Origin of the sequence: Pseudomonas sp. F1_0610, from assembly GCF_047470865.1 — a bacterium.
In the GTDB taxonomy this organism is placed as follows: Bacteria; Pseudomonadota; Gammaproteobacteria; order Pseudomonadales; family Pseudomonadaceae; genus JAZDRH01.
In genome coordinates, this window is record NZ_JAZDRH010000004.1 from 115,343 (window position 1) to 173,013 (window position 57,671).

Sequence of the window (57,671 nt, forward strand, 5' to 3'; positions counted from 1 at the left end):
AATTTCAGATAGACGATGCAAAATAATAGGCTCGGCTGGTGCGATACGTTGCGCGCGTTCAAGCTGAGCAGCCGCATTATTGAAATCCCCCCGCTGAGCCGATTGTTCTGCACTGGTAATCAACGCCTGCACTGGGGCTGGCAACGGCTGCTGTGCATAATTTGCTTGAGCTGAGCGTAATTTAGCTTGATAGTCTTGGGATTTCTCTTCGAAGACTTGCTGCTGTTGCCCTAGCTGCGCGCGCGCCTGTCCCTCGGCGGCTTGCCAGTCTTGCTGCCCTGGGGTTTGACTAGCTGACCATGGTTGGTTGTAGGCTTGTGTATTAGTGTTCGTGGCTGACTCATGTTCAACCACAATACGATTACTCGTCTGATGCCCACTAACCACAACGGTTTCGCTAGCTTGGTTAGTGCTTGATCCCGCATAATATTGCCCTGTTGATACACTCTGCGGCTGACGCGCATTAATATCTCTAAGCGTACCTGGCGTTAGCTTGGTTCCCGCCTCAACTACAGGAACTTTTGCCCCTGTACTATTACAACCACTTAAAAACACACTACCGGCTATTGCCAGTGTTAATACTGCGTATTTACTCAAAACGCAATCCTCATTAATTAGTCCAGCCACGATTCCAACCAGGAGCATCCACCTCATCAGGAGTACATGGCATAGCTACTGGTGCGCTACCTTTAATGTACGGCATTTTAACAGCACCTGCGCAACCTTCCATACTTCCTTGTCCAGATATAGGATCAATCCACGCAAATTCAACATTCGATGGTACTGACATATTTAGTGATAACGGCTGAGCTTTTTGCATAAAAATCGACCACAACTGCAAAGCCCCCGTAGCACCTGTTAATGATGTGCTGGCGTTATCATCACGCCCCATCCAGGCAACAGCCAGTAAATCTTGACCGAAGCCTGCAAACCAGCTATCACGCGAATCATTACTAGTACCCGTTTTGCCTGCTAACACCGTATTTTTAGACACGCGATTATAGACTGAGCGCCCTGTACCTTCTGTCATTGTACGACGCATTGCTTCTTGCGTTAAATAAATAGCGCCAGCATCAAAGCGCTGCTCAACCTTCATAGAATAGCGATTTAATGGCTCACCTTTAGCGGTTAAAACATTTCGAATAGAACGCAAAGGTGTGTTAAACCCACCGTTAGCAATAGTTTGATAAACATCAGCCACTTCTACGGGCGCTAAATCACCAGAGCCTAACAAAATAGCAGGATACGCTGGCCAGTTACGCTTTAAGCCTAATCGTTTAAGCACATCCAGTACTTGCGGCACTCCAACTTCCAGCCCTAAACGTGCTGTTGAGATATTATAAGAGCGTGCCAAGCCTTGATACAGATATATAGTGCCATGTTCTTTACGGTCATAGTTACGCGGTGTCCATAAGCTGCCATCTGCGTTTTTAACCGAGAAATTAGTGTCCTGCACAAAACTTGTTAAGGTATAGCGATCAGCCTGTTCTAATGCTGCTAAATAAATAGCTGGTTTGACCAATGAACCAATAGGACGATTTGTATCTAACGCCCGATTAAAACCTGCATAGCGCGCATCACGACCACCCAGCAATGCTAAAACCTCGCCCGTATTGGGGTTAGTTACAACAAAGGCGGCTTCTACTTTATCAATACCATTGCGCCCTTTTAACTGAGCATAGGTTTCTTGCATTGACTGCTCTGCTTTAAACTGCAAAACAGGATCTAAACTGGTGAAAATACTCAAGCCTTCTTCAGTAAGGTCTTTTTCTTCATAATCCTCACGCAACTGGCGCTTAATGAGATCCATAAAAGCTGGGTAATTATTATTCACCATAGAACCTAGCTTGCTCACGCCCAAAGGCTGCTGTTTTGCCTGAGCGCTTACTTCTTGGCTCACTACATTTTGCGCTGCCAGCTTATCCAATACCCAGTTGCGCCGTTCTAAAGCAGTCTCAGGATTACGCCGTGGATTAAACTTACTTGGACCGTTTACCATAGCGACTAAGAGCGCTACTTGATGCAACTTTAACTCATTAAATGGTTGGCCAAAATAATACTGACTAGCAAGGCCAAATCCATGTATTGCACGTTGACCATCTTGCCCTAAGTACACTTCATTAAGATAAGCTTCTAAAATCTCATTTTTGTCGTAATGAATTTCCAATAAAACGGCCATTAAAGCTTCATTGGCTTTACGTTTTAAACTACGCTCATTGGTTAAAAAGAAATTCTTAACTAACTGTTGGGTTAAGGTACTGGCCCCCTCAAGCTTACTTGAGCGTAAATTATTTATAACCGCTCTAAGAATAGACTTAGGGGCTATTCCAAAGTGATTATAAAATTCACGATCTTCAATTGTAGTTAAGGTTTCAATCAATAATGGTGGCGCATCTTTTAACTGAATAAGGATTCTATCTTCTGTATGCGCAGGATAGATTCCCCCCAGCAACACGGGTTCTAAACGCGCGACAGGATAAGCTTGCCCATTGGTCTGGCTTAAGCCGGCGACAAAATCCCCCGAAAAGGTTACACGCAAAGGTAATGATGGCTCTTGCCCATCGTAAAAAGTAAAACCGCGCGTATAAATATCGACCGTATTTTTTCCTGAAACATATTCACCTGAACCAGTCAGTGCGGTTTCTTGGCGATAACCTAGAGCAGAGAGTTCAGTTAAAAAGTCTTTTTGCGTGAGCTTTTGTCCAACATACAATTCAAGTGGACGCGCATAGACTTTAGCAGGGATGGTCCAACGCTTACCTGAGAATTTTTCTTGAACAATGCCATCAAGGTAAATCATATAGCCACCAATGGCGACTATAGCGACTAAACTTAATTTAACGCACCAGCCCAAAATACGGCGTATCAAGCCTTTTTTAGGTTTTGTTTTACGTGACCTAGAAGATTTACGAGCCATAACGCTTAAATTTACCTATATTGTTTTACGCTAAGCTTTGTGCAAATGCACTTTGCATGGAGCCAAACTCTCGCCATAATGAGATGATACATTGTAGAAGATTCAAGGATCAATTTGTGACCCAAGCCCTTATCAATGCTTTACATAACCCGCAAGCTTACTCACATAACGTAGATGACATAAAAGTTATTGAAACGCAAATTTCATGGGTCATTCTTACCGGTGAGTATGCTTATAAGATTAAAAAAGCCGTTGACTTTGGGTTTCTTAATTTCACTGCACTAACTACACGCCACCACTTCTGCAACGAAGAACTACGACTAAATCAGCGTTTAACTCAAGATATCTACTTAGAAGTCGTCCCTATTACAGGCACCACTGACCACCCACAGATGGATGGCAAAGCAGGTGAAGTCATTGAGTACGCAGTCAAAATGCGCCAATTCCCACAAAGCCAGTTGCTTGGCAATTTACAACGCAGTGGCGAGTTAAACGAACAGTATATCGACACACTGACGCATAAGATTGCAAAATTTCATATTAGTGCCCCATCCGTTCCTGCCGATCATCCATTAGGTGATCCTCAAGCTATTATGGCGCCTATTCGCCAGAACTTTGAGCAAATTCGAGAAATGCTCACAGAACCAAGAGATTTCATTCAACTCGATGCTTTAGAAGCTTGGGCTGAATCTAGTTTTGAGCGACTAAAACCTTTATTGGAGGCGCGTCGTCATCAAGGGCTGATTAAAGAATGCCATGGTGATATTCATCTGGGTAACGTAACTTTGTTAGATGGTGAAGTCACACTATTTGATTGCATCGAATTTTATGAGCCTTTTCGCCTCATTGACGTCGCTTGCGATGCTGCTTTTCTAGCCATGGATTTAGATGATCGTGGACTAAAAGCCATGTCGCGCCGTTTTGTCAATTCATGGCTTGAAGAAACAGGCGACTTTGCAGCCATTCCGCTAATTAATTTTTATAAAGCCTTCCGCGCCATGGTGCGTGGCAAAGTAAACCTGTTTCGCTTAGCTCAAGAAGATGATGCTGTACAAAAAGCGGCTATCGTACAAATTTATCGCAAATATGCTGACTTAGCTGAAAGCTACAGTGCTATTCCATGCCGTTTTCTAGCCATCACACATGGTATTTCTGCGGTTGGCAAAAGCCATTTAGCTATGCGTTTGGTAGAAGCTTTGGGCGCCTTACGTTTTCGCTCCTATGCTGAACGCCAGCGCTTATTCGGTGAGCAGCCAAAAGAGGCCGCCAACCTAATGCGAGCCGGCATTTATACACCACAAGCCAGTGATGCCACCTACCAACGGTTACATGATCTGGCCAAGCAAGCACTACAAGCAGGCTATTCTGTGGTTATTGACGCCACTTATTTAGAACAAGCGCGACGCCTTGCTGCCTTAAATATTGCAGAAAATGAAGGCGTGCCTTTCTTTATTTTAGATTGCCAAGCACCTGATGAGGTGGTTGCTGCTTGGCTAGCCCAACGCCCACATCAAATCATTGACCCTTCTGAAGCAACCAATGAGATTATCCAAATTCAGCAAGCAAATCGCCAGCCTTTAAATGCTGAGGAAAAGGCGCACCGTTATTTGGTAGAGACTAACGAAACTATTACCACTGACAAGTTAATTGAACACTTACGCCAACGTATCCCTGGTTTATAAGCCTAAAAGCGCGCCTAACAGCGCGTTTTTTTATGCGTTTGAGGCTCTTTTTTACGCGCCCAATACATGGCCAATAAAGAGCCAGATACATTATGCCAAACACTAAATATAGCACTTGGCACGGCCGCTAAAGGGCCAAGATAGGCAGCCGATAAAGCAACACCCAAGCCTGAGTTTTGCATGCCCACTTCAATAGCAATAGTCTTACTATCAGTAAAGCTACAGTTAAATAAACGTGCCAATGCATAACCCAGTAAACAACCTGCACCGTTATGTAGGATCACCACCAAAAACACTAGCCCGCCCGCTTCAATAATTTTGCTTCGACTACTTGCCACAATGGCCGCCACAATTAAGATAATTGCCGTGGTTGATAAAAAGGGTAAAAACACTTGAGCGCTGCTTGATAGTTTAGGAAATAAACTATTGACTGCCACACCTAAAACAATAGGCAATAAAACCATTTGCAACACAGAAATAAACATACTCCATGCGGAAACCTCAATCCATTGGCTTGCTAAAAGATAGAAAATAATAGGTGTTAGGACAGGCGCAAGTAAGGTAGAAACAGAGGTGCACGCCACCGATAAACTCAGGTTACCGCGAGCTAAATAGGCCATCACATTAGAAGCAGTACCACCAGGGCAAGCGCCTACTAGAATAACGCCAGCCGCTAGCTCTGCGGGCAACTTAAAACCTAATGCCAGAGCAAAGGCTATTAGTGGCATCAGGCTAAACTGGGCAACCACACCTATAGCTACCACTTTAGGCTGACGAAAAACCTCCTTGAAATCATTAGGTGTAAGGGTTGCTCCCATACCAAACATAATGAGGCCAAGCATCCAAGGAATATATGCCGTTAACCATTGAAAATAGTCTGGAAGATAGAATGCCACCACGCTCAGAAACAGCATCCAAACGGCAAAGGTTTTTACAATCAACTGGCTTAAACGCAAAAGTAATTTCATAACAAAACAAGCTTTAATACTAAAACTGCATTAAAGCCTGTTTTTTTAATGCTTAGCAAGCCTTCTTATTTCGCTTGCCAAAGGCTCACTACTTCCTGTTTATTTAAGGCAAGCCATTGCAACGTAATAATGCTAGCTGCGTTATCAATGCGCCCATCTTTTACGGCAGCTAAAGCAGCATCTAATGACCAAACATGCACGCGGATATCTTCACCCTCTTCGGCTAAGCCAAAAACCCCACCTGCATCTTTAGTTGAGCATTTTCCAACAAACAGATGCACATATTCATCACTGCCACCTGGGGAAGGATAATAGCTTGTTACAGGCCAAAGCTCCTGCAACTGCAAATTAGCTTCTTCTAAAGCTTCACGACGAGCAACCTGTTGTGGCGTTTCATCTGTGTCAATAATGCCTGCAACAATTTCAAGCAGCCAAGGATGCTTGGACTTGGTTAATGCCCCAATACGAAATTGCTCAACCAAAACTACGCTATCGGTTTGAGGATCATAAGGTAAAACACAAACCGCATCTGGACGCACAAAAAGCTCTCGATTAATCACAGGCCCCATATTGCCTGCAAACTGCCGATGTTTAAGCTGATATTTATCCAAACGATAAAAGCCTTTAAACGCTGTTTCATGCTGCACTATTTCGATATCTGGACTTTTCGCTTGTTTAAAATCAGACATAGTTAGCCTCTTAAATATTAGTTGGTTTACCTATAAACTTAGCCCATTAAAACTGTCCAACGCCTCTACTGCGTTAGCAATATCGGTATAGGAGACCGTTATCTATGTTGCGCTACTTAATAGTAAGCCTATTAGCTGTATTTTTAATAGGTTGTCAAACATTTCAAAGCCATACCTCAAATTACCCACATGAGCGAATTCAATGGGAAAAACAAGCTGACCCTAACTGCACAGGTGATTTTTGTGCATTAGTTAATGTCGATACCTTAGTATTTAAAAACCAGCCTGAACTTAATCGCATTATTAACCAACGTCTATTAGATTTGGCTGATGACGTTGCTGCACAATCAGCTAATCGCACCTTAGAAGCCTATGCCGCTGACTTTTTGGCCAGCGCTGAAGATAACTGGCAGTCATGGTTACAAGCCAGTTTTGAAGGGCAAGTGGATGATGTAGTATCCCTTGAGTTTAAAAGCTACAGCTATACAGGTGGCGCCCACGGTAACTCACACCACACTACACTACTCTATGATACAAAGAAAAAAATTAGCCTAAGCTTGCAGGATTTATTATTACCAAACCAAGAAGATGCATTCTGGGAGCTGGCACAGAAAGCGCACTTACATTGGTTAAAATCTAAAGGCATTGAAGACCAAGCAAGCTTTTTACAGCAATGGCCGTTTCAACGTACAAACAATATTATTCTAACTGACAAAGCGATTTATTTGGATTACCCCGCCTATGCACTGGCACCTTATTCAATGGGTAATGCTGTACTCAAACTACCGAAAAATATGCTAGGTAAAATTATTAAGGCTAAATACATACAGTAAAAATACCCAGCTGTTTGCAAGTTTGCCTTCGAAGGTTACTGAACAATCTAACTTTCGAAGGCAAAGTGCCCTTAGTGGGTATTTTCTTAACCAATAAAGCGCTATTTACACCTGACGATAAATTAACGAGCCTTGTTCTTTAAAACGTTCAGACTGTTCTTTAAAGCCCGCTTCAATAGCCTTTTGCTCATCGGTTAAGCCATTTTCATTAGCATAATCACGCACTTCTTGGGTGATTTTCATTGAACAGAATTTTGGTCCACACATTGAACAAAAATGCGCTACTTTGGCAGAGTCCTTAGGCAAGGTTTCATCATGGAAGGCACGCGCTGTATCAGGATCTAAACCTAAGTTAAATTGATCTTCCCAGCGAAACTCAAAGCGCGCTTTGCTCAGTGCATTATCACGAATTTGCGCCCCTGGATGGCCTTTGGCTAAGTCCGCCGCATGCGCAGCAATTTTGTAGGTAATAATGCCTGTTTTTACATCATCTTTATTCGGTAAACCTAAATGCTCTTTAGGTGTTACATAGCACAGCATGGCACAACCATACCAACCAATCATTGCCGCCCCTATCCCTGAAGTAATATGGTCATAACCTGGTGCAATATCTGTCGTTAACGGACCTAGGGTATAAAAAGGCGCCTCATCACAGCACTCAAGTTGCTTATCCATATTTTCTTTAATCATGTGCATTGGTACATGGCCAGGGCCTTCAATCATGCACTGCACATCATGCGCCCATGCTTTTTTGGTCAGCTCACCTAAGGTTTCTAGCTCACCAAACTGTGCCGCATCATTGGCATCGGCAATAGAACCTGGGCGTAAGCCATCACCTAAGGAAAAGCTAACATCATAGGCTTTCATGATTTCGCAGATTTCATCAAAATGCGTATATAAGAAGTTTTCTTGATGATGCGCTAAGCACCACTTGGCCATAATAGAACCACCACGCGAAACAATACCTGTTACCCGCTTGGCAGTCAGTGGTACATAGCGCAGCAATACGCCCGCATGAATAGTAAAATAGTCAACGCCCTGCTCGGCCTGCTCAATTAAGGTATCGCGAAACAGCTCCCAAGTTAAATCCTCAGCCACACCATTTACTTTTTCGAGAGCTTGATAGATAGGCACTGTACCTACAGGAACAGGCGAGTTACGAATAATCCACTCGCGCGTTTCGTGAATATGCTTGCCTGTGGATAAGTCCATAATGGTATCTGAGCCCCAACGGATACCCCACGTCAGTTTTGCCACTTCTTCTTCAATAGATGAACCTAAAGCGCTATTGCCAATATTTCCATTAATTTTTACCAAGAAATTACGCCCAATAATCATGGGTTCTAGTTCTGTATGGTTAATATTGGCAGGTAAAATAGCGCGACCACGGGCAATTTCATCACGCACAAATTCAGGGGTAATTACGTTTGGAATCGCAGCTCCAAAGCTAAAGCCTGCATGCTGCTGAGCAAGCAAGCCTGCTTCGCGCGCTTGCTCTAGCTTCATGTTTTCACGAATAGCCACATACTCCATTTCTGGCGTGATAATGCCTTTTTTCGCATAGTGCATTTGCGTGACATTTTGCCCAGCTTTAGCTCGGCGTGGATTACGTAAATGGGCAAAGCGCATTTTGGCTAGCTCTTCACTGTTTAACCGCGCTTGCCCAAACTCTGAAGTTAAGCCTGATAAGCGCTCAGTATCACCACGCTCATCAATCCAAGCGCTACGTACATCCGCCAAACCTTTGCGCACATCAATTGTAATATTAGGATCCGTGTATGGACCGGAAGTGTCGTACACCAAAACAGGCGCATTCTCTTCGCCACCAAAGGCAGTTGGCGTAGTGCTTAAACTAATTTCACGCATAGGCACACGAATGTCTGAGCGCGAGCCCTCAACATAGATTTTGCGTGAGTTGGGAAAAGGTTGTATTGATTGTTGATCGACTTGTGCAGTTTCACTTAAGTGTGTCGAAACATTTTGGCTCATATCAGGCTCTCCAGAACACGAACGAAAATGTCGGGCGACCTGACGGCAAGAGGCAACCTGCCTATAACAGCAGAATTATCTTGTTCCCTACGCGAGTCTTAACTCGATCAGGTTCAACGGGATCCGGAACAACTCCGATCTCAGCCTTATGGCACCCCGACAAGAACAAGCAACAGTCTCGCAGGTGATGCCCAAAACAGCAAGTCTGGTTCTCAAATAAAGCGATTTATAAACTAGATACATAAGTAAACTTGACCAATCCTCAAGTGAGCTTTAGCCTTAAGCGATATTGCTTTGATTATGAGGCTCATTAAGGATGCGTAAGCTCTATCTCGTCGTAGCCATTAGCGCTATGTACAGCACTTCTGCACTGGCGGCTCAACCTAGCAGCCTAATGGACGTGTATCAACTGGCCGTACAAAACAATGCTGACCTTGCCGCAGCACATGCCAACTATAAAGCCCAAAGCGAGGTCGTGCCTCAAGCCAAAGCCGGTTTATTACCACAAATTGGCTTAGGCGCTGGCATAGAAAGCTCACGTACTACAGTCAATACTGCTACTAGCAATATGCCTTTAGTGGGTACAGTACCTGGCAGTAAAAATACCAGCAACCGTAATGGGCATGTCTATCAAGCCAGCCTAAGCCAACCTTTATTTCGCTTAGATCGCTGGTATCAACTGAAAGCGGCCAAGGCCGTTAATGAGCAGGCCACCATTGAGCTATCTGCGGTTGAACAAAGCTTAATCCTCAATAGCGCTGAAATTTATTTTGCCATCTTACGCGCACAAGATAACTTAGCCACCACTAAGGCCGAAGAAAAAGCCTTTAAACGTCAGTTTGATCAAGCCAATGAAGCTTTTAAAGTCGGCTTAACAGATAAAACTGATGTACTGCAAGCGCAAGCCGCCTATGATGCCACCCGTGCTAATCGCATCTTGGCAGAACGCATGGTAAAAGATGGTTTTGAAGCATTAACTACACTGACCAATACCGAACTAGATGCCATTGAAGGTATTAAACATAGCTTGCCAGTGCTAGCACCTGTACCCAATAACGCGCAACAATGGGTAGATACTGCCACCCAGCAAAACTTACAGCTTCAAGCTATTAATTACGCGGTAGATGCTGCAAGTGAAAGCGTTAAACAACGCAAATCTGGCCATGCGCCAAGCGTAGATGCTGTTATTCAATACCGTAAAGGCGATAACGACGCCTTAGGATTTACCAACAGCGGCTCTCCTTATGCACCCCATTTTCGTGGTAATGCAGAGCAAAGCAGTATTGGTATACAGCTAACCATTCCGCTCTATACCGGTGGTATGATTAGTTCACAAGTACGCGAAGGGGTTTACCGTTTAGAATACGTAGAGCAACAACGCGAAAGTATCCGCCGCCAAATTGTGCAAAACACACGCAATTACCATCGCGCCGTAAATACCGATGTCGAACAAATTCAAGCCCGCAAACAAGCTATTATCTCCAACCAAAGTGCTGTTGAAGCAACACAAGTTGGTTATGACGTAGGTACACGCAATATTGTTGACGTATTAGACGCACAGCGCCAGCTATATGCTTCTGTGCGTAATTACAATGATGCCCGTTATAGTTATATCCTCAACAATTTACGTTTGCAGCAAGCGGCAGGTACATTAAGTCCAAATGACCTTATGGCGTTAAGTAGTTATTTATCGCCTTCCTATAATCCAGATAAAGATTTTTTACCGCCTATTCAATAATAGAAAAGCCCCGATAAGCCTATTTAGCTTTCGGGGCTGATTCCTCACAACCCTTATTTTTGAAGCCTATTAATTTCGCCAACAGTTTTTATTGCCGGTTGAGGCTGTAAATTCGCTAGTATAGGAGTTATATATTAAATTCCCACACTCTGCGTCATCAAACTTAGGGTAAGCAGTTATAACAAACTGATCTTCTTTATCATAGGGGATTGTTATTTCATGCCCGTCTTCATCATATAAAATTTTATTTTTAGGCCAAGACAATTCATACTCATAATATTTCATTTCTTTAAGTTTATCTTCAAGCTTTAAATGCTTAAATTCATTAGCCATATAAAAATTCTGTATAAGAAAACGTTTTTGTCTTGCAATAACCTCAAACGTCATATCAATAGCTTCAGCTCGCTTTGCACGTTTTGCATATTCTTGATAAGAAGGCAAAGCTATTGAGCTAATAATAGCAAGCACTAGAATAGTAATTAATAGTTCTAACAGCGTAAATCCATTATTACTCTTCATTGCTTATTCTCCTTTTTTTAGCTTCCTCAATATTGTAGTTACGAAGATCCTCATCATGCTCATAATACTCTAAACTTAAAACTTCAGTAGGGTTAGTATTTTTTTTATAAACATAATATATTGAGTAACCTGGCTTTAGCTTATATATAACCGGAGAAGAATTAAACAGAACTGAATTACTTATATAGAGAGATGACTTTTCCGTAGTAACCAAATTTCTACCTAAATCAATATCTAGAACAATAGCGTTTGTTTCACTAATATCGCTAGCATAAGAGTTAACAATAAACATAAAACCAAATACTATAAATAAATATTTAACCGGCATTATTCATTACTCCCCCAAGCAATACGTCCAACTGTACCTTCATCTATATATATACTTTGGCAGCCAGCCCCCGTGCATAATTCAAACATATCTACTTTATCTGTACTACCTAAGGTAAAGCCGCCAGCACCATCAGTTTTAATACCTGACACAATGAAATTTTTGATATCTAAGCTATTTTTATCAATCAAAACATTTGTTTTAGTTTGCCTGCCCTCTAACGGATCAATGGCATAAGTCCAAGAAGAAATAGACCCGCCACAAGCATTTTTACTACTTACCATTGATTGAAATAATAGTGTCTTGCCAAATAAAACTCCATTTTGTACCACTCTTTCATTTTGTCCCTTGTCAAAATCAATAACCCAACCTACCTTACCTGGAAAGTAGTCTGACCATTTCATCAATCCAGTCTTAGGAGGAGGGATATATCCTGTTACTTTAACAAATTCAATATTTTCACCTTCTATTGCCCGCACTACTTGATTTTTTCCATCGATTTTTACAACTTTTTCTTTAATTTCTCTAGTGGCTAGCCGAGAACGTGGAGTAGGTTCAAACTCAAACCTACCAGAGCTATAGCCTATAAGAGGTTTAATACCATAATAACTTTGTACAGAGTTATCTACTTTGTCAGAACTAGTTATATAACGGCCCGTGCCAAATGTTAAAAAATGATCACCGTTTGCCATAAACATCACATTGGGTTTAGTAGTGATACTTTGCCTTTTACCATTTTTATCTCTAGCTACTATGATAGGGTCTCTAATCTGATCAAAGTCACTCTGCAATGAGTTTGTATCAGGCGCTAATTTTGGTGAGGCATACCATAGATTACCTTGATAGTCCCCTGCGTAAAGTCTATCTATTACCGTTCCTCTTGTCTTACGACGAAAATACGCAGCTGTAGTAACGCCTGAAATACCATTGGCTAGCCCTTCCTCGCCATAAAAAACTGCCCACTCCCTACCGATGTTATTAGCAAAATCAACAAAAATTATAGAACCTCTACCATGGGTCGCATCTGGATCATAGCCATTACCTAGGACTACACCCCAAGAGTATCAAATGTTAGCTGAGCACCATCTATTTTCCAAATGTCGTAAAACTCATGTACTGGAATAATCACTGGACTAGCATAGGTATAACCTAGCTTGGTATGTTTTAATTCTAATGTTTTATCTGTATAATCCCATAAGAGTTTTATATTGTTAGGTTCTGTAATATCTAAAGCAAAAACCCCTTTTCCTCCTGCACCTAAGGTGCCTACTAATACAGTACGCCAACTACCATTAATAATTACATCTGAAACAACAGGCGTAGCATCAACATAGTATTGATGTAGTTTTTTACCATATTTAGGCGAAGTTAATTTGTTTAAATTTTTAATCACCGCTTGTGGAATATACGAAAATACTTCCTTACCTGTATTGGCATTAAATGCATGCAACATACCATCATTACTGCCTACATAAAGCATTGGTGTTCTATTTTTCATATCGGCTGCAAACTTAGTATAACTTGGTGAAGCTCCTCCAGTTGTATAGCCTTCCATAAGAATAGGTAGAGCACTCGCCCCATGCACAACTACAGGTTTAGAATTAATAATATCTCCGAGTCTGTATTCTCTTCTTCTAAATATTTCACCATTCGCTAGCTGATTCGAACCACGAATAAACTGTAAACGAGATTCTCCAAGTTTGTCATCTTTGTTTGTGTCTGGGTTAATATTTAACAAATATTTATAATCATCAGATATTTCACTCCAAGTGAAATCAATCATTTTATGCTTAATATTAAGACCAGAACCTGCTGTTATTGAGGTTTTAACCACTCGTCTATCAATATCTTTTTCTGAACTTAAGCTACGTTCTAACAGCTCTTTTGCACCTGCAGCCCATAATGCTGATGAGCTGCCCTTCTCATCAGTTTTAGTTGCTTTAATATTTCCTGTCCAACCTTCTTCTGAGTCAAAGGTTGCTTGGTAGGAAACACTATAGGACTTACTTAAATCTTGTGCCTCAACAATCCCTGAGCTTATAGCAGGGCTAGTGCCATAGGTTTGCCTTTCACCAACACGCTGAATAATTCGATTAAACGCAATAATCAAATCATCTGGTCGATCAACACTGAAAAACTCACCTCGCGTATTAATAGCCGCATGCCACAAGTCATATATTTTTCCTTGGGTGTCATATACAGGCGGCCATACTTTGCCATCTAGATTTTCAAACGTAGGTCTGTCTTTTGTTTCATCCCATACAGGGTAGTTATTGGGATTTTTATTTGGGTCCGTCACTAAGGTACTACTTAAACCAAAAGCGACCATAAAGTTAGACATGTGTTGCCATGTTGCAGGGTTATTTTTTGGGTTCCAAAAATCGCCCCCTTCTTCATAATAGGGTACTAGGTCACTTGGCAAGTCCACCAACTTTCTTGCCCAATAATAAAATGCCGTATCTGCTAAAGTACCAGAATGACTATCCCCATATGGGCTGTTATTCGTGTAAGGAATACCGCTACCTTGGCCATCTAATGTGCCTAGCTGAATACTAGAGCCGTCATAATTACCAACAACACTACTATCAGTCCATCCGCCATCGGTTAATAGAATATGGTAATTTGCTCGACAGCTATGCACTTTAGGCTCGCCGTACTTTTCAACTACTTCCTCGGCGTATAAAAATTTGCGGATGTCTGAATAAGACATCGCCTCGATTTCTTCAGGTGTTTTCCCTCTGCGTTGTAACTCTTCTGGAATATCAATATAAGCTTCTTTAGTGGAAACATATTCACCTGCTCTTCGAATAACAAGATGTAATGGAGTTCCACCGGGGGCTGTCAAGTTTGCAAGCCAGTTAAAAAAATTATATTTATGCTCACCAGAGAATTTTTCAAAATAATTAGACCTATTATAGTATTCACTTCTTATATAACAGTTTTCAATTGCATTTGGAGATTGTTTCCCTCTAGCTGGTAAGAAACAGCTAGTCATATCTTGCCAAATAAACCTTATATTAGAGGGTAGTTGTGAAAATGCGATATTAGCAGATGACTGTACTGCCAGCATGCGCGTTCTATAAAAGCTATACCAAATAGCATACCTTTTTACGCCCTCTTCTCCATAGTCAGTACGGATATTTCTTTTTTCAAAACATTGAGCTTCATTATAAGGTTTATCTTTGCATTGCTTACTGCCAACAACCTTATTGGGATCTAATTTATAGTAATAAAGATCATAATCATTTATATCGCTTAAATTCGTTTTTAAATATCCATTATAATACTTTTTAGGATATGGATTTTCATATAATTCAAATTCAATTCCATTTGCACCATAAGTATATTTGTAAGGCAGTTTATAATCATATTCCGGATTAAAAAAACTAACATTACAAATATGGCTTTTCACACAAAATTCATAACTACTTAGTCCATCTGGCGTTCTTTCTGTATCCATAGACCCCGAATTATCAATGGTAACAATAATATTAGGCTCCACATTAACTGGCATATCCAAGGGCATCTGAAGCGGATGATCAGCGCTATTAGATATTTCAGATGAAGCATATAAAGGAGTTAAAATAAAAAATAAAGATAAGATATTAAATAATTTCATCACTTATTAACTCCAAGTGAAAAGTTAACAAATACAGTTTCTATAATTCTGTCTTTATTGTATTCATAAGCTTCCAAATTCTGATCTGGCACACTAAACACTTTTTCTTTCCCTCTACCTTTTATTTTGTAGAAGTGATAGCCTTGCCCCGTCGAAGCTGACATCCAATCTGCGTCAAAAGAATAAGAGTTCATAGCAGAACCCCTGCCATGTCTTATATTATACGCACTTGGGTTTATATAAAATGTATAAGAGCTTAGTACAAAAAGTGGATATTCTTTATCATTATAAACTATAGAGTTTAGGTTAATATCTGGGGAGACGCTATAGTCATGACCAATTTCATAAATATTCATGCAGGGTATATTGTTTCCTAGTTCCTGACGTGAAAGATCAGTACCACAATGAATTGATTGCACTTCTGATGCTTGTGTTTTTTCCACTAAGAATCTAGAACCATATAGCCTATATTCTGCATCACGCACAACCTTGCTTACAGAATAACTTAAACTTTTATTGACAATTCTAGCCCTTACATAATCTGTTTCATAATTTGAAACCTTAATTGTTGAAATAACATAAATAGTAAAAATTATTAAAAACACAAGCACTACAATTAAAACAGATCCATTTTGTTTTCTCATAACACTATCCATTATAAATATACTCTGTAATAGAAATCATTTCATAAATTTTATTTTTATCGTCAGCAATAGTCTCCCCAGTTTCTTCCTTCCAATGATTTAAGCTATCATTTTTAACCTTAGATCCAACATCTTCTGAAAGCAGTATCAAAAAATTTAAAGCCACTACCTTATCTGTTGGCTTCAGGTCCTTTATTGGAATAACCTTAACTGATAAATCATTAATATCCTTATTACTAGTAACTGCATAAACCTTAAACCCTTCAATATTTTCTGCAATTACTGCATCTTTCGCAACTAAGCGTGCTTCAATTAACTTTCCTTCCTCCATATTAATCATATAATCTGAGTAATATACTATTTTTTTTACTCTATCATAATAAATTTCACATATTTCGTTTGTACAAGCTTTAAAATTTGAATTACTAGTTGGCATGTTAATATTTTCTAAATTTTTATTTTTTGTACCCGCTCTAAAGCATACTCCATCTGTAACTTTGTTCTTTAGCGGCTTAATAAATTCTCCAGCAGAGAAATCTTGGCATTTATTCATTCCTTTTATCTCAGGAAAGATTATATATTTCTCACTAAGAGGGTCTGTACTCATACCTAAAAATCTAACTTCTCTAGCGAGCATATCTCCAAAAAAACGCGCATTGGCTAATAGTTCTTTTTTCTTTTGGTTAAACTCATAACTACTGACATAATTTATATACATGGTGCTAACACCCACCATCAAAAAAGCAGACAGAGATATTGTAATTAGCAACTCAATCAAGGTAAAACCTGCGCTTTTCATAAGTCGGTACTCACTTTAAATAAGCAATAGTCCTTATATTCTTCATTTGCTGTAAAGCAACTATCTGCGCGATCTTTCCAGGCTAATATTAAAAGCACACTCTGCCCCTCATTTTGAGGCTTTACTGTAGAAATGCTAAAACCTAATTTTTTAACCTTAGCATGCCAGCAACCAAGGAATTTTTTATTGAAATCTTCATCTTCTGTATTTTCTAAATTACCACAAGTAGCACTAGAGTATTTTATTCCATTACCATCAAAAATAGCATTATCTTCATTTATACCTTCATAAAAATAGCTATGTTCTGTATTAGCGTAAACTTGCTCTCTATTTGCTCTCATAAAATTAATGAGTTGATCATTTAATGAGATAGCTTTAAGGTACATATCTGATTCAACTGTTTCTAGAATTGTTCTATTTTGTATACCAAATATTGCCAATAAACCAAAAACAAAAATAAAAACACTTATTAACAGTTCAATTAACCCTACCCCTCTCTCATTAATCATCTTCATTCCCAAACTCCTCATTATCAAATTCCTTGGTCATCTCTAAATCTTCCCTTCTACTTTCCATTACTTCTTTAAGCTGTTCTGGATCATCACCGTACATACTAAAATATAGATGAACTAATTCACTCTCATCACAGGAGTTTAATTTTTCAGTTTCAGTTTTGTACCCTTTTTTATAACGTTTAATTAAGCCTCCCTCTAGAAATGTAACTACATAGGCGCGCTCTGGGTTATTATCTTTTGGGCAAAATATAAAGCCTATATTCCCACTAGGGTATGGAAAACTTAGCATCCCTGAAAAACCGGTATTTAGTTGAACCATATTTAGTTTATTTTTATCGTAACTGTATAAAATTTTATCACCATGACCATCATGCGAGCGCCACTTGTGGCTATACACTCTACGAATGGTCTGCCAACCAAACCTACCTTCATTTACAGCCAGTCGGTTATAGAATAGGAAACTATAGAGTTCATTTGCCTTACTTTTAATATAGGCGTCTTCAACCATGCGATTGAGGCTAGGCATAGCTATTCCAGCTAAAATCCCAATGATGGCTATAACTATCAGCACTTCAAGAAGTCCAAAAGCTTGTGAATATCTTATCTTGAGCATAAATCTCTCTCTCATTTAACCTAAGCGAATTAGGTTTATTTCTCACTTAATAATCTATAAATTGATTATTAATTAATGAGAATATAATCACAGTGGCAGCCGCCTTAAATCGTTTTTGTGATATATTCACGATATCTATAGTATTAGAGAGAGATAGCTCACAGAGGCAGCTAACAAAAGATAAAAAAGGCGCCAAGCATAAACAAAGGAATTAGCAAGAGAAGTAAACTTATCGCAAAGCAAAACTGCTAATACTTAGCCAGAACCTTGCTTTAATTCTTTGCCTCACATGCTTGGCACTATTTATAGGGCAGGCTCAAATTCTGACTGCAACACCTAACCAATCTGGTAAGACACAACAGTATGACATAGCATGAACTTAGCTTTGATCAACGCATTAGAATCAGCATAGGCCTATTACAAGAACTTAGGCTGCGTTTAATTACCAGACAATCAAGCCTCCTCCTTCGACCATCAGTCGCAAGGTACGCTGCAATAGCGCTTGTGATGCAAGCTAAACCGTCTATTTAGCGCAGAAGTCAATGCAAGCAGGCTAGCTGGGCTGTTGGCTTAAACTTAAGCTAGCGCATGATGCTGAGCTGTTTGAAGTAATCATCGTAATGTTGCGAGATGTTATTCTCCTCAACAGCTAGGCTAGTTTACCCGTTATGTTTGCTACGCATAAAAGCTATTTCAATAGTGTGGTAGTAACGAAAATATTAACGAGCTGATCCGTCAGTTCTTGCCCAAAGGCACAGATCTCTCTGTGTATAGTCAAGAAAACCTGATGAAATTGCGCTATCACTCAACGCAAGACCCAGAAAAGGGTCCGGCTTCAGGTGTTGAAGTTATGCAAAAAAACAGCAGATGAGCAATAATGGACCAATATCCATTCATTAAACCTGTTGCACTCAGGCTCTGAATCCGCCTAAATTAAAGCTATGTTGTTTTTATTCTTCATAAAAAACAGCTAGCAAAAATGCTAGCTGTCTAGTATCAACTGCAAATAGTAGTAATTGGGGCTAATTATTTAAACTAAGTTCAAACTCACCAGCAGTCAGCCACTGTCCCTGTAACACCATTAGCAGACTTCATACTTTTTTCGCCATTTGATTTAAGTACAAAAGCACCACACATAGTATCATTAAAATAAGGCGTAGCTTGAAGCTCAAACTCAGTTTTGGAGTTTTTAGGTATTGATATTAAATACTTACCTTGCCCCGTCATATTATTTACCCCCAGCACCGTAAGATTAGCATAGGTATAATTTTGAGCATAATGACGCTCTTGCCGAGCAGCTAAATCTAATAAGGCTGACTTTGCTTCTGTGCGGTAACCTTTTTGGACATATTGAGAGTATGAAGGGTAAGCAATAGCAGCTAAAATGCCTATAATAACAACGACGGTCATTAACTCTATTAAAGTAAAACCTTTATGCTTCAACATACTAACTCCATTTTCTTCAATTTATACCCGAAATACTAAAATAGAACTTCTGTATATTACTTCCCCAGATTAAAGCTATCCAGCCTGCAATGGCCAAATATGGCCCAAAAGGCAGAGGATTGCTCATGACACCTTTATTTTGCAAACGCAGAATAATAATACCTAAAACAGCCCCTACCAAAGAAGAAAGCAGAATGGTTAAAGGTAGCACTTGCCAACCACCCCAGGCACCAATTAAGGCTAATAGCTTAAAATCACCATAGCCCATGCCTTCTTTGCCAGTAAGCAATTTAAAAGCCCAGTAAACCGACCAAAGGCTTAAATAACCAAAAATTGCACCATAAACAGCGGTAGATAAATCTGTAATTAACCCAAAGCTATTCACTATCAAGCCTAGCCATACTAAAGGCAAGGTCAAGTTATCTGGCAAAATTTGGTGGTCTATATCAATTAGACTCATGGCTAGCAGCCCCCAGGTGAGGAATAGCATAGCAGCCATTAACCAAGTAACCCCAAATTGATAGGCAATAAAGGCGGAAAAACAGCCTGTTAAAAGCTCGACTATAGGGTAACGCATGCTAATAGGCTGCTTGCAGCCAGCACACCGGCCTTTTAAACAAAGCCAGCTAACTAAAGGGATATTTTCCCACGCCTTAATTTTTCGCTGGCAGTTAGGGCAGCAGGAATCTGGCAGAACCAAGTTAAAGCGTTTTGGGGTTTCCTCAACAGCTTCCAAGGCTAAAATTTCTCGCGCCTGCGCCCGCCAGCTTCGCTCTAACATAATAGGAAGGCGATAAATAACCACATTTAAAAAGCTGCCCACTAACAGCCCTAAAATAAAAATACAGGCTATAAAAAAGCCTGTATTTTCTTGGAAAAACTCTAGTAATGTCATTATACAACTGAGCCTAATTGGAAGATAGGTAGATACATAGCGATAACCAAACCACCCACTAAAACGCCTAAAACCGCCATAATCAATGGCTCCATTAAGGATGTTAGTCCATCTACTGCCGCATCTACCTCTTCCTCATAAAAAGTTGCAAACTTATCTAACATGGTATCTAAAGCACCAGACTCTTCACCAATAGCCGTCATTTGCAAGGCAAGGGGAGGAAAAATATTGGCTGCTTTCATTGAGACATTAAGTTGCACACCATTACTTACATCTACTTTAATTTTTTCAATAGCATTTTTAAAGACCACATTGCCAGTGGCGCCAGATACTGAATCTAAAGCATCAACTAAAGGTACACCGGCAGAGAAGGTAGTAGCCAAAGTTCGGCCGAAACGTGCAACCGTTGATTTATAGATAATATCTCCAACTATAGGCGCCTTTAATAAGCCTCTATCAATAGAATCTCTAAATCCTTTTGATTTTTTATAGGCTTGATTTAGCCCTATACCTATTGCTATAGCAGCCACTACTAATATCCAACCATCTGATTGTATAAACTCGGAAAAGTTAATAATCATCATGGTAAAGGCAGGCAACTCAGCCCCAAAGCTAGCAAAAACCTCCTGAAACTGTGGAACCACTTTAATCAATAGAATAGCTGTAACGATGATAGCAACAGCAATAACAGCGATGGGATAATTCATAGCTTTTTTAATTTTAGTTTTGAGCATTTCGGTCTTTTCTTTATACGTCGCCACCCGATCTAACAAAGTTTCCAAAGCACCGGACTGCTCGCCAGAAGCAACTAAACTGCAATATAAATCATCAAAGTATTTTGGATGCCTGCGTAGCGCTGTGGCAAAACTATTACCACCCGCAACATCAGCTTTAAGGCTTTCAACCAGTTTTTTCATATTAGCGTTTTCCATACCATCGCTAATAATGTCAAAGGATTGCAGTAATGGCACACCGGCCTTCATCATGGTCGCCATCTGCCTTGTGAAAACAGCAACGTCCATTGGTTTGATTTTTTTACCGCCACCTGCTAATTGGATACCTTGCTTTTGTACCTTGGTTGGACTAATACCCTGTTTGCGAAGCTGCGCCTTAACAAGGTTAGCGTCTTGCTCAGACATTTTCCCTGAGACTTTACCACCTTGTTTATTTACACCTTCCCAAACATAAACAGCCTGCTTAGCTTGTTTTGCTGCCATGAGTTTAATCCTTCGTTACGCGGTTAACTTCTGCCAAGGTAGTAAGACCTTGCATTACTTTTTCTAGACCCGAAGTGCGTATGTTATTAAATCCTTCTTTACGCATCTGCTGATCAATATCAATAGAGTTACCATCTTCCATAATTATCTGCTGGAGCGCTGGTGTAATTTTCACAACTTCATAAATTCCCACACGCCCTTTATAACCATTATTACAGTTTTCGCAACCGACTGGTTCATAAACTTTAAAAGTTCCAATCTGTGCTTCGGTAAAGCCTTCAGCCAACAAGGCTTCTTTAGGAATGTTCGCTACTTTTTTGCATGACTTACAGAGTCTGCGTGCCAAGCGCTGGGCAATAATAAGGTTAACAGAGGTTGCTAAGTTAAATGAAGGGACCCCCATATTACGCAAACGAGTCAAGGTTTCAGCCGCACTATTAGTATGCAGTGTTGACATTACCATGTGCCCTGTTTGCGCTGCTTTAATTGCAATTTCGGCCGTTTCTAAGTCACGAATCTCACCGACCATGATGATATCGGGATCCTGACGCAAGAAAGCACGCAAGGCTTGAGAGAAATCCATACCTTGCTTAGGGTTAACGTTTACTTGGTTAATACCTTCTAAGTTAATTTCTACTGGATCTTCCGCTGTGGATATATTTACTTCCACGGTATTGACCAAGTTCAAACCACTATAAAGCGAAACAGTTTTACCTGAACCTGTTGGCCCTGTTACCAGAATCATACCCTGCGGATGATGTAGCGCTTCTAGATAAAGCTCCATTTGCTGCTCTTCATAGCCGAGCATTTCAATGCCCATCTGCGCACTGCTGGAGTCGAGAATACGCAATACAATTTTTTCGCCCCATAAAGTGGGCAAGGTATTGACACGAAAGTCGATTGACTTGGTATTAGAGACTTTTAATTTAATCCGCCCATCTTGCGGTTTACGACGTTCAGAGATATCCATTTGTGACATTACTTTGAGACGTGCAGAAATCCTGTCTTTTAATGCCATAGGTGGACGTGATACTTCATGCAAAACACCATCGGTACGAAAACGCACGCGGTAAGCTTTCTCATACGGTTCAAAGTGTAAATCTGAAGAGCCCATTTTAATAGCATCTAGCAACATCTTATTAACAAAGCGTACCACAGGTGCTTCATCGGCCCCCTCATCAGCGGCTTTCGCAGCACCACCCTCTGAGGTTTCTAAATCATCTAAATCGGCAGCATCAGCCCCGTCCAAGCTGTTCATGGGCGAGTCATAGAGCTTATCAATTATCTTAGCAAGCTTATCGGCCTCGACTAAAACGCCCTCAACCGTCATCCCTGTACTAAACTGTACATCAGAAATTGCCTGCTGATTACCAGGATCTGAAATCGCTAAATAGAGTAAGTTTCCCCGCTTTAATAAAGGTAGCACTTGCAAAGTAGCAGCAAGTTTGTCTGAGATAATATTCTTATCAATTAGGCTTTCATCAAAAGCCGACAAGTCAAAATAGGGTACACCAAATTGGTCTGATGCGATTTCCATCAGCTGCTTGGCGTTAGCTAATTTATTTTGCACTAGCCAAGTAACAAAGGGGGTTTTGTTTCTTTTAGCATCAACCACTGCATCCTGCGCTTTTTGCTCAGTCAAAATTCCTTGTTCAACAACTTGTCGAGCAAGACCAATCAGCGCTATTGAATTTCCCATAATGCTTTGCTCACCTTAAAAATGAAGGGACTGACAATAATTGTCACCTTATGACGCTAAATTACACTAAATATTATTTTTTTTTCAAACACGCATCAATTTACTGCAACAACCGCATAAAAAACTGACGCATATCAAAACTGGCATGAAATTTGCTTATATTATATTCGCAACAGGTAAGTTACCTGCCAATCACTAAACATGGAGTTTACAATGAAAGCTATTCAAAAAGGTTTTACCCTTATCGAATTAATGATCGTGGTTGCGATCATTGGTATTCTTGCAGCAATCGCTATCCCACAATACCAAAACTACATTGCACGTTCACAATTTGCTGAGTCTCATGCACTACTTGGCGCTACTCGTGTAGCTTTCCAAGAACGTATTGACTCAGGCAACGTTATCAAAGCTACTAAAATGGGTATCCAAAACGTAGGTAGCTACGGTGGTATTACTTTACCAACAGCAGATATTGATGCTTTAGTTGCTGGTGAGTTTTTTGACGTAGTGTATACCTTCAACCAAAAAGGTATTATTCCATACGACAAAACTGGTACAGCAACCACTGCGGTTGACTCAAACTCAAGCCCTGCATTAAATGCAAAACTTGTTGTTTACACTTATGAAGTAGATACTGGTCGTTGGACATGCTCAACTAACGTTGACGAGCAGTACATTACTAGCTGTGAATACGCTGCAACTCCTGCTGGTACAGTTACTGGTAAACGTTAATAGTTACCTAGTTTAACTACCTAAAAGCGCTTGGTTAAATTACCAAGCGCTTTTTATATTAAAATTATTAACAACCTTATTTTATTTCAATAAAAATATCATAATAAAATCCACACCTATGCTTTATCGCTTAAAGAGCACTTATTATAAATACGCTAACTTCGCCACTTACAAATTTACTAATCGTTTGCTACATCTTAATCAGCTCATCCAGCTGACTTTAAAATTTTACAAACACTTATTTTACTCTGAAGCGGTAAGAGTTTAAAAACTACCAATCAAATAACGCCCTTGCTATATCCGACACTCCAGATGACTTTCCTTGGCATCCTTGTTAGCAAGCCAACATATATCCAGTATTTTTATGACACTTAATTTTATAATTATAAATTCAAAGCTCTATCAGTGACTTATCTTATATTTAAATTTTCTACATAGTTGAATATTAAAAGCTTAAAATAAAAATGCCTGATAATGTTTACCAGGCATTTATTATTCATATTTTACGCTTATTTAAACAAACTTAAACTTTCGACCGCTCAAAACGCTTGCGGTCATTTTCGTTTAGGTATTTTTTACGTAAACGAATTGATTTAGGCGTTACTTCTACTAGCTCATCATCATCAATAAATTCTAGTGCTTGCTCTAAGGTGAAGATAATAGGCGGAACCAGTTGGATAGTTTCGTCTTTACCTGAGGCACGCATGTTATCTAGCTTTTTGCCTTTGGTTGGGTTGATGGTGAGGTCGCTGTCGCGGCTGTGGATGCCTGCTAATTGGCCTTCGTAAATTTCATCACCTGGGGCTAGGAATAATTTACCACGGCTTTGTAAGGTTTCCAGCGAGTAGCTCAGCGCTTTACCTGTTGCCATTGACACCAACACGCCATTTTGACGACTAGTGACATCACCGCCTTTTAATGGGCCGTAATGGCTGAATGTACTGGTAAGAATCCCTGTACCTGAGGTCATGGTCATAAAGCTGTTACGGAAACCAATTAAGCCACGCGCTGGAATAACGTATTCAAGTCGAATACGGCCTTTTCCATCTGGAACCATGTTGTTAAGGTCGCCTTTACGCAGGCCTAATTGCTCCATGATAGAACCTTGGTGTTGTTCTTCAATATCAACAATTACGTTCTCGTAAGGTTCTTGTTTTTCACCATCTACTTCTTTAATCACCACTTCTGGGCGAGAAATAGCCAGCTCAAAACCTTCACGGCGCATGGTTTCAATCAATACTGATAAATGCAATTCGCCACGGCCTGATACTTTAAACTTATCCGCGCTATCGCCTTGCTCTACACGTAAAGCTACGTTGTGCAGCAATTCTTTTTCCAAGCGCTCTTTAATATTACGGCTAGTAACAAACTTACCTTCTTTACCTGCAAAGGGTGAGTCGTTTACTTGGAAAGTCATGCTGACGGTTGGCTCATCTACTGTTAATGCTGGCAGTGCTTCAACATTTTGTTGATCACACAGGGTATCAGAAATAAATAATGGCTCAAAACCACTGATACATACGATATCGCCGGCTTGTGCTTCTTCAACATCCACGCGATGCAAGCCGTGATGCCCCATGATTTTTAAAATACGACCATTACGACGTTTGCCGTCAGCACTGATGGCGGTTACGGGCATATTGCTTTTTAAACGACCACGTGTAATACGGCCAATACCAATAACGCCTAGGAAGCTACTGTAGTCCAGTGCAGAAATTTGCATTTGGAATGGGCCATCAACATCCACCTGTGGTGCTTTTACATATTTAATAATGGCTTCAAACAATGGATCCATGTTGTCTGCCATTTCTTCGGGATCATTACCAGCAATACCGTTTAAAGCGCTGGCATAAATGATAGGGAAATCAAGCTGCTCTTCAGTTGCACCGAGGTTATCGAATAGATCAAAAATTTGGTCGATCACCCAATCTGGACGCGCACCCGGGCGGTCAATTTTGTTTACTACCACAATTGGGTTCAAGCCCGCTTGGAAGGCTTTTTGTGTAACGAAACGCGTTTGTGGCATAGGGCCGTCGATAGAGTCAACTACTAACAGTACGCAGTCGACCATGCTCATGACGCGTTCCACTTCGCCACCAAAATCGGCGTGGCCCGGAGTGTCGACAATATTAATATGGTAGTCGCGCCAGTTAATGGCGGTATTTTTCGCCAAAATAGTAATGCCGCGCTCTTTTTCTTGATCGTTTGAATCCATTACCCGCTCAGAGTCCAGCTCTTTACGATCTAAGGTGCCAGAGGCACGTAGTAAGGCGTCAACAAGGGTGGTTTTGCCATGGTCAACGTGCGCGATGATGGCAATATTACGTAGATTTTCAATCACAAAGGTATTCTCAAATTAGTTTAAAGGCTACAGGCAAGCTGCATAGTTAAAGTACATACGCGCACGTCCGGCGGTCGCAGTTGTTGTGGCAATGCCAAACAACTCCAAGGGCTTGCCCATAGCAAATTTCGCATCTTAGTTTTGCTCTACCGCAGGTCGATAAACCCGCACATTATCAAAGCCTTCATGCAATAAATGATGTGCATGCAGGCGACTCATCACACCTTTGTCGCAATACAATAAATATTGGCGATTACTTTCAAGGTGCTTGAATTTGTTGTTGATGGCGTAAAATGGCAAGAGCATAACTTCTATGCCTTCTAAGACCAAGGGTTCATCCTCAGCTTGATCAGGGTGACGGATATCAATCACTATCTGCCCTGCCAAGGCTTGATGCACTTCTTCAACTTGAATATCTTTGCCTAACTCATCAATTAGTTTATCAATGGTTTTATACACGGCTTTATCAACAGCCTGCTCTAAAATGGCCATATCAAACTGAGTTTCTTCATGTTCAATACGATGTAGCTTAGCGCGTGTTGTTGGGTTCACCGAAATAACACCGCAGTATTCTGGCATATGGCGGGCAAAATCAGCCGTACCAATTTTTTCTGCGGTATCAATAATGTCTTGTTTATGACTGGCAATCAGCGGACGCATAACCAGCAAATCGGTAGCTTTATCAATGACTGACAAATTCCGCAGCGTTTGACTAGAAACCTGAGAAACGGCTTCGCCTGTCGTCAGCGTTTCTATTTCTAAGCCTTGGGCAATTTTAGTCGCCGCACGCAGCATCATGCGCTTTAAGATAACACCCATTTGGCTGTTATCCACCTTATCTAAAATTTCTGCCACAACTTCTTCAAAAGGGACGCTAATAAATAGGCTGCGATGTGAGCGGGCAAACTTTTCCCACACATAATGCGCGACTTCCATTACACCCAGCTCATGCGCACGACCACCTAGATTAAAAAAGCAGAAATGTGTCATTAGCCCACGGCGCAACATACGATAAGCCGCCACTGTGGAGTCAAAACCGCCTGACATTAATACCAGTGTTTGCTCCAGTGAGCCTAATGGGTAGCCGCCTAATCCTTGATGACGCTGTTTCTCTAACAATAAGCGATCAAAACGCACCTCAAAGCGCACTTCAACATCAGGATCTTTCATTTTGATCCCTGCAGCGCCGCATTGTTGACGCAATTGGCTGCCAACATAGCGATCGACATCCATTGATGTAAAGTCATGCTTACCTGCACGCTTACAACGTACGGCAAAGGTTTTATCTTTTAACGATGCACCGTATTCCGCTTTACATTTTTCTACGATGTCATCGAAATCTTTTAACGGAAACTCAACCACTTCATAAAAGCATTGAATACCAGGAATACAGGTTAAGCGTGCAATAACTTCCTGCCTTACGGACTCCACCGTCACAGTAGCTTGCACATCTATATTGTCCCACACGCCATCGGTTGTGATGTCGGGTGTAAGGTCACGCAAAGTCACTCGTATATTTTTGCCAAGCTGACGCATAAATTGCTTACGTACAGGACGGCTTTTAATGGTGATTTCCGCGAAGGGTTTGACTATTAATTTCATGGCGCGGTTAACTAAGGTATCTACAACCTGTAAAAAAGGGACGTAGTTTAGCAGAATGTCTGGCTAAACACATAAAAAGCCTTACGCTTTTGTTCATTTTTTAAACATTTTAATGACAAGAGAATTACATAAGCCCAATTAACCATTTATCGATAAGGCTTTGTAACTGTAAATAATCTGCATTTTGCCTATAAGCTTGTGGATCACAAGCATAATTAATCGCTAAATTATTTTGATAATCCGCTTGAGTAGATTGCTGCATAAATTGTAGATAGCACACAAAGGCTAAACGCTGCGAGCGGTCAAAAATCTGTGGTTCAGGTAAATTACAATACTCCCATAAGTCCAGCATAAAATTAGTGTCTTGCAGTTCTGCTATAAGAAATGCAGGTAGTAAAAAGCGCCAGCCTTTATCATCAATGAAGCTCAATGAACTATTGCAATTAACTAGCTCATTCTGGGTTATTAATTGCCAGTTTTCTCGTTGATCTTTTGCGCGTAGCTTAGCCAGTTCTGCTGCTTGAGCATAATTTTCAAACCCTGCCCTTCGTATACTCCTATGCCGTTTTCTAGCGTTACTTGGGCAAAAGCTTGTTGAATTTGTGTTGTTAACTGCTCAACTGTTACCTCAGTAACCATAGCTGTAATGGCCTGTGATTTTATAGTCGAACAACATATCCTCTTTGACCTGCCCCCAACCAATGTTATGCATAATCAAAGGACGCTTACCATCTTTAGAGCGCTCATTAAGTACAATACCAATATGGGGTGCATTATTTGGCAGCATCCAGGTAACTATGTCACCTGCGATATAATCATCACCGTTCTGGGTAATTTTTTTGACGTTGCCATAGCGTTTAAAAAAAGTTTGTAAATTGGGCACGCGACGATGATCAATATTGCTATCTGGGCGTTTTAAGCCCCAGTTTTTCGGATACAGCGAAAAATTTTGCCGCATATCTTCATGCACTTTTTGTTGCAGATCGATGCCAAGTTTGCGGTAAGTACGGATTACCACATCAGTACAGACCCCTCTATTGGCAGCTACATCACCATTAGGGTAAGGAATTTTTTGGTAAGCAGAGTCATAAAATACAAAGCGACTTTCAATACTGCTAGCTGAATTAGCCACATCTGCTGCCGTAAAAGCAAAGCCACTATTGCTAACTACTAATACGCCAAAAGCTATTATTATTTTGCGCATAACCCCACCTGTAGATAAAAAGAAAGGCGTTTAAAACGCCTTTCTTTGTTGTTAGTACTACTTAGCAGCTGTAGTACAAGTCATATTCTAATGGATGGACAAATGTACGCACTTTAAGTTCTTCTGCTTTTTTCACCTCAATAAAGGCATCAAGGAACTCATTGGAGAATACCCCGCCACGTAATAAGAACTCACGATCAGCGTCTAAAGCTTCAAGCGCTTCTTTTAAGCTGCCACACACCTGTGGGATATTTTTGCTTTCTTCTGGCGGTAAATCGTACAGGTTTTTATCTGCAGCATCGCCTGGGTGAATACGGTTTTGAATACCATCAAGACCTGCCATTAATAACGCAGAAAAGGCTAAGTATGGATTGGCGGCTGGATCAGGGAAGCGTGCCTCAATTCGGCGGGCTTTTGGGCTGGTAACGTATGGAATACGAATTGAAGCCGAGCGGTTACGCGCTGAATACGCCAGCATAACAGGCGCTTCAAAGCCCGGTACTAAACGTTTGTAAGAGTTAGTTGAGGGGTTGGTTAACGCGTTTAGTGCTTTACCATGCTTGATAATACCGCCAATAAAGTACAAGGCATTATCAGAAAGGCCAGCATAGCCTTCACCTGAGAAGGTATTTTTGCCATTTTGCGCAATTGACAAGTGCACATGCATGCCAGAGCCGTTATCACCATAAATAGGCTTAGGCATAAAAGTTGCTGTGCGGCCATAGGCTTCTGCCACATTATGCACTACATATTTAAGGGCTTGTACTTCATCGGCTTTGGCTACGAGGGTGTTAAATTTAACGCCAATTTCATTTTGCCCTGCCGCCACTTCATGGTGATGAATTTCAACCTGCTGGCCTAGTTCTTCAAGCGCATTGCACATAGCTGCACGCAGCTCATAATCACGATCTTGCGGTGGTGTTGGCAGGTAGCCACCTTTAACCCCAATATAATGGCCATTACCAGCACCATCAACGCGTTTATCTGCATTCCATGCGGCTTGTTCAGCATACACTTTAAACATAGAGCCAGAGATATCTGACTTAAACTGTACCTGATCAAAAATAAAAAACTCAGGTTCAGGGCCAACAAATACCGCATCACCAATACCAGTGGACTTTAGATACTCTTCTGCACGGCGAGCAATGGCACGCGGATCGCGGTCATAACCTTGCATAGTAGAAGGTTCAATAACATCACACACTAGAATTAACGTAGGTTCTTCTGTGAAGGGATCCATTACTGCAGTACTGTCATCTGGCAGTAGGATCATGTCTGAGGCTTCAATGCCTTTCCATCCTACGATAGAAGAACCATCGAACATTTTACCCTGCTCAAAAAAATCCTCATCGGCATCACGAGCAGGCATAGTGATGTGGTGCTGTTGACCGCGCATATCAGTGAAGCGCAAATCAATCCACTTGGCATTATGTTCATTAATTAGTTCGATGGACTTTGACATCTTGTTCTCCAGGAGTCTCCAGGAATTAAGTAGGGCATTAAGCCGTGCCCGGTTAGACAGGTTCCGAGCGTAGCACTCGCTGAATCCTAAACTGGTTAACGCAAGTTCCATGCCAGTTTAAGAAAGCCAGTGCAGTTAGGTAAATCGGCGTACTATTGTGACTGTTGTAGCTTTTAGTTTCCAGTAAATTGCATCATTGTTGTGCTATAAAAATTTTCTATGCACTATTTTGGTGCTTTCACAGTAAAAAATTGATCTAGGTTGGATATTCTGACTCATCAAACTGCATTATTAACGCTATCCTGTTATAAAATAGCCTATTAACTCAGGAGAGCATTATGCGCAAATTATCGCTTTGTTTATTATTGGCCATAAGCCTGCCAGCGACCGCTCAGATTTATCGCTATAAAGATGCTCAAGGCAATACTGTGTTTACCGACAAACTCCCCCCAGATGCTAAAGTGGAACAAGTTGAAGTAGCCCCTATTAACAGCATCCCAGCCCCTGATAAGCCAGTAAACACAACCAATAATAATCCAGATGATAAAAACTTAGCGCCTGGTAATACTTTTTCTGTCTTTGAAATTGGCAGCTTGCCAACAGAAGATGCTATTCGCGCTAACAATGGTAGTTTTTCTTTTAATGTCACCACTGTACCTCCTTTACCGCCCACTATTAGTTTGCAGTTGCTCGTAGATGGTGAACCCTATGGTGCACCCGTTAATACAACCAGCTTGTCTGTTACTGAGTTAGATCGCGGTGAGCATCAACTGGCGGTGCAGGCGCTTGTCGGTGAACATGTTGTACAGACTTCAAATACTGTCACTGTGTTTATACAGCGAGTGCATGTAAACAAACCTAAGAGTTAATCCTATGCGACTATTTATTTGTTTCTTACTCACAGTTATTGCTGTGCCTACTTGGGCGCAGGTGTATACCTATATTGATGAATATGGTGACCGTGTTTTTACCGATTCGCCACCTAAGGGGCAACCTACCGAAAAGGTGCAACTCGCACCTCGTAAAGCAGCGCCGGTAGCTAACAGCACAAATACTGCACCGCCCAGCTTGCCTCTTAACGCCAATGCAGTACAAGCCCAAGTAGCCCCAGCTGCTGGCGTTGTGCAAGAAAACCCACGTTATCTCTTACGCATCCTTTCACCTGAACCTGACGGCACTGTACGCGCGAATGATCGTAATGTGCTGGTAACGGTTGCAACAGAGCCAGAACTGCAAAACAACCACCAATATCGCGTTTTTCTTGATGGAAAAATGGTTAGTACTGCTAGCCGTAGCCCTGTTTTTAACCTACCAGAGGTTGACAGAGGCACACACATGCTGGCGGTGGAGATCATTGACCAACATGGTTTAATTATTGAACGCACACCTGCACAGCCGTTTCACTTAAGACAAATTACACTGGCTGATAAACGTCGAGTAACGCCTTGCAAATACAAAGAATATGGCGTACGCCCAGAATGCCCATTAAAAGATAAACCAAAGCAAGATCCCGACAAGCCACCTTTACTGGGTCGTATTTTAGCGCCTCTGTTTAACTAAAATCTGTTTGGTTATAACTATGCAAGATGCCAGCTATAGGAACCTTGAACCCACTTATTACCAAGCAACGGCTAATGCTGCCCCAGTGTTGGATAAGCTTAGGCAAGATATAGCCGTAGACTGCTGTGTTATTGGTGCTGGCTTTAGTGGTTTATCTACAGCTCTTGAGCTAGCCAAAGCTGGGCAAACAGTAGCTATTGTCGAAGCAGCCCAAGTTGGCTTTGGAGCCTCTGGACGCAACGGTGGCGAAGTATTAATAGGCTATAGCTGTGGCATGCCTGCTTTAATTAAACAGGTGGGGCTCACGGCTGCAAAGCACCTCTGGCAGCTGTCTTTAGATGCAGTAGAACTGCTAGACCAACGCGTACGTGACTATCAAATCAACTGCCATTGGCAACGCGGCTATGTACAGCCAGCACGCACTCCAGCACAACTTATAGACCTATTTAATCAACAGCAATTACTAAAGCGCTATTTTGATTTTAATCAGTACGATTTATGGGATATAGAGCAAACCCGTGCACACATCCAGTCAGCCTATTATATTGGCGCACTCGTTGATCCTCGTTCAGGCTATCTACAGCCACTTAACTACTGTTTAGGCTTGGCAGACGCCGCATTGGCTGCCGGCGCTATGATTTATCAACACAGCCCTGTGCAGGATTTAACCCAGCAGCAAGATCACTGGCTTGTTAGCACCGACCATGCCTGTATTCAAGCTAAGCATGTGGTGATAGCTACTAACGCCTATACTGGCATTATTAAAAATCATTATTTTAAACAGCTATTTAAAAAACTAGTGATTGTCCGTAGCAATATTGCAGTAAGTGAGCCTTTAGGGGACTTAGCCACTCAGTTGCTCTCGGCAAACTTCTGTGTTTCTGACCGTAATCATCTGGTTGACTACTTTCACATTACTGCTGATCAGCGCTTGCTCTTTGGTGGCGAAAGTAACTACTGGAGTAGCCATCCTAAATGGGTTGAAAAAACACTGCGCCATAAAATTAGCCAAGTTTTTCCACAGTTGAGCTGCCTTCAGTTCGATTACAGCTGGAGTGGCTATATCGATTGCACAGTTAATCAAGTGCCCCATTTTGGTGCATTGGCAAAAAATCTATATTTTATGCAAGGTTATTCTGGCCATGGTGTTGCCCTTGCTGGGCTTGCCGGTCAAGCAGTAGCTGAGGCTATCTTAGGCGATAGGCGTAAGCTGGATCATTTTGGTGCATTAAAGCATCTATCAATCCCAGCACCAGCATGGATGAAACATATTGCCGGCCAGTTAGCACTGCACACATGGGCCATTCGCGATAAACTTAGCTAAGTTATTCATAATCTGGCGCACTTTTTGCATTGGCTTTGTTATGGCTAAACGCGAGGTTTATTTATGCAAAATGTTCCGCATCCTCTTCTGCTCTTAGAGAACCTAAGTACAGCTGTACTGCTCACAACCAGTACCTTAGACATTGCCTATATGAACCTTGCTGCAGAAATGCTTTTAGAAACCAGCAAATCGCGCTGTGTTGGGCAAGCTATCAATCTGTTATTTGTCAGCAACCCCTTATCTCTTGATGACTTTCAGCAAGCCTATTCAGAAGGCAATGCAGTGATACGCCGTGAGGCTATTTTGCATACGCCTTTTGACAAGCAACTGGTTGTTGACTATTCGGTTAGCCCTTTCTCAGATCAACAAGCTACCTACTTACTCATAGAACTTTACCCACGCGATCGCCTTTTTCGTATTTCTCGAGAGGAAGCTCAACAAGCTCAACATGAAAGCGCTCGGCAACTGGTAAAAAGCTTAGCACATGAAATTAAAAACCCTTTAGGGGGGATTCGTGGCGCAGCACAGTTACTTGCCCGCGAGCTGCCTAATCAAGAATTAAAAGACTATACCGACGTTATTATTACTGAGACTGATCGCCTAACAAATTTGGTTGATCGCTTATTGGGTACAGATAAGCGCTTACAGTTAAGTAGTTTAAATATTCATCAGGTGCTGGAATATGTCTGTCAAATAATAAACGCTGAAACCCAGCATTACCTGACCATTGAGCGTGATTATGATCCTAGTATCCCTGAGCTTCATGGTGATTACGAGCAGCTTATCCAAGCCATCATTAATGTAGTACGCAACGCCATGCAAGCTTTGGAACAACAGCCTAATGGTTTTATCAAAATTCGTACCAGAACACTACGCCAGCACACTATTAATGGGCAGCTGCACCGTTTGGTATGCAAAGTAGATGTGATTGATAATGGCCCTGGTATTGCTGGTGATTTAAAAGATACTATTTTCTATCCTATGGTAACCGGGCGAGCACAAGGAACAGGTTTAGGGCTAGCCATAGCACAAACAATTATGCGCCAGCATAATGGCATTATTGAGTTAGATACCGAGTCTGAACACACCTGTTTTTCCTTATTACTACCAATTGCCCATGGAGTACCCTGCTTATGAGCCATGTAGCCACTGTTTGGTTGGTAGATGATGATCAGTCTATTCGCTGGGTTTTAGAGCGGGCATTAAAGTCAGCGAATATTGAGTTTCAAAGCTTTACCGATGGCAAACAGCTATTAGAAGCGCTGGAACAATCACAGCCGAATGCTATTGTCAGTGATATTCGTATGCCTAACCTAAATGGCTTACAAATGCTTGAGGTAATTAAACAAAAGCACCCTCAGCTTCCAGTAATTATCATGACTGCTCATTCAGACTTAGACAGTGCTGTTTCAGCTTATCAAACAGGAGCTTTTGACTATTTACCTAAGCCCTTTGATATAGATGAGGCTATTTTACTGATTCAACGCGCACTTAAACATAGCAACTTACACTGTGCACAGCCAAACACTACTTCTACAAACTCTTCTAGCCATATTATTGGTGAAGCTCCTGCTATGCAGGAGGTGTTTCGTGCGATTGGACGCCTGAGCCAATCTAATATCACCGTACTTATTAATGGCCAATCAGGTACGGGCAAAGAGTTGGTAGCTCAGGCGTTACATCACCACAGCCCACGTTCAAGCAAAGCATTTATCGCCCTTAACATGGCAGCGATACCTAAAGAGCTATTAGAATCTGAATTATTTGGCCATGAGAAAGGCGCCTTTACTGGGGCAACCACCTTACGCCAAGGCCGTTTTGAGCAGGCCAACGGGGGCACTCTGTTTCTTGATGAAATTGGCGATATGCCGGCTGATACTCAAACACGATTACTGCGTGTTTTAGCAGATGGTGAATTCTATCGCGTGGGCGGGCATGTGCCTGTAAAAGTTGATGTACGTATTATTGCTGCCACTCATCAGGATTTAGAAAAACTCGTACAACTTAATCGTTTTCGTGATGATTTATTCCATCGTTTAAATGTTATTCGTATCCATCTACCTTGTTTAGCTGATCGACGTGAGGATATTCCTGCATTAACTCAACACTTTTTACAAAAATGCGCGCACGAATTAAGCACTGAAGTTAAACACCTAACGCCAGCAGCTATGACGTTCTTGCAACAACTGCCGTGGCAAGGCAATGTCCGCCAATTAGAAAATACATGCCGTTGGCTAACAGTAATGGCCGCTGGACAAGAAGTGGATATTAATGACTTGCCGCCTGAGTTAAGAAACTTAGCTACACAACCTGCACTTAACACATTAACCAGTGATAATTCATGGCAACAAGCACTCTCCCATTGGGCTGAGCATGCATTAAGTTCAGGTAAACAGCATCTATTAAAGCACGCTTTACCTGAGTTTGAGCGCGTGATGATAGAGGTTGCTCTTGCACATACTCAAGGGCGCCGTGGTGATGCAGCGGAAATATTAGGCTGGGGACGTAATACGCTAACTCGCAAAATTAGCGAGTTAGCGTTAGAAAGCAAAGCTGATTAAAGCTCTGAGCTAGGCCCAGGATTACGCTCACCTTCCACAAGATAGATAACCAAACGTGCAATATTACGTGCATGGTCGCCAATGCGCTCCAATGAGCGCAGTACCCAAACAACATTAAGCACACGAGAAATTGAACGTGGGTCTTCCATCATATAGGTGACCAGCTCACGTAGTGCTGTTTTGTACTCGCGATCAACATTTTTATCGTATGCCACAACTTCCCGAGCTTGTTGGCTATCAAAACGTGCGAAGGCATCTAGCGCTTCTTGCACCATGCGGCGAACTTGATCTCCAATGTGGCGAACTTCTACATAGCCATGTGTTGCCTCTGCGCCTTCTTCACTCAAAGCAATAGCACGTTTGGCAATTTTTTTTGATTCATCACCAATACGTTCAAGGCTAATCACTGCTTTAGAAATACTTATGATTAAGCGTAAATCTGAGGCAGCAGGCTGGCGGCGCGCTAAAATACGTACGCACTCTTCATCAATAGTCGCCTCCATTTGGTTGGTATGCTTGTCCGCTTCACGCACTAATTGCGCCAAGCCTGAATCGCCTTCAACCAAAGCAGTAATAGCTTCGTTAACTTGCTTCTCAACTAAACCGCCCATACCTAAAAAGCGGCTACGTAGCTCTTCAATTTCAGTATTGAATTGCTGGGAAATATGTTGGCCTAGCGTTTCTTTTTGCATAATTCCATCTCACTTAGGGGGTGATAACAGGGGGTTGCTAGACAGACTACTAGCCGTAGCGACCAGTAATATAATCTTCTGTACGTTTTTGGGTTGGGTTGGTGAAAAGCGTGTCAGTGTCACCAAACTCAATCAATTGCCCCATATACATAAAGGCAGTGTAATCAGAAACACGAGCAGCTTGCTGCATATTGTGTGTTACCATGACAATGGTAAAACGCTCTTTAAGCTCATAAATAAGCTCTTCTACTTTTAGGGTAGAAATAGGGTCAAGGGCTGAGCAAGGCTCATCCAATAATAGAACTTCTGGCTGCACTGCAACAGTGCGTGCAATGACTAAACGCTGTTGCTGTCCGCCTGATAAACCAAGTGCTGAATCATGCAAACGGTCTTTTACTTCTTCCCATAAAGCCGCACTTTTTAACGCCCACTCTACAGTTTCATCAAGTACGCGCTTCTTGTTAATGCCTTGAATGCGCAAACCATACACCACATTTTCATAAATACTCTTTGGAAATGGATTTGGCTTTTGAAACACCATACCGACACGACGGCGTAATTCAGCAACATCTAGGCCTTTACGGTAAATATCTTCATTATCCAACAAGATTTCACCTTCAACACGGCACCCATCAACTAGGTCATTCATGCGATTGAAACTGCGTAGCAAGGTCGATTTACCACATCCACTAGGTCCAATAAAAGCTGTAACCCGCTTTTTAGGAATGCTCATTTGCACGTTATACAGCGCTTGTTTTTCGCCGTAATACAGATTTAAACCTGGAATACGTAAGGCAATTTGCTCGTCGGCAAGGCTAAGCTTTTGACGTGCACGACCTAAAGCATCTAGATCAATACCTAAAGTGTTTATTGGTTGGCTTTGCATAATTGACTCCAAAATTTTTACTCAATGCACGATCTAGTTAGTTATCAAGTGCTTTGTATTTTTCGCGCAAGTGGTTACGTATCCACACCGCAGAGATATTCAATAAAATAATCACTAACACCAGTAAGAATGCTGTGGCATATACAAGTGGGCGCGCGGCTTCCACGTTCGGGCTTTGGAAACCAACGTCGTAAATATGAAAGCCTAAGTGCATGATTTTTTGGTCCAGATGCAAGTAGGGGTAGTTACCATCTAAAGGTAAACTAGGCGCTAGTTTTACTACACCGACCAACATTAACGGCGCTACTTCACCGGCTGCACGAGCTACGGCAAGAATCAAGCCTGTCATCATGGCTGGACTTGCCATTGGCAACACAATCTTCCATAGCGTTTCAGATTTAGTCGCCCCCAATGCTAAAGAGCCTTCACGTAATGCTCGTGGAATGCGTGTTAAGCCTTCCTCTGTTGCTACAATAACGACAGGCAAGGTAAGAATCGCCAAGGTCAACGATGCCCATAGCAAGCCTGGTGTACCAAAGGTAGGTGCTGGTGCTGCTTCAGGGAAGAATAAACGGTCGAGTGATCCGCCTAAAACATACACAAAGAAACCCAAGCCAAACACACCATACACAATAGAAGGAACACCAGCTAGGTTATTCACGGCAATACGGATAACTCGCGTAAGCGCACCTTGTTTAGCGTATTCACGCAGATAAACAGCGGCTATGACACCTAGCGGCGTTACAATTACCGCCATAATAATGGTCATTAACACAGTGCCAAAAATAGCAGGAAAAATACCACCTTCTGTGTTGGCCTCACGTGGTTCATCACTGACGAACTCCCAGAGTTTTTCGCCATAGAAGCCTAGCTTGCCAAAAACCGACATATTATTGGGTTGATACGCCCTCACAATCTTCGACAAGTTGATTTCCAGCTCGCGCCCATCAACACTTTTTACCACTACGCTATCACGGCTTAATTGGTTATTCACTTCGGCTAAGCGTGTTTCTAGTACGCGATATTCAGCGTCTAGTTTGGCTTTTCGCGCTGCTAATTCTGCTTGAGCGCTTTCGTTTAGCTTGCCCTGCAACTCTAATTTACGCGTATCCAAACGAATACGCTCTAGGCCGCTGTTAATATGACCAATATCTGTCTTTTGAATAGCAACTTGTTGCTGGTAGAGATCCGCACCACGGCTTAAACGGCTTTGAAACTCTTGCCAGCCTTGATTACCTTCGGCTATGACCTTGCCATTTTCTTTGACCGCTACAAGGTAACCGTAGAAGTTACCCCACTCACGACGCTCCATAGCCATAATATCTTTAGGGTAGTGTTCAGCCGTCAACCACTCTGCGACCACCCAGCTAAAGTCAGCACCATAGATATCACGATTACCTACTTTAAGTAGCTCACGAGTCATAAACTCGCTCCCTTCTTTTTCAACAGGTAAGCCTGAGCTAACTAGGCGCGCACGTGGTACTTGCTCAATTTCGACTTGCTCGCCCGCCACTATTTGCGCTGTTTGCCCAGGCACTGTGTAGGTTGCCTGTACAATTTGCCCAGGCCAAAAGTGAGCTAAGCCTTTAATGGCAATAACACCAAGTAAGCCTACTGTCATAATAATGGCGATAGCCACAGCGCCAGCATTCATCCAAATCCAAGGAGAACCGCTGTTAAACCATGCTTTAAATGTTTTCTGTTTCACGAGTTCACCTTGCCCTTACAGAGATGCATATTTCTTGCGTAAACGAGTGCGAATTAGCTCAGCCAATGTGTTCATCACAAAGGTAAAGAGCAGTAACGCAAGCGCGGCTAAGAAAAGTACGCGGTAATGGCTGCTTCCCACTTCTGACTCAGGCATTTCCACTGCAACGTTAGCGGCTAAAGTACGTAGCCCTTCAAAAATATTGGCTTCCATAATGGGCGTATTACCTGTTGCCATAAGCACGATCATGGTTTCTCCTACTGCACGCCCCATGCCTATCATTAAGGCAGAAAAGATACCTGGGCTAGCTGTTAGGATGACTACTCGCGTCAAGGTCTGCCATGGTGTGGCGCCTAGCGCCAATGAGCCAAATGTCAGACTGCGTGGCACGCTAAATACAGCATCCTCAGCAATAGAATAAATGTTTGGAATAACCGCAAAGCCCATCGCTAAGCCAACTACCAAGGCGTTACGCTGATCAAAAGGAATACCGAGATCATTAGTCAGCCATAAGCGCATATCGCCACCAAAGAACCAGTTTTCCAAATGCCCGCTCATACTTAATGAGCCATAGCCTATTAGCAATACAACGGGAATGAGAATGGCCGCTTCCCAACCATCAGGTACTATTAAACGAATTTTTTCAGGTAAGCGGCTCCAGCACCATGCGGCTAATAAAATACCAAAGGGCATTATCAGTAAGAGGCTAAAAATTCCGGGGAGATGCCCTTCAACATAAGGCGCGAGGAATAAACCCGCAAAGAAACCTAAAATAACTGTAGGTAAGGCTTCCATTAATTCAATAACAGGCTTCACTCGACTACGTAACGCTGGTGCCATAAAGTAGCCAGTATAAATGGCGGCACAAATAGCCAAAGGAGCTGCCAATAACATGGCATAGAAAGCAGCTTTTAAGGTACCGAAGGCTAAAGGCGTTAAACTAAGCTTAGGTTCAAAGTCGCTATTGGCTGAGGTGGACTGCCATACATAATCAGGTTCTGCATAGCTTTCGTACCATACCTTACCCCAGAGTGCACTCCAGGAAATCTCTGGATGTGGATTATCAATTTTCCAAGTTTGTAATTTATTACCTTCTTCTACCAATAAGGCTGAAGCACGTGGTGCTAACACAGCAACTGAGTTCGTTGCAGCTATTTTTTCACGTAAAACCGTACGATGAGCTGTGCTGTGGAAAATACCTAAACTGCCATTAATGTCCATGGCCAAGAAACCTTTACGGCGCTCCTCGGGCATAATTTGATTAATGGGCGAATTGCTTAATTTAAAGTCACGTATGCGTTTAAGGCTAGACTGTCCTTCTTTGTCACGTACCATAAACCACTGACTAATTCCGCCGTTTGAATCGCCAATTAAAAGAGAGATTCCGCCTAATAAGAAACTACTGGCTGTAACTGTTGTTTCGCTCGACTCAGCTAGCTTATAGCGTCCATTTAAAACACGCTTACGCAGATCAAATACATCTAGGGTAGATTTCGCGCTAAATACATATAACCACTGATGCCGCGGATCAACTAACAATGATGTAACAGGCTCATCTACAGCAGGAATATGAATATTCTTGGAGGTTAGCTCAACCTCGCCTGTCATAAAGTTTTCTTCACGCTCAATATTTAAAGCATGCACTTCTAAACCCGAAGAGCCAGCCAATAACAATCCTGTTTTACTTGAGCTTACGGCAATTTGTGTTAGCGCTTGCTGTTTATCATCTAGCGTGATGGGCTCTTCCCCATACGGATAACTAAGACTTGGGGTGACAGTTTTTACGTTGTTTGGATAACTCAGGCGGTAGTTATGCTCAAACACCAAGGCTTGGCCATTACTTAATCCCACTACCAGAGTACGGCTGCCTGGCTCATCTTGCGCTACAGAAGTAATGCGTTGTCCTTGAGGGATAGGCAAAGAAATACTTTGTAACGCCTGGCCAGTTTCTAAATTAAAAAACTGCACTTGCGCTTGCGTATTTAAACGCATGGCTATTTGATTCTGTTCTTCAATGGCTAAAAAAAGCGGTTTTTCATCACTATTCGTTAACCATTCTGGCGTGCTATTTGACCATTTCTCCAGTTCAGCTCCTTTGAACATTGGCATGACGACACTGGCAAGATAGAAAAATATCAGTGTAATGGCCGCCAGAATTAGCAAACCGCCTACTGATACATACCAGCGTGTTAGATGGTCTTTTAGCTTGCGGATACGTCGTTTACGCTGCAACACAGGTGTTTCAAAATCAATGCGTTGCGATGATGGAGAATTGTTCATACACCACTCAACCTAAATTGGGATACACATATCCTGATCTAGTTAGATGACAACAATATGACAGACTGTCATTTTTTCGTCATATTTTTGCAAGATATGCTTTTACAAAACAGCAGAAACAGCAAAGCCCCATATCCTGAAAACAGAATACGGGGCTAGTTTTACTGACTTAGTTTAAACCAAGATCAGTGAGCGTTTTCTCAACTACTTTGGAAGGTAGTGGAATATAACCATCCTTTACTACAACTTCTTGACCTTGTTTTGATAACACTAGCTTAACGAATTGTGCATCAATTGGGCTAAGTGGTTTGTTTGGTGCTTTGTTCACATAAATATAGAAGTAGCGTGATAGCGGAAACTTACCAGCTAACGCATTTGCTTCACTGGCTTCAAATGCTTCACCGCCTTTTTTCGATAATGGCACAGCACGTACGCTAGAAGTACGGTAACCAATACCTGAGTAACCAATGCCGTTTAGTGTGCTAGAAATAGACTGCACCACAGAGGCCGAACCTGGCTGCTCATTAACGTTAGCTTTAAAGTCACCCTTACACAGAGCAGATTCTTTAAAGTAACCATAAGTGCCCGATACTGAGTTACGTCCAAAAAGTTGAACAGGCTTATTGGCCCACTCACCTGTTAGGCCTAGATCGCCCCAAGTCTTGATATCCTTCTCGCCACCACACAAGCGTGTGCTAGAGAAAATAGCATCAACCTGTGCCATATCTAATGATTTGATAGGGTTATCTTTATGTACAAAGACGGCCAACGCATCAATAGCTACTGGAACGGCGGTTGGCTTATAACCGTATTTTTCTTCGAAAGCTTGAATTTCATTATCCTTCATAGGACGGCTCATAGGGCCTAAATTCGCAGTACCTTCGGTTAGTGCAGGAGGCGCGGTAGAGGAGCCAGCCGCTTGAATCTGAATATTTACGTTCGGGTAGTTACGTTTAAACTCTTCTGCCCAAAGTGTCATTAAATTGGCGAGAGAGTCAGAACCAACGCTTGATAGGTTACCTGACACACCTGAGGTTTTTGTATAGTCTGGCAGTTTTGGATCTACCGCGGCGATTGCGCTAGAAGCACCGATACCTGCTGCTACAACGGTCAGGGCTGCCATCAGACGTTTAAGTTTCATGCATTGCTCCTTGAGAGACTTGAATAAATTCACAGAATTATTCGTTTCTGCTTGATGCTTACTTTAAGAAGGCTATGTGACAACAATATGACAGAAAATTATTTTCTATTTGCTAGAGTGCCTGTGCTGGCTTGCTATTTGTTATGCTAAGCGCATTGTTAGGAGTCACTATGCAAGATTGCCATTTTGATGAGCTGGCGGCTCATTTTGCCCATAAAATTTACGGCGGTAGCAAAGGTGCTGTGCGCCTTGCAGCGTTGCAAGCCGACTTAACTGAAGTACTTGCCACAACACCTTTACGCATTCTAGATGTCGGTGGTGGCTTAGGCCATATGTCGCTTTGGCTGGCCGAGCAAGGGCATCAGATCACCTTTACTGAACCCGCACTGCCAATGCTTGAAGGCGCTCAACAGCAGTTTGCCGAAAAAGGCTTAACAGCCGAGTTTATTCAAGCCTCATGGCAAGAACTGCCAAATATACTGACAGAACAATATGATCTAGTGCTCTGCCATGCAGTGTTAGAATGGTTGGCCCAACCTGCTGAGATAATGCCAGTACTAAAACAGTTTACGAAAACCGATGGTTGGTTATCCTTAGCCTTTTACAACAAAGATTCCTTAGTATTTCGCAATCTTATAAAGGGTAACTTACGCAAGCTGGCTAAGTTAAACTTTGCAGGCGAACAAGGCAGCTTAACGCCACAGCAGCCCCTAGATCCGCGACAGGTAGAAGCCTTTGTAGAACCACTTTGGAAAATTCAACATCGCAGTGGTATTCGCGTGTTCCATGATTATATGCTAGCGAAATTCCAAGAAAAGATTGCACTGGAAGAAATGATTGCAACTGAACTTAGTTATCGACGTCATCCTAGCCTATCGCTGCTAGGTCGTTATTTACATTGGCTGTGCCAACCTCGTTAAGGAGTAGTTATGCAACGATTAGCCTTAGTTATCCTCAGCAGTCTTGTGCTGAGTGCCTGTCAATCTAACAACCCTTATCAAGCACAATCTAAGCCATTAGCTGATGCACCCGTAAACGCTAAAGATCATTTTGATGCCAGTGCCTATCCTGCCAAAAGTGCTGACTTATCGGCGTATCGCAACTGGCAATGGGCTGCACCCCCCGTATTAAGTAATAACGCAGATATTTCCTTTGCAGAGGCGCAAAACCTTACCGCTGCTGCATTAGATCAGCGCGGGTTACGCCCTGTGCAAGGTGGCACAGCTCAGTTGGCAGTACAGGTCAGTATCCAAACCACCAAGCGCACCGAGTACCGTGATTATTATCCTGATATTTCATACGGTGCTGGGCGCTACTCTCGCCACGGACGCCACGGCTATTCTGGCGTCGGTGTGTCTGTACCCTTAACCAACCCAACCTATACTCAAGAGTACATCAACGCTCAGGTTAGCTTGCGTGATCTTCAAACAGGACAAATTGTTTGGCAAGGACAAGGCGAATCAGTTGCCGAGTCAAATATCACTAAGTCGGTTAACAAGGCATTAAAAGACGCCCTTAAAAACTTTTAACCTGCGCGACAGCGTCCATCAGGCGCTGCAAAGCGCCCTGATTATTATGCAACACGCTAAACCCTGCTTCACGCATGTGCTGGGCCTTTGCGGGATTTTCAGCCAGCATTAATAGGACCTGCGCAAGTTGTTGGCTATCTTCCACTTGCAGCAAGTCACCTGCTTCAAGCAGTTGCTCAGCAATATCCAAAAAGTTAAATATATGCTTTCCAGAAAGCACGGGCTTTCCTAATGCGGCAGGCTCTAATAGATTATGCCCACCGTGCTCGACCAAACTACCGCCCACAAAGGCCATATCGGCACAGGCATAGAGCAATAGCATTTCCCCCATGGTATCGCCTAATAAAACTTGATGCGTATTATCCACTAATGCCTGTGTAGAGCGACGCTGGGTTGCCATCTTTTGTGCTTGGCATAAAGCAAAAACAGCATCAAAACGCTCGGGATGGCGAGGTACTAAAATCAATAACGCATCAGGGCGATCCGTTAATAGCTGTTGATGTGCAGCTAGAAGCTGTTCATCCTCCCCTTGATGGGTGCTACCTGCAATCCAAACCAACCGCTGTTGAGCCTGCCAACTTTCACGCAATTGCTGCGCACGCGATAGAATTTCAGGAGCAATGCTTAAGTCAAACTTGATTGACCCTGTTACTTGAACCTGTGCTTCAGTAGCACCTAAGGCTAAAAAGCGCTCGGCTTCTGTTTGGGTTTGTACTGCGATTAAGCTTAGATGCTGCAACATAGGTTTAACTAATTTCGGAAACTTGGCATAGCCTTTAGCCGAGCGTGCAGATAAGCGCGCATTAGCTAACACCACAGGAATCTGCATTTTATAGCAATGATGAATGTGGTTAGGCCATAGTTCAGTTTCCATCACAATCGCCAGTTTTGGCTGCACTGCCTGCAAAAAGCGCTTAGCACAGCTGGGTAAATCATAGGGTAAATAACAATGCTGTACGCTATCGCCAAACATGGCTTGTATGCGTTCGGAGCCTGTTGGCGTCATGCAGGTGATGGTTATAGGTAGGTTGGGATAGCTTGCTTGTAATGCCTTCACCACAGGTGCAGCCGCAATACTTTCCCCCACAGATACAGCATGCAGCCACACACCGCCTTTTTTAAACGCCGGAAGCTGACGTGCAAAACGCTCAGCTATACGCTTTTTATAGGCGGGTGCTTGTTTAGATCGACGCCATAAGCGCAGTAATAACAAAGGCGTACATACATAAAAAAATAGGCTATACCAAAAACGATTCATACGATTAACTTCATTTATCAATTGCGGGCAGTCTACTCGTTTTATAAAAAGCCCATCAACTTTATGTCAAACTCAACACAAATGACATTTTCCTGAATGAAATGATTTTAATTATTAACAAAGTTTAATTAGCAGTTGTTGTTCAGTTTGTCTTGCTAGATGATGCAGCCTGCTTTCTGCGATAAAAGGTTAAGTACTATGTCAAATCGTCTATTTTTTTCTTGGCTAATTGTGTTGTTTAGCGCTTTTTTACTTAGCGCTTGTGGCGACCCTCAAACTATCAAGCTCGAAGGGCAGACCATGGGCACTTACTACAATGTTAAGTATGTACCTACTACTAGCAGCCCTTCTCCTGCTCAATTACAAAAAGAGATTGATCGCTTACTTGAAGAGGTGAACGATCAAATGTCCACTTATCGTCCTCATTCTGAGCTTAGCCTTTTTAATAGCAGCAAAGAGGTAAACACTGCCTTTACTGTTTCTCCAGCGACAGCAAAAGTGGTGGCTGAAGCTATACGTATTAATCAACTTACTGAGGGTGCCTTAGATATAACCGTTGGCCCTTTGGTTAACCTGTGGGGATTTGGCCCTGAGCTAAAAAAAATTCAAGCGCCTTCCGAGCAAGCCTTAGCCGAGCGTCGGGCGTGGACAGGTATTGATAAATTACAGGTAAACAATAATACACTCAGTAAAAGCATTCCTGAGCTTTACCTAGACCTTTCCTCTATTGCTAAAGGCTATGGTGTAGATGTGGTTGCTGAGTATCTAGAACGCCAAAACATTCACAACTACATGGTCGATATTGGTGGCGAGTTACGCACTAAAGGCAAGAATGATCAACATATTGGTTGGCGTATTGCGATTGAGCGTCCTGTCTATGGACAAATGGAGCAAACAGCGCAAGAAATTATTCAGCCTGGTGATTTAGCCATTGCCACATCAGGTGATTATCGCAATTATTTTGAACAAGAAGGGGTTCGTTATTCCCATACGATAGACCCCACCACAGCTAAGCCTATTAATCACAACCTAGTTTCCATTACCGTGTTAGCCGACAACTGCATGACTGCCGACGGTTTCTCTACAGGGCTCAATGTACTAGGCCCAGAAAGAGGCTTAGCCATCGCCGAAAAACTCAACATGCCTGTGTTTATGATTATTAAAACGGAACAAGGCTTTGAAGAGCGTTATACCACAGCTTTTGCGCCTTTTTTGAAAAAATAGCAAAAGCTTGCGCTAAAGCTTAACTGCAGAGTTAGCGACTAAGTTAAGTTATACTGAAGAAAATTTTATTTTGAGGATGCTCATGTCTTCTCAACTCCAAACCGATATTGTTATTGTCGGTGGTGGCATCGCAGGTTTATGGCTTAATGCCCGCTTAGGTAAACTAGGTTATAGCAGTTTACTGGTTGAGCAACATAGCTTGGGCGGCGAGCAAAGCGTTAAATCTCAAGGGATTATTCATGGTGGCACCAAATACGCACTGCATGGTGCGCTCACGGGTTCATCTGAAGCTATTGCTGATATGCCTGAACGCTGGCGCCGAGCTATTGCAGGCGAAGGAGAAATTGATCTCACAGGTGTTCGTGTTTTATCTAATGCCCATTATTTATGGTCACCTGGCTCTATTGCTGGCAACTTAACCAGTTTTTTTGCTAGCAAAGCTATGCGTGGACGCGTAGATGCGGTAAAAGGCGCGGAACTACCTCCAGCTTTACAAGATAAAAAATTTAAAGGCAAGGTTTATCGTTTATCTGAACTGGTACTGGATGTCCCTAGCGTGATTCAAAAGTTAGCTGGTTTAGCGCAAGGCGCCTTACTGAAAGCACAAACGATTAAACCTTTATACGATCAGCAACAGCAGCTCATTGGAATTACCGCTGATGAGCACCAGATACAGGCTCAACGCGTCATATTCTGCGCAGGGCAAGGTACCCAAGCATTATTAAATGACTTTGCTCAAACCCAACCACAACAACAATTACGTCCATTGCACATGGTATTGGTTAAAGGTGCCAACCTTAAACCTATTTATGCTCATTGCTTAGGCGCTGGAACTAAACCACGCATTACCATTACCACACATCCAGCCGCTGACGGCCAATGGGTTTGGTATTTAGGAGGCAACCTAGCTGAAGCTGAAGGCGTTGCGCGCAATGAAGCAGAGCAAATCCGTGCAGCACAAAAAGAACTAGCTGACCTTATTCCTTGGCTAGATCAAAGCCAGTTAAGCTGGCGCACCTTACGGGTTGATCGAGCAGAGCCTGCACAGTCTGGCTTAGTTCGACCTGACAATGCTTTTCTTGCACAACAAGGCAAGCTGTTGGTCACTTGGCCAACTAAGCTGGCGCTTTCTCCTGATTTGGCGGATCGCGTCATCAACAGTCTCAATACTGACCATATCACTCCACAAGCTCCAGCTTTACAGGCTGTCTTAGCGCAACCTGAGATTGCTCAACCGGCATGGGAGACGCTGTTTTAATGCTTAGTTTGCATGATGTATATCGCCCACTAGGTAATACTGGGCTGCAAGTATCGCCTTTAGGTTTAGGCACAGTAAAACTTGGCCGCGACCAAGGCGTAAAATATCCTGATGGTTTTACTATTCCTGATGACCAACAAGCGCTTAATCTACTAGCCCAAGCACGGGATTTAGGTATTAATTTGCTCGATACAGCGCCAGCTTATGGTATCAGTGAGGAACGCTTAGGCTACTTATTGAAGGGCCAGCGCCATGAATGGATTATTGTTAGTAAAGTAGGTGAAGAGTTTAATAACAACCTCTCATCCTTTGATTTTTCAGCAACCCATACCCGTTTTTCTGTTGAGCGTAGCTTACAGCGTTTAAATACCGACTTTATCGAAATGGTATTGGTACATTCTGACGGCAATGATATGGCTGTACTACAACAAGAAGAGGTCTATCACACCCTTGCCTTGCTTAAACAAGAAGGCAAAATTGGAAGTTTTGGCTTTTCCGGTAAAACCGTAGAAGGCGGATTGCTTGCATTAGAACAAGGCGATGCGGCCATGGTGACATTTAATTTACAACAGCAAGATGAACTGCAGGTGATCCAACGTGCAGCGCAACAAAACAAAGCCATATTAATTAAAAAAGCACTCGCCAGCGGGCATGCGTGTTTAGCGGCTGGTATTGATCCCGTCAAAGCCAGCTTTGAGTTAATTTTTGCACAAGAAGGCGTCAGCAGCGCCATTATTGGCACTATTAATCCAACTCACTTAGCCAGCAATGTAACTACTCTAGCCTCTTTGCTCAAATAAGAGGCTTACCTCTGGTATGAAAAAGGCGACTTAAAGTCGCCTTTTCTTATTTACTTCTAATTTTTTCGACAATAGCTGTAGTTGAGCTATTTTCCACTAAGCCCAGCACTTTTACTTCACCGCCATAGGCATACACAATATCTGCGCCTACTACTTGATCAACCCCATAATCCCCTCCCTTAACGAGCACATCAGGCTTTAAGATGCGCAGTAAGTCTTCAGGGGTATCTGTATTAAAACTGGTTGTCCAATCTACTGCGCTAAGTCCTGAAAGCACCATCATACGGCGTTCCACCGCATTAATTGGACGGCCTATGCCTTTTAACTTGGTCACCGAGGCATCACTATTAACGGCCACGATTAAGCGGTCACCTAACTGGCGGGCTTCCTCTAAATAGCTCACATGTCCTGCATGTAAAATATCAAAACAACCATTAGTGAAAACAATCTTTTCACCTTGAGCACGAGCTTCCTCAACCATAGTCTTTAATTGTTCTATGGTTAGAATTCCTCGCCCTGAGCTACTATTTTTCTGCACTTCACGTCTGAGCTCTGGCGCACTGACGGTGGAAGTACCTAGCTTACCAACCACAATACTTGCAGCAATATTGGCTAACGCCATGGCTTGCGGTAGCGGCTCATCTGCTGCTATAGCAGCCGCCATTGTAGAAATAACAGTATCGCCTGCACCTGTCACGTCAAAGACTTCGCGCGCTCTTGCTGGCAAATGCACGGCTGGCAAATTAGGTCGTAATAAGGTCATGCCTTGTTCACTGCGAGTGACTAACAATGCGCCTAATTCAAGCTCTTGCATAAGTTGAGCGCCACGCGTAACTATCTGCTCTTCATCGCTACAATAACCAACAATAGCTTCAAACTCAGCTAGGTTAGGCGTGAGCAAACTCGCACCACGGTAAATACTAAAATCATGCCCTTTAGGGTCCGCTAATACAGCAACACCTTTGCGCTTAGCGGCTTGTAATAAGGCTTGGTGATTTTGCAATGTACCTTTGTTGTAATCGGACAGTACTAACACTTTAACACCGTCTAACAAAGCATCAACCTGAGCTAATAAGGCGGCTTGATCGGTATTAAAGCGATCTTCAAAGTCCATGCGCAACAACTGTTGATGACGGCTCATCACACGCAATTTAACAATGGTTGGCTGGTTTTCAAGCTGCTGAAAGTAGGTTTGCACACCCACTGAAGCCAGTTGCTGAGCTAAAGCGGTGGACGCCTCATCTTTACCTGTAACGCCGACTAAGGATACAGGCGCTCCTAAAGCCGCAATATTTAATGCAACGTTGGCAGCTCCGCCTGGGCGGTCTTCCATATGATCTACTTTCACAACTGGTACTGGCGCTTCCGGCGAAATGCGCGACGTACTGCCATTCCAGTAGCGATCCAACATTACATCACCCACAACTAAAACGGGGGCTTTTGCAAATGATGGTAAAGATAGCCTCATATACAGCTCCAACTCAGTGAAAAACTGCATCATCTTAGCATGAATACTGAAAAACCATAGATAGCCAGCTTAGTGCCAGCACATTAATTTGCTCACAACAAACTATTATAAAAAGAGGGCTAGCTGCTATGTTAGGCACAGCAGCTAACAAGGCTAGTTAAATGATGATGCTGGCAATTAATGGCATTAATACCGCCGTCAATAATCCCATGATGCTCATGGCTAGCGCGGAGAAAGCCCCTTCTTCATTGCCTTCTTGTAACGCGCGTGCTGTACCTACGGCGTGAGCACTAATACCTAAAGCAATGCCTACTGCGGCAGGCGTTTTAATCTTAAATAAGCGTAGTAATTCAACACCCATCATAGCGCCTAACACACCGGTAATCATCACAAAAACAGCCGCCAAGGAAGCTGAGCCACCCATTTCATCAGCCACTAGCATAGCAATAGGCGTGGTTACTGATTTAGGCGCCATTGTTTTCACAATAAGTTCATCTGCTCCAAACAGCCATGCTAAGCCAAAGCCCAATACCGTAGCTAATGTGCCAGCGCATACCAAGGTAATTAAAACAGGCCAAAATACAGCGCGCACTCGGCGCATATTTAAAAAGAGTGGTACCGCCAGTACGACTGTGGCTGGACCTAATAACAAGGTGAGCATGGTAGTACCCTGTTTATATTCTTGATAATCCACGCCCAGTAAAGTTAACAGGCCAATAATAACTAGCATAGAAACTAATACTGGCTGGAGAAACATAGAACCCGTTTTTTCATAGCCTTTTTGCGCTAATTGAAAAACAGCTAAGGTAATAAAAATAAAAAATAAAGGATGGTGTACCACAGCGTCTAAGGTTGTACTTATCATTCTTGATTCTCCTTACGCGCTTGGCGCTGCATAAGGTATTGCATTAGCCATCCTGCAAAGACGATGCTGACTACAATAGAAATAAATAAGCTGCCTACTACGGCCAGAAAACTTGCTTTAACTAAGTCCCAGTGCGCCATAATCCCTACAGCAGGTGGCACTAGTAATAACGGCAAGTATTTTAATAAGCTGCTCGCGGCGGCATCTAAATCTTCTGTTGTTTCACCACGAATCAACAGAAAAATAAACAGCAGCACAAACCCCAAAATAGGGCCTGGAATAATGCTAATAACAAGCATATTCAAAGCTGTGCCTAAAAGTTGAAATAGAATCAACCAAGTTAAACCACGCAATAACATGATGACCTCTTACCCAAAGTATTCGTCATTATTTTTATAAGAAATGCTTTGCTAACTAACAAAGACAAGCGTTTTAACGCAGGAAATCAAATAGGTTAAACCTATTTTTAGGAGCAACATACACCCTTGCTTTAGCTTTTGCACACAAAACAGACTCAGCAGATCGTCTAACATGCCACTTTGACTAGGCAGTCAAGAATTTACTTAACCAACAACGCCTCAGGTGTTAATGCTTGTCCTTGCCAGACAAAAGGAACAGGCCAAAGCTGAGCCTGCCCTAAGTATTCGGCCCATAATTGAGCATAGTTTTTATGCTCAACAGGATGTATTCCTTGAGGAAATAACAACGCCATAGGCCACATTACGAAGGCATATTTAATTAGATCTACTCGTGGTAGCTCAATGTTCTCAAAGGTGCCGACTGCGTTACCATACAATAAAATATCAATGTCTAATGGGACAGCTTGCTGACCTTCTACTCGACGCCCATATCGCATTTCTATTTGCTTTAGTTGGTTATGTAAATCAGATAAGGACAGGCTGCAAGTAGCACTCACTACAATGTTTAAAAAGGGCAGTTTCTGCCCACCTACAGGCTGGCTTTCAAAGACAGGTGAGCAGTGTAACTGGCCACATAACTGGCTCAGTTCATCCAATGCTGCGCACAGGTGTTGCTCCCGCTGCAAATTACTCCCTATTCCAAAGAATACTTCTACTGGCGGCATCCGCGTTCAATCTCCACGCCAACACCAGAAGCTTCTTTCACAGCACCTTTTTTAGTGATTTTTAACCGTAACCAAGGTAGTTTGTATTCAGTAAGCAGCGCTTTACTCAAGTCCTCTGCGAATGTTTCAACCAGTTGGTAACTAGCTTGCTGAGCAAAACTTTGAATACGTGCACTAACAGCAGCATAATCTAATGCAAGCGTGATATCATCGCCTAGGGCTGCAGGTTGGTTATCCCATCCCATATGCAAGTCTATAATTAGACACTGATGAATGGTGCGTTCCCAGTCATAAACACCAATGACAGTTTCTACTTCTAGACTTTCGATGAATACTATGTCCATCTTGGCATGTACCTCGTTAGAATCAAGACTTAACTAGCCTCGAGTAAACCTGAATGGAGTTTTGGTTACAGATCATTAGCGCCTATTTGCTTGGCTCGTTTTCGTTTGCGATTTTTCTTAGCAAACGCTACGGGCGAGTAGACCCGCGCGAGCAAGGATCAGGTAATCCAGGCGCCACCAATATGCTACGTGTAGCCGGTCGGCAACTCGCTATCCTTACCTTAATTGGCGATATTGCTAAAGGTTTAGTGCCTGTTTTAGTCGCCAAATACCTCCAGCAAAACCCTCAACAACAAGCTTGGATTGGGCTTGCCGCTGTGCTCGGCCATCTGTATCCGCTATACCATCAATTTAAGGGCGGCAAAGGTATATCAACTGGCGCAGGAATGCTACTGGGTTTATACCCACCGGCGTTTCTGATTGCCATTGCTGCATGGCTTCTAGCCTTTGCCCTTACCCGTACTAGCTCTGCCGCCGCCATGGCAGCGTTACCACTGAGCTTACCAATGCTAGCTTGGCAAGAACCTACTGCATTAGTACCTGTTAGTATTTTGAGCATACTGTTAATTTGGCGCCATCGACAGAATGTTAAGGATCTATGGTACGGTCGTGAGCGCCATTTTTAACTAAATAGCTGGCAGTGTTTCCATAGCCCAACGTGCTTTAACACCAATAGCCTGACCTTCTTTTTGCCCTGCTAACAAACGCTGACAACCTGCATAAGCAATCATGGCGCCATTATCTGTACAAAATCGAGGGCGCGCATAAAATACTTGGCCATTAAGGTGAGATAGCATTTTCTCTAGTGCCATACGCAGTGCTTGATTGGCACTAACACCGCCTGCAATAACCAAACGCGTTAAGCCTTCCTGCTGTAAAGCTCGCCCACACTTAATAACCAAAGTATCCACAACGGCGGCCTGAAATGCATGAGCTAAATCTGCTTTGCTTTGTTCAGAGGCATTATTAGCTTCAATGCATTTTTGCCATGCGGTTAAGGTTGAGGTTTTTAAACCACTAAAACTAAAATCCAAACCTGGCCTGTCTGTCATTGGCCGTGGCAATTTAAAACGCTTAGCAACACCTTGTTCTGCTAACTTCGCAATTTCCGGCCCACCTGGGTAACGTAACCCCAACAACTTAGCGGTTTTATCAAAAGCCTCACCTGCTGCATCATCAATAGATTCGCCCAGCAGTTTATAGCGCCCAATGCCATCAACTCGTACTAATTGGGTATGCCCACCAGAAACCAACAACGCTACAAAAGGAAAGGCAGGGGGATTATCTTCTAACATAGGCGCTAACAAATGCCCTTCCATATGATGCACGCCTACACTAGGAATATTAAGCGCATGTGCCATAGCTTGCGCGCAAGAAGCCCCCACCAGTAATGCACCGACCAACCCTGGACCAGCGGTATAGGCAATCGCCTCTATATCATTTCGCGTTAACTTCGCCTCGCTAAGCACTTGCTTAATTAGCGGTATAGTACGCTTAACATGGTCGCGCGAAGCTAATTCAGGGACAACACCACCATATACACGGTGCAAATCAATCTGACTAAAGAGCGCATCAGCGAGTAAGCCTTTTTCACTATGATAAAGGGCTACCCCTGTTTCATCACAGGATGTTTCAATTCCTAAAACCAACATAATTTATCGCCATTAACCTCTTAGGGTTAAGCATCGTAAAAAGAATATTTATTCTAACTGAAAACAGCACAGCCTGCTTTTTTGTTTATTCCTTTGCATTCCTGCTCAATTAGAGGTAACATTCGCAACCCTTAATGAGGGTGTGATGCTTAGCTGTTGAAAAACACATAAGTATTCACACAAACCACCGGTTAATTGATGAAGGTACGATCCGAATGCCAGCTGTCAAACTTAAAGACAACGAACCATTTGACGTCGCCCTGCGTCGCTTCAAACGCGCCTGCGAAAAAGCCGGTGTGCTAGCTGAAGTACGCAGCCGCGAGTTCTATGAGAAGCCAACTGCAGAGCGCAAACGTAAAGCAGCTGCGGCTGTAAAACGCCACGCTAAAAAAGTACAGCGCGAACAACGCCGCCGCGAACGTCCATACTAAGTTATAGATATTCGATGCGCTAAAAGCCCGGTATATTCCGGGTTTTTGGCTTTTTAGCAGACTACAATTTTTATATGTGACCTCTCTGCGAAAGCCTCTGTCTTATTGATCACTCCAATCCTAAGTGTTATCACTACACCCTATTTCCTTACAGCTAAGGTATAGTAAGTGTAAGTCCTACTGTGGAAGCACAAAAAAGCATGGCTGGATTAATTCCCCAATCTTTTATTGACGACGTACTCAATCGCACCGATATCTTGGATGTGATTGGCTCGCGCATCCAATTAAAAAAGACAGGGAAAAACCATACCGCCTGCTGCCCTTTCCATAAAGAAAAAACACCTTCATTCTCGGTTAACCCAGATGAACAGTTTTACTACTGCTTTGGCTGCGGCGCAGGAGGAAATGCAGTTAGTTTTTTAATGGACCATGACCACTTAGCCTTTCCTCAAGCTGTTGAGGAGCTTGCCAAAAACCTTGGTTTAGAAGTTCCTTATGATGAGCAATTTACCAGCAACAAACCTCGACAAGCCGCTAATTCGCCACTTTACCCATTATTACAAGCGGCCTGTGACTATTATAAAGAGGCGCTAAAAAATCATCCGCAACGTAAAATAGCTGTTAATTATTTAAAGCAGCGCGGTTTATCTGGTGAGATTGCCCGCGACTTTCTTTTAGGCTTCGCCCCTGCAGGCTGGGATAACCTTAGTTTACATTTGGGTGGTGACAGCTTAACGCAAAAGCATCTAGTTGATGCGGGCTTATTAGTTGAAAATCCTGACACAGGTAAAAGATATGATCGCTTTCGTGAGCGAATCATTTTTCCTATTCGCGATACCCGTGGACGCGTTATAGGTTTCGGTGGGCGTGTACTAGGCGATGACAAGCCCAAATACTTAAACTCACCGGAAACTCCTGTATTCCACAAAGGCCAAGAGCTCTATGGCTTATTTGAAGCCCGTCAATTCAATCGCAATTTAAATGAAATTATTGTGGTTGAAGGCTACATGGACGTTATTGCATTAGCCCAACAGGGCTTACGCAATGCAGTTGCCACTTTAGGCACAGCAACTAGCGAGGAGCATATAAAGCGCCTATTTCGCTTAGTGCCCACTATTATCTTCTGTTTTGATGGGGATAATGCTGGACGCAAGGCTGCTTGGCGAGCACTTGATTCCTGCTTGAATAGTTTAAAAGATGGGCTACATGCACGCTTTCTATTCTTACCAGAGGGCGAAGACCCTGATAGCTTGATCCGACAAGAAGGGTTAACCAACTTTCAAACTCGCTTGCAACAAAACTCTCTTTCGCTAACGGAATACTTCTTTCAACATCTATGTGATGAAGCGGATCCTCGTAGCTTAGAAGGTAAAGCGCACTTAGCTACATTAGCGCAACCCTTAATACAGCGCATACAGGGTGCTAATTTACGCACTCTCATGCTGCAACAACTTGAAAACATTACAGGGCTTACAGCGCACAGCCCTAAAACCTCAGTGCCAAGCACTGATAACAGTCTCGCAGCAGAACATAGCTCTGCTCCTTATGACTACCCTCCCTACGATGCTGTTGACAGCTACTGGGGTTACGCTACACCTAATATCCATCATCAACCTTCAGAACGACTTAACAGCACAAAAGCAACGCGCTCTAAAACTCGGCAAGAAACGCTAAAGCACGCTGTAGAGTCACCTAACTTAGCAGCTATCCGCACTCTACTGCACTACCCTGCACTAGCACAAAAAGTGGAAAGCACCAGTTTCTTTTCTGATGAAAATGATACTTATGCTCAGCTTTTGATCGCATTATTAGAAGCTTTGCAAAAAAATGAAACACTCAGCAGTTTTCAGCTACTGACTCGCTGGCATGGGACGGAGCAAGGTCGTTTATTGCGCACCCTCGCCGAAAAGGAATGGCTGATTGATGAGAGCAACCTTGAACAACAGTTTTTTGACACCATTTATCGTTTAAGCGCACGTCAACGTGAGCGACGCTTAGAGTTTTTGATACAAAAATCAAAAACTGGCGCATTAAATGAGGAAGAAAAGCAAAACCTACGTGAACTGCTTCAACAACACAGCAGTTTACAGAATTCCGGCTGTACTCGGTAGAAAAAATGCTCGCATTTGCGGTATAATGCTTTTTTAACTTCCGTCGGCCAAGACCTTTTTTTGGATAGGGTGATATGTCCGCAAAAGCCCAACAACAATCTCGCCTCAAAGAACTGATCGCTCGCGGTCGTGAACAGGGTTACCTGACTTACGCCGAGGTGAACGACCATCTGCCTGAAGATATTTCAGATCCGGAACAGGTTGAAGACATTATTCGCATGATCAACGACATGGGAATTAATGTTTTTGAAACTGCTCCCGATGCTGATGCACTTTTAATGGCAGAAGCAGACACTGACGAGGCCGCTGCTGAAGAAGCTGCTGCTGCACTTGCAGCTGTGGAAACTGAAATCGGCCGCACAACTGACCCAGTGCGCATGTATATGCGTGAAATGGGCACAGTTGAGCTATTAACACGTGAAGGCGAAATTGAAATCGCCAAACGTATCGAAGAAGGTATCCGCGAGGTCATGGGCGCTATTGCCTATTTCCCCGGCACAGTGTCTAGCATCATTACTGACTTTAATCGCGCTATTGCCGAAGGCACGCGTTTAACTGATATCTTCAATGGTTATATTGACCCTGACGATGGTATTCCTGAGCCTGCAGCCCAAGAACCAGAGCAACCTATTCCTGGCACTAATAAAGCCAAATCAGCTAAAGATGATTTAGATGATGAGGACGAAGAAGCCGAAGAAGCCAGCGAAGAAGATGAAGAAGCTGGTGATGGTGGTCCTGATCCCGAAGAAGCCAAGATCCGTTTTGCGGCTATTGAAGCGCAGTTGCTAGAAACAGAAAAAGTGTTGAAAAAGCACAAGCGCTCTCACCGTACAGCTATTGCTGCTTTAGATAGCCTTGCTGAACTCTTCATGCCAATTAAGTTAGTACCTAAACAATATGAAGCATTAGTAGGTTTAATTGGTGAAACACTACAACGCATTCGTAAACAAGAGCGTAGCATTATGCAGCTTTGTGTACGTGATGCACGCATGCCACGCGCTGACTTCTTAAAACTCTTTCCAGGTAATGAAATCAACCTTGATT

The 57,671-nt window shown here is 42.6% G+C and carries 52 protein-coding genes, 2 pseudogenes and 1 riboswitch (2 of these 55 running past the window's edge); of the genes and pseudogenes, 19 read left to right on the forward strand and 35 right to left on the reverse strand.

The features are described from left to right. Together VQ643_RS03880 and mrcB are read right to left on the reverse strand one after the other, a co-directional pair. A protein-coding gene (locus tag VQ643_RS03880) for a tetratricopeptide repeat protein (protein WP_414197960.1) crosses the window boundary here: on the reverse strand, positions 1 to 597 show its 5' portion. Its footprint begins 180 nt before the window's first position; the window shows 597 of its 777 coding nt (coding positions 1–597); the start codon lies at positions 595 to 597; its stop codon lies beyond the left edge, outside the window. Positions 598 to 610: 13 nt separating this feature from the next. Continuing rightward, positions 611 to 2,917 (reverse strand): penicillin-binding protein 1B, encoded by a 2,307-nt coding sequence (mrcB, locus tag VQ643_RS03885; protein ID WP_414197961.1) that lies wholly within the window; start codon positions 2,915 to 2,917, stop codon positions 611 to 613. 116 nt (positions 2,918 to 3,033) lie between these two features. On the opposite strand from mrcB, the gene VQ643_RS03890 reads away from it, so the two are divergent. Continuing rightward, positions 3,034 to 4,599 carry an AAA family ATPase gene (locus tag VQ643_RS03890; RefSeq protein WP_414197962.1) on the forward strand — a complete coding sequence of 522 codons (1,566 nt, stop codon included), beginning with the start codon at positions 3,034 to 3,036 and terminating at the stop codon, positions 4,597 to 4,599. 14 nt (positions 4,600 to 4,613) lie between these two features. Here VQ643_RS03890 and VQ643_RS03895 read toward each other — a convergent pair whose 3' ends face one another. Further along, on the reverse strand, positions 4,614 to 5,567 hold the full coding sequence (locus tag VQ643_RS03895; protein ID WP_414197963.1) for a bile acid:sodium symporter family protein: 954 nt from the start codon (positions 5,565 to 5,567) through the stop codon (positions 4,614 to 4,616). A gap of 65 nt (positions 5,568 to 5,632) precedes the next feature. Continuing rightward, positions 5,633 to 6,256, reverse strand: coding sequence for an NUDIX domain-containing protein (locus VQ643_RS03900; RefSeq protein ID WP_414197964.1), 624 nt, complete (start codon positions 6,254 to 6,256; stop codon positions 5,633 to 5,635). Positions 6,257 to 6,360: 104 nt separating this feature from the next. Between VQ643_RS03900 and VQ643_RS03905 the strand changes: the two genes are divergently transcribed. Further along, complete coding sequence (locus tag VQ643_RS03905; RefSeq protein ID WP_414197965.1) at positions 6,361 to 7,089, forward strand: DUF3298 domain-containing protein; 729 nt, start codon at positions 6,361 to 6,363, stop codon at positions 7,087 to 7,089. Between the two features lie 105 nt (positions 7,090 to 7,194). On the opposite strand, the gene thiC is transcribed toward VQ643_RS03905, so the two are convergent. Continuing rightward, entirely contained in the window at positions 7,195 to 9,078 is a 1,884-nt protein-coding gene (gene thiC / locus VQ643_RS03910) for a phosphomethylpyrimidine synthase ThiC (protein ID WP_414197966.1), read from the reverse strand. A 67-nt stretch (positions 9,079 to 9,145) separates the two neighbouring features. Next, positions 9,146 to 9,247, reverse strand: a riboswitch (TPP riboswitch). Between the two features lie 225 nt (positions 9,248 to 9,472). On the opposite strand from thiC, the gene VQ643_RS03915 reads away from it, so the two are divergent. After that, positions 9,473 to 10,816, forward strand: coding sequence for a TolC family outer membrane protein (locus VQ643_RS03915; protein ID WP_414198018.1), 1,344 nt, complete (start codon positions 9,473 to 9,475; stop codon positions 10,814 to 10,816). 69 nt (positions 10,817 to 10,885) lie between these two features. Here VQ643_RS03915 and VQ643_RS03920 read toward each other — a convergent pair whose 3' ends face one another. From VQ643_RS03920 to VQ643_RS03955, 8 genes are read right to left on the reverse strand one after another with little or no spacing between them, the layout of a single operon-like run. Beyond that, on the reverse strand, positions 10,886 to 11,335 hold the full coding sequence (locus VQ643_RS03920; RefSeq protein WP_414197967.1) for a prepilin-type N-terminal cleavage/methylation domain-containing protein: 450 nt from the start codon (positions 11,333 to 11,335) through the stop codon (positions 10,886 to 10,888). Next, a complete protein-coding gene (locus VQ643_RS03925; protein WP_414197968.1) occupies positions 11,325 to 11,663 on the reverse strand; it encodes a PilY2 family type 4a fimbrial biogenesis protein in 339 nt (112 codons plus the stop codon). Before VQ643_RS03925 ends, VQ643_RS03920 begins: the two co-directional genes overlap by 11 nt. Next, positions 11,663 to 12,664 carry a PilC/PilY family type IV pilus protein gene (locus VQ643_RS03930; protein ID WP_414198019.1) on the reverse strand — a complete coding sequence of 334 codons (1,002 nt, stop codon included), beginning with the start codon at positions 12,662 to 12,664 and terminating at the stop codon, positions 11,663 to 11,665. The genes VQ643_RS03925 and VQ643_RS03930 overlap by 1 nt, the downstream gene beginning before the upstream one ends. Positions 12,665 to 12,711: 47 nt before the next feature. Then, entirely contained in the window at positions 12,712 to 15,282 is a 2,571-nt protein-coding gene (locus VQ643_RS03935; RefSeq protein WP_414198020.1) for a pilus assembly protein, read from the reverse strand. Next, positions 15,282 to 15,926, reverse strand: coding sequence for a hypothetical protein (locus tag VQ643_RS03940; RefSeq protein ID WP_414197969.1), 645 nt, complete (start codon positions 15,924 to 15,926; stop codon positions 15,282 to 15,284). Before VQ643_RS03940 ends, VQ643_RS03935 begins: the two co-directional genes overlap by 1 nt. Positions 15,927 to 15,930: 4 nt before the next feature. Further along, complete coding sequence (locus tag VQ643_RS03945) at positions 15,931 to 16,725, reverse strand: PilW family protein (RefSeq protein ID WP_414197970.1); 795 nt, start codon at positions 16,723 to 16,725, stop codon at positions 15,931 to 15,933. Beyond that, positions 16,722 to 17,240 (reverse strand): type IV pilus modification PilV family protein, encoded by a 519-nt coding sequence (locus tag VQ643_RS03950; RefSeq protein WP_414197971.1) that lies wholly within the window; start codon positions 17,238 to 17,240, stop codon positions 16,722 to 16,724. The genes VQ643_RS03945 and VQ643_RS03950 overlap by 4 nt, the downstream gene beginning before the upstream one ends. After that, complete coding sequence (locus VQ643_RS03955) at positions 17,227 to 17,853, reverse strand: prepilin-type N-terminal cleavage/methylation domain-containing protein (RefSeq protein WP_414197972.1); 627 nt, start codon at positions 17,851 to 17,853, stop codon at positions 17,227 to 17,229. Before VQ643_RS03955 ends, VQ643_RS03950 begins: the two co-directional genes overlap by 14 nt. Positions 17,854 to 18,556: 703 nt before the next feature. Between VQ643_RS03955 and VQ643_RS03960 the strand changes: the two are divergent. After that, a pseudogene (locus VQ643_RS03960) lies at positions 18,557 to 18,699 on the forward strand (IS30 family transposase); the annotation flags it as partial. 201 nt (positions 18,700 to 18,900) lie between these two features. Here VQ643_RS03960 and VQ643_RS03965 read toward each other — a convergent pair. Genes VQ643_RS03965 through pilB form a run of 4 tightly spaced genes read right to left on the reverse strand, consistent with a single transcriptional unit; the run spans position 18,901 to position 23,110 of the window. After that, positions 18,901 to 19,299: a type IV pilin protein gene (locus tag VQ643_RS03965; RefSeq protein WP_414197973.1), complete on the reverse strand. Its 399-nt coding sequence runs from the start codon at positions 19,297 to 19,299 to the stop codon at positions 18,901 to 18,903. A gap of 16 nt (positions 19,300 to 19,315) precedes the next feature. Continuing rightward, positions 19,316 to 20,194, reverse strand: a complete 879-nt coding sequence (locus VQ643_RS03970) for a prepilin peptidase (protein WP_414197974.1) — start codon at positions 20,192 to 20,194, stop codon at positions 19,316 to 19,318. Continuing rightward, positions 20,194 to 21,411 (reverse strand): type II secretion system F family protein, encoded by a 1,218-nt coding sequence (locus VQ643_RS03975; protein ID WP_414197975.1) that lies wholly within the window; start codon positions 21,409 to 21,411, stop codon positions 20,194 to 20,196. Before VQ643_RS03975 ends, VQ643_RS03970 begins: the two co-directional genes overlap by 1 nt. Before the next feature lie 4 nt (positions 21,412 to 21,415). Then, on the reverse strand, positions 21,416 to 23,110 hold the full coding sequence (pilB, locus tag VQ643_RS03980) for a type IV-A pilus assembly ATPase PilB (protein WP_414197976.1): 1,695 nt from the start codon (positions 23,108 to 23,110) through the stop codon (positions 21,416 to 21,418). 213 nt (positions 23,111 to 23,323) lie between these two features. On the opposite strand from pilB, the gene VQ643_RS03985 reads away from it, so the two are divergent. Next, positions 23,324 to 23,842: a pilin gene (locus VQ643_RS03985; RefSeq protein ID WP_414197977.1), complete on the forward strand. Its 519-nt coding sequence runs from the start codon at positions 23,324 to 23,326 to the stop codon at positions 23,840 to 23,842. A gap of 523 nt (positions 23,843 to 24,365) precedes the next feature. On the opposite strand, the gene typA is transcribed toward VQ643_RS03985, so the two are convergent. From typA to glnA, 6 genes are all read right to left on the reverse strand, one after another. Continuing rightward, positions 24,366 to 26,183, reverse strand: a complete 1,818-nt coding sequence (typA, locus tag VQ643_RS03990; protein ID WP_414197978.1) for a translational GTPase TypA — start codon at positions 26,181 to 26,183, stop codon at positions 24,366 to 24,368. A gap of 135 nt (positions 26,184 to 26,318) precedes the next feature. Continuing rightward, positions 26,319 to 27,785 carry a tRNA uracil 4-sulfurtransferase ThiI gene (thiI, locus tag VQ643_RS03995; RefSeq protein WP_414197979.1) on the reverse strand — a complete coding sequence of 489 codons (1,467 nt, stop codon included), beginning with the start codon at positions 27,783 to 27,785 and terminating at the stop codon, positions 26,319 to 26,321. Positions 27,786 to 27,909: 124 nt separating this feature from the next. Continuing rightward, a complete protein-coding gene (locus tag VQ643_RS04000; RefSeq protein WP_414198021.1) occupies positions 27,910 to 28,296 on the reverse strand; it encodes a DUF6714 family protein in 387 nt (128 codons plus the stop codon). Beyond that, on the reverse strand, positions 28,251 to 28,424 hold the full coding sequence (locus VQ643_RS04005; RefSeq protein ID WP_414197981.1) for a hypothetical protein: 174 nt from the start codon (positions 28,422 to 28,424) through the stop codon (positions 28,251 to 28,253). The genes VQ643_RS04000 and VQ643_RS04005 overlap by 46 nt, the downstream gene beginning before the upstream one ends. Further along, positions 28,414 to 28,989: a DUF1287 domain-containing protein gene (locus VQ643_RS04010; RefSeq protein WP_414197982.1), complete on the reverse strand. Its 576-nt coding sequence runs from the start codon at positions 28,987 to 28,989 to the stop codon at positions 28,414 to 28,416. The genes VQ643_RS04005 and VQ643_RS04010 overlap by 11 nt, the downstream gene beginning before the upstream one ends. A 61-nt stretch (positions 28,990 to 29,050) precedes the next feature. Next, positions 29,051 to 30,451 (reverse strand): type I glutamate--ammonia ligase, encoded by a 1,401-nt coding sequence (gene glnA / locus VQ643_RS04015; protein ID WP_414197983.1) that lies wholly within the window; start codon positions 30,449 to 30,451, stop codon positions 29,051 to 29,053. 338 nt (positions 30,452 to 30,789) lie between these two features. On the opposite strand from glnA, the gene VQ643_RS04020 reads away from it, so the two are divergent. From VQ643_RS04020 to glnG, 5 genes are all read left to right on the forward strand, one after another. After that, a complete protein-coding gene (locus VQ643_RS04020; protein ID WP_414197984.1) occupies positions 30,790 to 31,320 on the forward strand; it encodes a DUF4124 domain-containing protein in 531 nt (176 codons plus the stop codon). A 4-nt stretch (positions 31,321 to 31,324) separates the two neighbouring features. Then, entirely contained in the window at positions 31,325 to 32,011 is a 687-nt protein-coding gene (locus tag VQ643_RS04025; protein ID WP_414197985.1) for a DUF4124 domain-containing protein, read from the forward strand. Between the two features lie 19 nt (positions 32,012 to 32,030). Then, positions 32,031 to 33,335 (forward strand): NAD(P)/FAD-dependent oxidoreductase, encoded by a 1,305-nt coding sequence (locus VQ643_RS04030; protein WP_414197986.1) that lies wholly within the window; start codon positions 32,031 to 32,033, stop codon positions 33,333 to 33,335. 63 nt (positions 33,336 to 33,398) lie between these two features. Beyond that, a complete protein-coding gene (glnL, locus tag VQ643_RS04035; protein ID WP_414197987.1) occupies positions 33,399 to 34,472 on the forward strand; it encodes a nitrogen regulation protein NR(II) in 1,074 nt (357 codons plus the stop codon). Continuing rightward, on the forward strand, positions 34,469 to 35,896 hold the full coding sequence (gene glnG / locus VQ643_RS04040) for a nitrogen regulation protein NR(I) (RefSeq protein WP_414197988.1): 1,428 nt from the start codon (positions 34,469 to 34,471) through the stop codon (positions 35,894 to 35,896). Before glnL ends, glnG begins: the two co-directional genes overlap by 4 nt. A 29-nt stretch (positions 35,897 to 35,925) precedes the next feature. On the opposite strand, the pseudogene phoU reads toward glnG, so the two are convergent. The 5 genes and pseudogenes from phoU to VQ643_RS04065 all read right to left on the reverse strand — a co-directional run. Next, a pseudogene (phoU, locus tag VQ643_RS04045) lies at positions 35,926 to 36,588 on the reverse strand (phosphate signaling complex protein PhoU); the annotation flags it as partial. 49 nt (positions 36,589 to 36,637) lie between these two features. Continuing rightward, complete coding sequence (gene pstB, locus VQ643_RS04050) at positions 36,638 to 37,474, reverse strand: phosphate ABC transporter ATP-binding protein PstB (protein WP_414197989.1); 837 nt, start codon at positions 37,472 to 37,474, stop codon at positions 36,638 to 36,640. 37 nt (positions 37,475 to 37,511) lie between these two features. Then, complete coding sequence (gene pstA, locus VQ643_RS04055; protein ID WP_414197990.1) at positions 37,512 to 39,182, reverse strand: phosphate ABC transporter permease PstA; 1,671 nt, start codon at positions 39,180 to 39,182, stop codon at positions 37,512 to 37,514. Positions 39,183 to 39,197: 15 nt separating this feature from the next. Then, a complete protein-coding gene (locus VQ643_RS04060; protein WP_414197991.1) occupies positions 39,198 to 41,462 on the reverse strand; it encodes an ABC transporter permease subunit in 2,265 nt (754 codons plus the stop codon). Positions 41,463 to 41,631: 169 nt separating this feature from the next. After that, a complete protein-coding gene (locus VQ643_RS04065) occupies positions 41,632 to 42,603 on the reverse strand; it encodes a phosphate ABC transporter substrate-binding protein PstS family protein (RefSeq protein WP_414197992.1) in 972 nt (323 codons plus the stop codon). 170 nt (positions 42,604 to 42,773) lie between these two features. Here VQ643_RS04065 and VQ643_RS04070 point away from each other — a divergent pair, with 170 nt between their 5' ends. Together VQ643_RS04070 and VQ643_RS04075 are read left to right on the forward strand one after the other, a co-directional pair. Then, positions 42,774 to 43,523 carry a methyltransferase domain-containing protein gene (locus VQ643_RS04070; RefSeq protein ID WP_414197993.1) on the forward strand — a complete coding sequence of 250 codons (750 nt, stop codon included), beginning with the start codon at positions 42,774 to 42,776 and terminating at the stop codon, positions 43,521 to 43,523. A gap of 9 nt (positions 43,524 to 43,532) precedes the next feature. Next, positions 43,533 to 44,132 (forward strand): DUF4136 domain-containing protein, encoded by a 600-nt coding sequence (locus VQ643_RS04075; protein WP_414197994.1) that lies wholly within the window; start codon positions 43,533 to 43,535, stop codon positions 44,130 to 44,132. Here the strand turns inward: VQ643_RS04075 and waaA are convergent. Further along, on the reverse strand, positions 44,119 to 45,390 hold the full coding sequence (gene waaA, locus VQ643_RS04080; protein ID WP_414197995.1) for a lipid IV(A) 3-deoxy-D-manno-octulosonic acid transferase: 1,272 nt from the start codon (positions 45,388 to 45,390) through the stop codon (positions 44,119 to 44,121). The genes VQ643_RS04075 and waaA overlap by 14 nt on opposite strands. Before the next feature lie 198 nt (positions 45,391 to 45,588). Here waaA and VQ643_RS04085 point away from each other — a divergent pair, with 198 nt between their 5' ends. From VQ643_RS04085 to VQ643_RS04095, 3 genes are all read left to right on the forward strand, one after another. Further along, complete coding sequence (locus VQ643_RS04085; protein WP_414197996.1) at positions 45,589 to 46,614, forward strand: FAD:protein FMN transferase; 1,026 nt, start codon at positions 45,589 to 45,591, stop codon at positions 46,612 to 46,614. A gap of 82 nt (positions 46,615 to 46,696) precedes the next feature. Then, the gene (locus VQ643_RS04090) at positions 46,697 to 47,872 is read left to right on the forward strand and encodes an NAD(P)/FAD-dependent oxidoreductase (RefSeq protein WP_414197998.1); all 1,176 of its coding nucleotides are present in this window, start codon (positions 46,697 to 46,699) and stop codon (positions 47,870 to 47,872) included. Beyond that, the gene (locus tag VQ643_RS04095; RefSeq protein ID WP_414197999.1) at positions 47,872 to 48,672 is read left to right on the forward strand and encodes an aldo/keto reductase; all 801 of its coding nucleotides are present in this window, start codon (positions 47,872 to 47,874) and stop codon (positions 48,670 to 48,672) included. Before VQ643_RS04090 ends, VQ643_RS04095 begins: the two co-directional genes overlap by 1 nt. A 46-nt stretch (positions 48,673 to 48,718) precedes the next feature. Here VQ643_RS04095 and hldE read toward each other — a convergent pair whose 3' ends face one another. The 5 genes from hldE to folB all read right to left on the reverse strand — a co-directional run bounded on the left by hldE (position 48,719) and on the right by folB (position 52,433). Next, positions 48,719 to 50,140, reverse strand: coding sequence for a bifunctional D-glycero-beta-D-manno-heptose-7-phosphate kinase/D-glycero-beta-D-manno-heptose 1-phosphate adenylyltransferase HldE (hldE, locus tag VQ643_RS04100; protein WP_414198000.1), 1,422 nt, complete (start codon positions 50,138 to 50,140; stop codon positions 48,719 to 48,721). A gap of 157 nt (positions 50,141 to 50,297) precedes the next feature. Then, positions 50,298 to 51,005, reverse strand: coding sequence for an LrgB family protein (locus VQ643_RS04105; protein WP_414198001.1), 708 nt, complete (start codon positions 51,003 to 51,005; stop codon positions 50,298 to 50,300). Further along, positions 51,002 to 51,364 carry a CidA/LrgA family protein gene (locus VQ643_RS04110; protein WP_414198002.1) on the reverse strand — a complete coding sequence of 121 codons (363 nt, stop codon included), beginning with the start codon at positions 51,362 to 51,364 and terminating at the stop codon, positions 51,002 to 51,004. Before VQ643_RS04110 ends, VQ643_RS04105 begins: the two co-directional genes overlap by 4 nt. Positions 51,365 to 51,564: 200 nt before the next feature. Beyond that, entirely contained in the window at positions 51,565 to 52,089 is a 525-nt protein-coding gene (folK, locus tag VQ643_RS04115) for a 2-amino-4-hydroxy-6-hydroxymethyldihydropteridine diphosphokinase (protein WP_414198003.1), read from the reverse strand. Then, positions 52,077 to 52,433, reverse strand: a complete 357-nt coding sequence (gene folB, locus VQ643_RS04120; RefSeq protein WP_414198004.1) for a dihydroneopterin aldolase — start codon at positions 52,431 to 52,433, stop codon at positions 52,077 to 52,079. The genes folK and folB overlap by 13 nt, the downstream gene beginning before the upstream one ends. 53 nt (positions 52,434 to 52,486) lie before the next feature. Here folB and plsY point away from each other — a divergent pair, with 53 nt between their 5' ends. Beyond that, the gene (gene plsY, locus VQ643_RS04125) at positions 52,487 to 53,059 is read left to right on the forward strand and encodes a glycerol-3-phosphate 1-O-acyltransferase PlsY (protein ID WP_414198005.1); all 573 of its coding nucleotides are present in this window, start codon (positions 52,487 to 52,489) and stop codon (positions 53,057 to 53,059) included. Here the strand turns inward: plsY and tsaD are convergent, their stop codons facing one another. Then, positions 53,060 to 54,085: a tRNA (adenosine(37)-N6)-threonylcarbamoyltransferase complex transferase subunit TsaD gene (gene tsaD, locus VQ643_RS04130; protein ID WP_414198006.1), complete on the reverse strand. Its 1,026-nt coding sequence runs from the start codon at positions 54,083 to 54,085 to the stop codon at positions 53,060 to 53,062. 215 nt (positions 54,086 to 54,300) lie between these two features. On the opposite strand from tsaD, the gene rpsU reads away from it, so the two are divergent. From rpsU to rpoD, 3 genes are all read left to right on the forward strand, one after another. Continuing rightward, positions 54,301 to 54,516: a 30S ribosomal protein S21 gene (gene rpsU / locus VQ643_RS04135; RefSeq protein WP_414198007.1), complete on the forward strand. Its 216-nt coding sequence runs from the start codon at positions 54,301 to 54,303 to the stop codon at positions 54,514 to 54,516. Positions 54,517 to 54,716: 200 nt separating this feature from the next. Then, complete coding sequence (gene dnaG, locus VQ643_RS04140) at positions 54,717 to 56,627, forward strand: DNA primase (RefSeq protein WP_414198022.1); 1,911 nt, start codon at positions 54,717 to 54,719, stop codon at positions 56,625 to 56,627. 74 nt (positions 56,628 to 56,701) lie between these two features. Further along, on the forward strand, positions 56,702 to 57,671 hold the 5' portion of the coding sequence (gene rpoD, locus VQ643_RS04145) for an RNA polymerase sigma factor RpoD (protein ID WP_414198008.1). 899 nt of this gene lie beyond the right edge of the window; only the first 970 of its 1,869 coding nucleotides appear in the window; its start codon is at positions 56,702 to 56,704; the stop codon falls past the right edge of the window.

What these genes read in the sequence shown, in the direction of transcription:
- mrcB (WP_414197961.1), bottom strand. Translation starts at nt 2,917, where the DNA reads ATGGCTCGTAAATCTTCTAGGTCACGTAAAACAAAACCTAAAAAAGGC.
- VQ643_RS03895 (WP_414197963.1), bottom strand. Translation starts at nt 5,567, where the DNA reads ATGAAATTACTTTTGCGTTTAAGCCAGTTGATTGTAAAAACCTTTGCC.
- VQ643_RS03900 (WP_414197964.1), bottom strand. Translation starts at nt 6,256, where the DNA reads ATGTCTGATTTTAAACAAGCGAAAAGTCCAGATATCGAAATAGTGCAG.
- VQ643_RS03905 (WP_414197965.1), top strand. Translation starts at nt 6,361, where the DNA reads ATGTTGCGCTACTTAATAGTAAGCCTATTAGCTGTATTTTTAATAGGT.
- thiC (WP_414197966.1), bottom strand. Translation starts at nt 9,078, where the DNA reads ATGAGCCAAAATGTTTCGACACACTTAAGTGAAACTGCACAAGTCGAT.
- VQ643_RS03915 (WP_414198018.1), top strand. Translation starts at nt 9,473, where the DNA reads ATGGACGTGTATCAACTGGCCGTACAAAACAATGCTGACCTTGCCGCA.
- VQ643_RS03920 (WP_414197967.1), bottom strand. Translation starts at nt 11,335, where the DNA reads ATGAAGAGTAATAATGGATTTACGCTGTTAGAACTATTAATTACTATT.
- VQ643_RS03925 (WP_414197968.1), bottom strand. Translation starts at nt 11,663, where the DNA reads ATGCCGGTTAAATATTTATTTATAGTATTTGGTTTTATGTTTATTGTT.
- VQ643_RS03935 (WP_414198020.1), bottom strand. Translation starts at nt 15,282, where the DNA reads ATGAAATTATTTAATATCTTATCTTTATTTTTTATTTTAACTCCTTTA.
- VQ643_RS03940 (WP_414197969.1), bottom strand. Translation starts at nt 15,926, where the DNA reads ATGAGAAAACAAAATGGATCTGTTTTAATTGTAGTGCTTGTGTTTTTA.
- VQ643_RS03945 (WP_414197970.1), bottom strand. Translation starts at nt 16,725, where the DNA reads ATGAAAAGCGCAGGTTTTACCTTGATTGAGTTGCTAATTACAATATCT.
- VQ643_RS03950 (WP_414197971.1), bottom strand. Translation starts at nt 17,240, where the DNA reads ATGAAGATGATTAATGAGAGAGGGGTAGGGTTAATTGAACTGTTAATA.
- VQ643_RS03955 (WP_414197972.1), bottom strand. Translation starts at nt 17,853, where the DNA reads ATGCTCAAGATAAGATATTCACAAGCTTTTGGACTTCTTGAAGTGCTG.
- VQ643_RS03965 (WP_414197973.1), bottom strand. Translation starts at nt 19,299, where the DNA reads ATGTTGAAGCATAAAGGTTTTACTTTAATAGAGTTAATGACCGTCGTT.
- VQ643_RS03970 (WP_414197974.1), bottom strand. Translation starts at nt 20,194, where the DNA reads ATGACATTACTAGAGTTTTTCCAAGAAAATACAGGCTTTTTTATAGCC.
- VQ643_RS03975 (WP_414197975.1), bottom strand. Translation starts at nt 21,411, where the DNA reads ATGGCAGCAAAACAAGCTAAGCAGGCTGTTTATGTTTGGGAAGGTGTA.
- pilB (WP_414197976.1), bottom strand. Translation starts at nt 23,110, where the DNA reads ATGGGAAATTCAATAGCGCTGATTGGTCTTGCTCGACAAGTTGTTGAA.
- VQ643_RS03985 (WP_414197977.1), top strand. Translation starts at nt 23,324, where the DNA reads ATGAAAGCTATTCAAAAAGGTTTTACCCTTATCGAATTAATGATCGTG.
- thiI (WP_414197979.1), bottom strand. Translation starts at nt 27,785, where the DNA reads ATGAAATTAATAGTCAAACCCTTCGCGGAAATCACCATTAAAAGCCGT.
- VQ643_RS04005 (WP_414197981.1), bottom strand. Translation starts at nt 28,424, where the DNA reads ATGGTTACTGAGGTAACAGTTGAGCAGTTAACAACACAAATTCAACAA.
- VQ643_RS04010 (WP_414197982.1), bottom strand. Translation starts at nt 28,989, where the DNA reads ATGCGCAAAATAATAATAGCTTTTGGCGTATTAGTAGTTAGCAATAGT.
- glnA (WP_414197983.1), bottom strand. Translation starts at nt 30,451, where the DNA reads ATGTCAAAGTCCATCGAACTAATTAATGAACATAATGCCAAGTGGATT.
- VQ643_RS04020 (WP_414197984.1), top strand. Translation starts at nt 30,790, where the DNA reads ATGCGCAAATTATCGCTTTGTTTATTATTGGCCATAAGCCTGCCAGCG.
- VQ643_RS04025 (WP_414197985.1), top strand. Translation starts at nt 31,325, where the DNA reads ATGCGACTATTTATTTGTTTCTTACTCACAGTTATTGCTGTGCCTACT.
- VQ643_RS04030 (WP_414197986.1), top strand. Translation starts at nt 32,031, where the DNA reads ATGCAAGATGCCAGCTATAGGAACCTTGAACCCACTTATTACCAAGCA.
- glnL (WP_414197987.1), top strand. Translation starts at nt 33,399, where the DNA reads ATGCAAAATGTTCCGCATCCTCTTCTGCTCTTAGAGAACCTAAGTACA.
- glnG (WP_414197988.1), top strand. Translation starts at nt 34,469, where the DNA reads ATGAGCCATGTAGCCACTGTTTGGTTGGTAGATGATGATCAGTCTATT.
- pstB (WP_414197989.1), bottom strand. Translation starts at nt 37,474, where the DNA reads ATGCAAAGCCAACCAATAAACACTTTAGGTATTGATCTAGATGCTTTA.
- VQ643_RS04060 (WP_414197991.1), bottom strand. Translation starts at nt 41,462, where the DNA reads ATGAACAATTCTCCATCATCGCAACGCATTGATTTTGAAACACCTGTG.
- VQ643_RS04065 (WP_414197992.1), bottom strand. Translation starts at nt 42,603, where the DNA reads ATGAAACTTAAACGTCTGATGGCAGCCCTGACCGTTGTAGCAGCAGGT.
- VQ643_RS04070 (WP_414197993.1), top strand. Translation starts at nt 42,774, where the DNA reads ATGCAAGATTGCCATTTTGATGAGCTGGCGGCTCATTTTGCCCATAAA.
- VQ643_RS04075 (WP_414197994.1), top strand. Translation starts at nt 43,533, where the DNA reads ATGCAACGATTAGCCTTAGTTATCCTCAGCAGTCTTGTGCTGAGTGCC.
- waaA (WP_414197995.1), bottom strand. Translation starts at nt 45,390, where the DNA reads ATGAATCGTTTTTGGTATAGCCTATTTTTTTATGTATGTACGCCTTTG.
- VQ643_RS04085 (WP_414197996.1), top strand. Translation starts at nt 45,589, where the DNA reads ATGTCAAATCGTCTATTTTTTTCTTGGCTAATTGTGTTGTTTAGCGCT.
- VQ643_RS04090 (WP_414197998.1), top strand. Translation starts at nt 46,697, where the DNA reads ATGTCTTCTCAACTCCAAACCGATATTGTTATTGTCGGTGGTGGCATC.
- VQ643_RS04095 (WP_414197999.1), top strand. Translation starts at nt 47,872, where the DNA reads ATGCTTAGTTTGCATGATGTATATCGCCCACTAGGTAATACTGGGCTG.
- hldE (WP_414198000.1), bottom strand. Translation starts at nt 50,140, where the DNA reads ATGAGGCTATCTTTACCATCATTTGCAAAAGCCCCCGTTTTAGTTGTG.
- VQ643_RS04105 (WP_414198001.1), bottom strand. Translation starts at nt 51,005, where the DNA reads ATGATAAGTACAACCTTAGACGCTGTGGTACACCATCCTTTATTTTTT.
- VQ643_RS04110 (WP_414198002.1), bottom strand. Translation starts at nt 51,364, where the DNA reads ATGTTATTGCGTGGTTTAACTTGGTTGATTCTATTTCAACTTTTAGGC.
- folK (WP_414198003.1), bottom strand. Translation starts at nt 52,089, where the DNA reads ATGCCGCCAGTAGAAGTATTCTTTGGAATAGGGAGTAATTTGCAGCGG.
- folB (WP_414198004.1), bottom strand. Translation starts at nt 52,433, where the DNA reads ATGGACATAGTATTCATCGAAAGTCTAGAAGTAGAAACTGTCATTGGT.
- plsY (WP_414198005.1), top strand. Translation starts at nt 52,487, where the DNA reads ATGGAGTTTTGGTTACAGATCATTAGCGCCTATTTGCTTGGCTCGTTT.
- tsaD (WP_414198006.1), bottom strand. Translation starts at nt 54,085, where the DNA reads ATGTTGGTTTTAGGAATTGAAACATCCTGTGATGAAACAGGGGTAGCC.
- rpsU (WP_414198007.1), top strand. Translation starts at nt 54,301, where the DNA reads ATGCCAGCTGTCAAACTTAAAGACAACGAACCATTTGACGTCGCCCTG.
- dnaG (WP_414198022.1), top strand. Translation starts at nt 54,717, where the DNA reads ATGGCTGGATTAATTCCCCAATCTTTTATTGACGACGTACTCAATCGC.